General features: G+C 60.8%; 52 protein-coding genes and 1 pseudogene. 30 read left to right on the top strand and 23 right to left on the bottom strand.

All coding sequences use genetic code 11. The features are described from left to right. Positions 1-248: 248 nt before the first annotated feature. From WCZ84_RS04795 to WCZ84_RS04780, 4 genes are read left to right on the top strand one after another with little or no spacing between them, the layout of a single operon-like run. The gene (locus tag WCZ84_RS04795; protein ID WP_372685124.1) at positions 249-545 is read left to right on the top strand and encodes a type II toxin-antitoxin system RelE/ParE family toxin; all 297 of its coding nucleotides are present in this window, start codon (positions 249-251) and stop codon (positions 543-545) included. A 9-nt stretch (positions 546-554) separates the two neighbouring features. Continuing rightward, complete coding sequence (locus tag WCZ84_RS04790) at positions 555-839, top strand: HigA family addiction module antitoxin (RefSeq protein WP_372685122.1); 285 nt, start codon at positions 555-557, stop codon at positions 837-839. Then, entirely contained in the window at positions 832-1,038 is a 207-nt protein-coding gene (gene nrdD, locus WCZ84_RS04785; protein WP_372685121.1) for an anaerobic ribonucleoside-triphosphate reductase, read from the top strand. The genes WCZ84_RS04790 and nrdD overlap by 8 nt, the downstream gene beginning before the upstream one ends. 3 nt (positions 1,039-1,041) lie before the next feature. Continuing rightward, positions 1,042-1,794: an anaerobic ribonucleoside-triphosphate reductase activating protein gene (locus WCZ84_RS04780; protein ID WP_372685120.1), complete on the top strand. Its 753-nt coding sequence runs from the start codon at positions 1,042-1,044 to the stop codon at positions 1,792-1,794. Positions 1,795-1,894: 100 nt separating this feature from the next. Here the strand turns inward: WCZ84_RS04780 and WCZ84_RS04775 are convergent, their stop codons facing one another. From WCZ84_RS04775 to WCZ84_RS04760, 4 genes are all read right to left on the bottom strand, one after another. Next, positions 1,895-3,157: a type II toxin-antitoxin system HipA family toxin gene (locus WCZ84_RS04775; protein WP_372685119.1), complete on the bottom strand. Its 1,263-nt coding sequence runs from the start codon at positions 3,155-3,157 to the stop codon at positions 1,895-1,897. Next, positions 3,150-3,464 (bottom strand): helix-turn-helix domain-containing protein, encoded by a 315-nt coding sequence (locus WCZ84_RS04770; protein WP_372685118.1) that lies wholly within the window; start codon positions 3,462-3,464, stop codon positions 3,150-3,152. Before WCZ84_RS04770 ends, WCZ84_RS04775 begins: the two co-directional genes overlap by 8 nt. Before the next feature lie 266 nt (positions 3,465-3,730). Further along, positions 3,731-3,994, bottom strand: coding sequence for a Txe/YoeB family addiction module toxin (locus WCZ84_RS04765; protein ID WP_372685117.1), 264 nt, complete (start codon positions 3,992-3,994; stop codon positions 3,731-3,733). Then, positions 3,991-4,236 carry a type II toxin-antitoxin system Phd/YefM family antitoxin gene (locus WCZ84_RS04760; protein WP_372685116.1) on the bottom strand — a complete coding sequence of 82 codons (246 nt, stop codon included), beginning with the start codon at positions 4,234-4,236 and terminating at the stop codon, positions 3,991-3,993. Before WCZ84_RS04760 ends, WCZ84_RS04765 begins: the two co-directional genes overlap by 4 nt. Before the next feature lie 162 nt (positions 4,237-4,398). Between WCZ84_RS04760 and WCZ84_RS04755 the strand changes: the two genes are divergently transcribed. Beyond that, positions 4,399-5,046: a DsbA family oxidoreductase gene (locus WCZ84_RS04755; RefSeq protein WP_372685115.1), complete on the top strand. Its 648-nt coding sequence runs from the start codon at positions 4,399-4,401 to the stop codon at positions 5,044-5,046. A gap of 264 nt (positions 5,047-5,310) precedes the next feature. On the opposite strand, the gene WCZ84_RS04750 is transcribed toward WCZ84_RS04755, so the two are convergent. From WCZ84_RS04750 to ftsH, 4 genes are all read right to left on the bottom strand, one after another. Beyond that, positions 5,311-6,120 carry a DUF4435 domain-containing protein gene (locus WCZ84_RS04750; protein ID WP_372685114.1) on the bottom strand — a complete coding sequence of 270 codons (810 nt, stop codon included), beginning with the start codon at positions 6,118-6,120 and terminating at the stop codon, positions 5,311-5,313. Between the two features lie 263 nt (positions 6,121-6,383). Continuing rightward, the gene (locus tag WCZ84_RS04745; protein WP_372685113.1) at positions 6,384-7,010 is read right to left on the bottom strand and encodes a response regulator; all 627 of its coding nucleotides are present in this window, start codon (positions 7,008-7,010) and stop codon (positions 6,384-6,386) included. 135 nt (positions 7,011-7,145) lie between these two features. Beyond that, positions 7,146-7,349, bottom strand: coding sequence for a hypothetical protein (locus WCZ84_RS04740; protein ID WP_372685112.1), 204 nt, complete (start codon positions 7,347-7,349; stop codon positions 7,146-7,148). 104 nt (positions 7,350-7,453) lie between these two features. Beyond that, the gene (gene ftsH / locus WCZ84_RS04735) at positions 7,454-9,283 is read right to left on the bottom strand and encodes an ATP-dependent zinc metalloprotease FtsH (RefSeq protein WP_372685111.1); all 1,830 of its coding nucleotides are present in this window, start codon (positions 9,281-9,283) and stop codon (positions 7,454-7,456) included. Between the two features lie 303 nt (positions 9,284-9,586). Between ftsH and WCZ84_RS04730 the strand changes: the two genes are divergently transcribed. After that, positions 9,587-10,747: a hypothetical protein gene (locus WCZ84_RS04730; protein ID WP_372685110.1), complete on the top strand. Its 1,161-nt coding sequence runs from the start codon at positions 9,587-9,589 to the stop codon at positions 10,745-10,747. Between the two features lie 53 nt (positions 10,748-10,800). On the opposite strand, the gene WCZ84_RS04725 is transcribed toward WCZ84_RS04730, so the two are convergent. Further along, positions 10,801-11,556 (bottom strand): SDR family NAD(P)-dependent oxidoreductase, encoded by a 756-nt coding sequence (locus tag WCZ84_RS04725; protein ID WP_372685109.1) that lies wholly within the window; start codon positions 11,554-11,556, stop codon positions 10,801-10,803. A 51-nt stretch (positions 11,557-11,607) separates the two neighbouring features. Beyond that, entirely contained in the window at positions 11,608-12,348 is a 741-nt protein-coding gene (locus WCZ84_RS04720; RefSeq protein ID WP_372685108.1) for a FadR/GntR family transcriptional regulator, read from the bottom strand. Positions 12,349-12,736: 388 nt separating this feature from the next. On the opposite strand from WCZ84_RS04720, the gene WCZ84_RS04715 reads away from it, so the two are divergent. Genes WCZ84_RS04715 through WCZ84_RS04665 form a run of 11 tightly spaced genes read left to right on the top strand, consistent with a single transcriptional unit; the run spans position 12,737 to position 24,814 of the window. Further along, complete coding sequence (locus tag WCZ84_RS04715) at positions 12,737-13,984, top strand: branched-chain amino acid ABC transporter substrate-binding protein (RefSeq protein ID WP_372685107.1); 1,248 nt, start codon at positions 12,737-12,739, stop codon at positions 13,982-13,984. 13 nt (positions 13,985-13,997) lie between these two features. Next, the gene (locus WCZ84_RS04710) at positions 13,998-14,939 is read left to right on the top strand and encodes a branched-chain amino acid ABC transporter permease (protein ID WP_372685106.1); all 942 of its coding nucleotides are present in this window, start codon (positions 13,998-14,000) and stop codon (positions 14,937-14,939) included. A 4-nt stretch (positions 14,940-14,943) separates the two neighbouring features. After that, a complete protein-coding gene (locus WCZ84_RS04705) occupies positions 14,944-16,239 on the top strand; it encodes a branched-chain amino acid ABC transporter permease (RefSeq protein ID WP_372685105.1) in 1,296 nt (431 codons plus the stop codon). Then, positions 16,236-16,988, top strand: a complete 753-nt coding sequence (locus tag WCZ84_RS04700; RefSeq protein WP_372685104.1) for an ABC transporter ATP-binding protein — start codon at positions 16,236-16,238, stop codon at positions 16,986-16,988. The genes WCZ84_RS04705 and WCZ84_RS04700 overlap by 4 nt, the downstream gene beginning before the upstream one ends. Next, entirely contained in the window at positions 16,985-17,719 is a 735-nt protein-coding gene (locus WCZ84_RS04695) for an ABC transporter ATP-binding protein (protein ID WP_372685103.1), read from the top strand. Before WCZ84_RS04700 ends, WCZ84_RS04695 begins: the two co-directional genes overlap by 4 nt. A gap of 23 nt (positions 17,720-17,742) precedes the next feature. Beyond that, on the top strand, positions 17,743-18,240 hold the full coding sequence (locus WCZ84_RS04690; protein ID WP_372685102.1) for a VOC family protein: 498 nt from the start codon (positions 17,743-17,745) through the stop codon (positions 18,238-18,240). Positions 18,241-18,249: 9 nt separating this feature from the next. Beyond that, complete coding sequence (locus WCZ84_RS04685) at positions 18,250-19,068, top strand: SDR family NAD(P)-dependent oxidoreductase (protein ID WP_372685101.1); 819 nt, start codon at positions 18,250-18,252, stop codon at positions 19,066-19,068. A 16-nt stretch (positions 19,069-19,084) separates the two neighbouring features. Next, on the top strand, positions 19,085-21,292 hold the full coding sequence (locus WCZ84_RS04680; protein WP_372685100.1) for a thiamine pyrophosphate-dependent enzyme: 2,208 nt from the start codon (positions 19,085-19,087) through the stop codon (positions 21,290-21,292). A gap of 1 nt (position 21,293) precedes the next feature. Next, on the top strand, positions 21,294-22,547 hold the full coding sequence (locus WCZ84_RS04675) for a dihydrolipoamide acetyltransferase family protein (protein WP_372685099.1): 1,254 nt from the start codon (positions 21,294-21,296) through the stop codon (positions 22,545-22,547). Further along, on the top strand, positions 22,544-23,941 hold the full coding sequence (lpdA, locus tag WCZ84_RS04670) for a dihydrolipoyl dehydrogenase (protein WP_372685098.1): 1,398 nt from the start codon (positions 22,544-22,546) through the stop codon (positions 23,939-23,941). Before WCZ84_RS04675 ends, lpdA begins: the two co-directional genes overlap by 4 nt. 39 nt (positions 23,942-23,980) lie before the next feature. After that, positions 23,981-24,814 carry a shikimate dehydrogenase gene (locus tag WCZ84_RS04665; protein ID WP_372685097.1) on the top strand — a complete coding sequence of 278 codons (834 nt, stop codon included), beginning with the start codon at positions 23,981-23,983 and terminating at the stop codon, positions 24,812-24,814. Here the strand turns inward: WCZ84_RS04665 and WCZ84_RS04660 are convergent, their stop codons facing one another. From WCZ84_RS04660 to WCZ84_RS04650, 3 genes are read right to left on the bottom strand one after another with little or no spacing between them, the layout of a single operon-like run. Continuing rightward, positions 24,815-25,537 (bottom strand): GntR family transcriptional regulator, encoded by a 723-nt coding sequence (locus tag WCZ84_RS04660; protein ID WP_372685096.1) that lies wholly within the window; start codon positions 25,535-25,537, stop codon positions 24,815-24,817. Further along, complete coding sequence (locus WCZ84_RS04655) at positions 25,534-27,039, bottom strand: amidase (protein ID WP_372685095.1); 1,506 nt, start codon at positions 27,037-27,039, stop codon at positions 25,534-25,536. The genes WCZ84_RS04660 and WCZ84_RS04655 overlap by 4 nt, the downstream gene beginning before the upstream one ends. Positions 27,040-27,041: 2 nt before the next feature. Further along, positions 27,042-27,476 carry a nuclear transport factor 2 family protein gene (locus WCZ84_RS04650; protein WP_372685094.1) on the bottom strand — a complete coding sequence of 145 codons (435 nt, stop codon included), beginning with the start codon at positions 27,474-27,476 and terminating at the stop codon, positions 27,042-27,044. Positions 27,477-27,811: 335 nt separating this feature from the next. On the opposite strand from WCZ84_RS04650, the gene WCZ84_RS04645 reads away from it, so the two are divergent. From WCZ84_RS04645 to WCZ84_RS04585, 13 genes are all read left to right on the top strand, one after another. After that, positions 27,812-29,038, top strand: coding sequence for a CaiB/BaiF CoA transferase family protein (locus tag WCZ84_RS04645; protein WP_372685093.1), 1,227 nt, complete (start codon positions 27,812-27,814; stop codon positions 29,036-29,038). Further along, complete coding sequence (locus tag WCZ84_RS04640; protein ID WP_372685092.1) at positions 29,025-29,843, top strand: enoyl-CoA hydratase; 819 nt, start codon at positions 29,025-29,027, stop codon at positions 29,841-29,843. The genes WCZ84_RS04645 and WCZ84_RS04640 overlap by 14 nt, the downstream gene beginning before the upstream one ends. 42 nt (positions 29,844-29,885) lie before the next feature. Further along, complete coding sequence (locus WCZ84_RS04635; RefSeq protein WP_372685091.1) at positions 29,886-30,884, top strand: C-terminal binding protein; 999 nt, start codon at positions 29,886-29,888, stop codon at positions 30,882-30,884. A 91-nt stretch (positions 30,885-30,975) separates the two neighbouring features. Further along, positions 30,976-31,524 carry a TRAP transporter small permease gene (locus WCZ84_RS04630; RefSeq protein ID WP_372685090.1) on the top strand — a complete coding sequence of 183 codons (549 nt, stop codon included), beginning with the start codon at positions 30,976-30,978 and terminating at the stop codon, positions 31,522-31,524. Further along, the gene (locus WCZ84_RS04625) at positions 31,521-32,795 is read left to right on the top strand and encodes a TRAP transporter large permease (protein WP_372685123.1); all 1,275 of its coding nucleotides are present in this window, start codon (positions 31,521-31,523) and stop codon (positions 32,793-32,795) included. Before WCZ84_RS04630 ends, WCZ84_RS04625 begins: the two co-directional genes overlap by 4 nt. Before the next feature lie 17 nt (positions 32,796-32,812). Next, positions 32,813-33,799: a TRAP transporter substrate-binding protein gene (locus WCZ84_RS04620; protein WP_372685089.1), complete on the top strand. Its 987-nt coding sequence runs from the start codon at positions 32,813-32,815 to the stop codon at positions 33,797-33,799. A gap of 345 nt (positions 33,800-34,144) precedes the next feature. Further along, positions 34,145-35,398, top strand: coding sequence for a RidA family protein (locus WCZ84_RS04615; protein WP_372685088.1), 1,254 nt, complete (start codon positions 34,145-34,147; stop codon positions 35,396-35,398). 242 nt (positions 35,399-35,640) lie between these two features. Next, positions 35,641-37,296 carry a thiamine pyrophosphate-binding protein gene (locus WCZ84_RS04610; protein WP_372685087.1) on the top strand — a complete coding sequence of 552 codons (1,656 nt, stop codon included), beginning with the start codon at positions 35,641-35,643 and terminating at the stop codon, positions 37,294-37,296. Further along, entirely contained in the window at positions 37,296-38,099 is an 804-nt protein-coding gene (locus tag WCZ84_RS04605; RefSeq protein ID WP_372685086.1) for an ABC transporter ATP-binding protein, read from the top strand. The genes WCZ84_RS04610 and WCZ84_RS04605 overlap by 1 nt, the downstream gene beginning before the upstream one ends. Continuing rightward, entirely contained in the window at positions 38,096-38,866 is a 771-nt protein-coding gene (locus tag WCZ84_RS04600) for an ABC transporter permease (protein WP_372685085.1), read from the top strand. Before WCZ84_RS04605 ends, WCZ84_RS04600 begins: the two co-directional genes overlap by 4 nt. Positions 38,867-38,941: 75 nt before the next feature. Further along, positions 38,942-39,697, top strand: a complete 756-nt coding sequence (locus tag WCZ84_RS04595; protein ID WP_372685084.1) for an SDR family NAD(P)-dependent oxidoreductase — start codon at positions 38,942-38,944, stop codon at positions 39,695-39,697. Positions 39,698-39,743: 46 nt separating this feature from the next. Continuing rightward, positions 39,744-40,823, top strand: a complete 1,080-nt coding sequence (locus tag WCZ84_RS04590) for an ABC transporter substrate-binding protein (RefSeq protein WP_372685083.1) — start codon at positions 39,744-39,746, stop codon at positions 40,821-40,823. A 107-nt stretch (positions 40,824-40,930) separates the two neighbouring features. Further along, on the top strand, positions 40,931-42,139 hold the full coding sequence (locus tag WCZ84_RS04585; RefSeq protein ID WP_372685082.1) for a hypothetical protein: 1,209 nt from the start codon (positions 40,931-40,933) through the stop codon (positions 42,137-42,139). 13 nt (positions 42,140-42,152) lie between these two features. On the opposite strand, the gene WCZ84_RS04580 is transcribed toward WCZ84_RS04585, so the two are convergent. The 10 genes and pseudogenes from WCZ84_RS04580 to WCZ84_RS04535 all read right to left on the bottom strand — a co-directional run. After that, a complete protein-coding gene (locus WCZ84_RS04580) occupies positions 42,153-42,965 on the bottom strand; it encodes an ABC transporter permease (RefSeq protein ID WP_372685081.1) in 813 nt (270 codons plus the stop codon). Positions 42,966-43,025: 60 nt separating this feature from the next. After that, positions 43,026-43,868 (bottom strand): ABC transporter ATP-binding protein, encoded by an 843-nt coding sequence (locus WCZ84_RS04575; protein ID WP_372685080.1) that lies wholly within the window; start codon positions 43,866-43,868, stop codon positions 43,026-43,028. Positions 43,869-43,986: 118 nt separating this feature from the next. Beyond that, positions 43,987-45,033: an ABC transporter substrate-binding protein gene (locus tag WCZ84_RS04570; protein ID WP_372685079.1), complete on the bottom strand. Its 1,047-nt coding sequence runs from the start codon at positions 45,031-45,033 to the stop codon at positions 43,987-43,989. Positions 45,034-45,170: 137 nt separating this feature from the next. Next, on the bottom strand, positions 45,171-45,974 hold the full coding sequence (locus WCZ84_RS04565) for an ABC transporter permease (protein WP_372685078.1): 804 nt from the start codon (positions 45,972-45,974) through the stop codon (positions 45,171-45,173). A gap of 56 nt (positions 45,975-46,030) precedes the next feature. Continuing rightward, entirely contained in the window at positions 46,031-46,834 is an 804-nt protein-coding gene (locus WCZ84_RS04560; protein WP_372685077.1) for an ABC transporter ATP-binding protein, read from the bottom strand. A 127-nt stretch (positions 46,835-46,961) separates the two neighbouring features. Next, positions 46,962-47,864, bottom strand: a complete 903-nt coding sequence (locus WCZ84_RS04555; protein ID WP_372685076.1) for an ABC transporter substrate-binding protein — start codon at positions 47,862-47,864, stop codon at positions 46,962-46,964. A gap of 208 nt (positions 47,865-48,072) precedes the next feature. Beyond that, positions 48,073-49,236 (bottom strand): UxaA family hydrolase, encoded by a 1,164-nt coding sequence (locus tag WCZ84_RS04550; RefSeq protein ID WP_372685075.1) that lies wholly within the window; start codon positions 49,234-49,236, stop codon positions 48,073-48,075. Continuing rightward, positions 49,233-50,618: an Ldh family oxidoreductase gene (locus WCZ84_RS04545; RefSeq protein ID WP_372685074.1), complete on the bottom strand. Its 1,386-nt coding sequence runs from the start codon at positions 50,616-50,618 to the stop codon at positions 49,233-49,235. Before WCZ84_RS04545 ends, WCZ84_RS04550 begins: the two co-directional genes overlap by 4 nt. Beyond that, a complete protein-coding gene (locus tag WCZ84_RS04540; RefSeq protein WP_372685073.1) occupies positions 50,606-51,625 on the bottom strand; it encodes a succinylglutamate desuccinylase/aspartoacylase family protein in 1,020 nt (339 codons plus the stop codon). The genes WCZ84_RS04545 and WCZ84_RS04540 overlap by 13 nt, the downstream gene beginning before the upstream one ends. A 59-nt stretch (positions 51,626-51,684) precedes the next feature. Beyond that, positions 51,685-52,230: pseudogene (locus WCZ84_RS04535) on the bottom strand (polysaccharide deacetylase); the annotation flags it as partial.

Genomic DNA, 52,230 nt, shown 5'->3' with positions numbered 1-52,230 from the left:
TCGATTGGGGACATCGGCATTGACTCCATTAAACGTGTTCTTCGCAAAAACAAGTCTAATGAATGTCGCTGTCCCCCGTTCGTGATGGAGAGCCATCCACTGGCCCGGTGCGCGACGGGCCTTGCCAGGAAACTGCTCCAGTCGTCGACTGCCACCCGAGACGGAAAGCGGACAACACCTCCAGAAAATAGCCGCCCGTGAGCGGGCCGCTTCTTGTCTATCGTGTAGCGATGCTATACACTGCACAGATGATCAAGAGCTTCCGACACAAAGGCCTCCAGGCCTTCTTCGAGACAGGATCAAAAGCGGGCATTCAGGCCAAGCACGCAGTGCAGCTGAACATACAGCTGACGGCCCTCAACGCGGCAATTAGCTCCCAAGACATGAACGCTCCTGGATGGAAGCTGCACAAGCTCTCCGGAAATAATCCGAAGGGTCAACCAGTCCAGGATCACTGGTCCGTGTCGGTCAGCGGTAACTGGCGCCTCACCTTCCACTTCGAAGGCCAGGACGCCATCCTGGTGGATTACCAGGACTATCACTAGGAGAACACCATGCATATGCACAACCCTGCACACCCAGGCTTGGTGCTTCGCGAGTACCTGGGCGATCTGACCGTCACAGATGCGGCCGGGCGTTTGGGTATCACCCGTACCGCCCTATCTCGAATCCTGAACGGCTCGGCTGGCATTTCGGCAGACATGGCATTGCGACTTCGCGATGCTCTGGGAACCAGCGCCGAAATGTGGATCAACATGCAGGCTCAGTACGATCTGTGGCAGGCCGAGCAAAAACCGCGACCTGTCGTCACGCCCTTTCGGGAGCCAGCGCATGCGTGAGGGTTGGCGTGAAGCACAGCCTCCAGGCACCCATCAGCAATTGCAAGACAGCGAGCGCCAGCCTTGCGAAATCTGGACGCGCGTCATGGGCTATCACCGACCCGTGTCGTCGTTCAATATCGGCAAAAAGGGTGAATTCTTCGAGCGCCGCTTCTTTGCCGAGAGCAGCGCTGGCCTCGCGGGCGCACAGGCGCATTGAGCCATGGAGGCGGTCGCAAACCCTCCCAGAATCCGCCCGGGCAGCCGAAGCGGCGGAATCAAGGTCGGTGGCCTGGTGCCGTTTACCGCCACCGACTATCCGGGGCTGCTGGCCGCCGTGATCTTCACCCAGGGCTGCCCCTGGCGCTGCGGCTACTGCCACAATCCCCACCTGCAACCGCGCACGGCCGACAGCCCCATGCCGTGGGATGACGTCATGAGTTTTCTGAAGCGGAGGCGGGGCCTGATCGATGGCGTGGTCTTCAGCGGGGGCGAGCCCACCATGGATCCGGGGCTGGAATCGGCTATCGGGCAGGGCCGTGCGCTTGGCTACCGGGTGGGCCTGCACACGGGCGGCACCCACCCGCGCCGGCTCGCGCGCGTCTTGCCCAGCGTGGACTGGGTGGGGCTGGACATCAAGGCCCAATTCGCCGACTACGAGAAAGTGACGCAGGTGCAAGGCAGTGGCGTGCCGGCGCAAGCGAGCCTGCTGGCCGTGCTCAAGAGCGGGGTGGACTTCGAGTGCCGCACCACGGCCCATCCCGATCTCATCACACCCGATCAACTGCTGGACCTGGGGTGCCTGCTGGCGGGCCTGGGGGTGCGCCACTATGCCGTGCAGATCTTTCGGACGCAGGGATGCACCGATGAAACGCTCAATGCGCACGGCCAGTCCCTGGGCGACTGGCCCGGGGCCGCGGTCAGCAGTGCGCTCGCGGCGCTGTTTCCCTCGTTCACCCTGCGCCGGGCCGTCTGACCAGTCTTGCTATGATTTCTTAAGGGTACCTCACCTGAAGTCAAGGTCATGCCTACTCGCAACGTTGTCTTGACCGAACACCAGCAGAGTCCAGGGGCTTTTATCGAAGCAAGCGGATGTTCTCGTCGATTCGGCCTTGCACGGTGCGCAGCGTCTCCTGGGTGATTCGACCCGGGTGCAGTCGCCTGGCAAGCGTGGTGAAGCCACTGGCTGACTGACAGGTACGGTCGATGATAGCCGCAATTTCGTGCGCTGACAGGTCCGTCTCTTCTGAGCCGAGAGCCAGCAGGTGCTTGCGGGTGATGTTCAGGGCCTCACCCATCAGATCCATCTGGTGGTAGCCGCCCGGCCCTTCGCAAAAGGTCACGTCGTACGCCGGAGTCAACGCCCATTGGCCGGCGGCTGACATGATGTACGCGAAATTCTTGGGGTGGTCGTCGCGGTTGTTGAACACGACGTTGAAGACGGCGCGCTCGAATGCCCGCGCTTTTTCGCGCACGTCATTGGTGCAAAGCCCGGTCGCCCGCAGGAAGCCGACATAGTCCAGCTCGCCCGGATTGCGAAAGTTGGCGCCGGTGAAGGCGGCAAGGCTTTGCATGGGCACGCGCATGTCTTGCTGCCGGTCAAAGCGCTTGCTGGCAAAGGCCGCCTGACCATTGGGCAGCTCGAAGTATTCTGTTTGCGGTGTGTCGATGTCGCATTCGCGCAGGCATTCGGCATAGATCGCCTCGATGGTGCACACTTCGGGATGCTCATGCTGCGCGGGAAACTTGACCATCCAGGCTTCCAGGCCAGGTGCCGGCGCAGTGGTGAAGTTTTCGTGCCCGGCATCGCGGTACAGCAATGCCTTCGGTCGTGCGCCGTGCGGCGAGCCGCCTATCTGCAACAGTTTCTGCAAGAAGGCGCCGCCCGCGCCACTGAGGACGTCCTGGATTTCCGCGGCCAGTTCAGCCAGGGTGATGTCCTCGAGAGCGGCAGATGCCTCTGAAGCCGCAGGCTCAAACGACATCGCCCCCATGGTCCGGGAGCCGATATAGGCCAGCCGTGACAAAGGGCTGATGCGCGCGGGGTTGAGTCCGCGGCGTTTGAACAGGCGGTCCATCAGCAGCATACCCCAGCCGTCGGGCAGCGCATCATAAACCGGCCCGGGCAGGCCCATTTGGTGGTCGGGAAAGCCTTTGCGCAGCCTGGGGCCTTGCAAGGGCAGGCGCAAGGCGGACAGTTCCAGCCCCCGGCTCAGCGCCTCGTCGCTGAATTCAAATGCGATCAGGGGGCGGCCTGTGATCGCGCTGGAGGAGACCAGCGAACCCCATCGCCAATGCTCCCCCCAGCCGTCGTAATAGACGTTGATGTGCTCAGGCATTGTCGGCCTTCTTTCTGATTCGCTGGCGCCGGCTGCTGCTTTCGTAGCGCAACATGTCGTCGAGACTGTCCAGCCTGGGTTTGAACAGATTCCCCAGTTCATCGGTCCGCCCCAGCACCATGGCAACGCGCACGAGGCTCTCGAATGCGACACTGCGACCCGCTTCCAGATTGGACAGGGTGCTGACCCCAATGCCGGCGCGTGCGGCCACTTCGGCCTGGGTCATCTGGCGAGCCAGCCGCTCAGTGCGCAGGCGCGTACAGAGCAGCTTGACTATTTCGCTGGGTTTGTTAAGCGATAAATCCATAATTCTAAGTATAAGCTCAATATCTAGAACTTAATATGTCGAATTATAGAATTAAGTGTATTCGCTCGCCAGATGTGACAATGCCTGGCGCGCGTAATTGCAGCATTGACATCCTCCCCGTCCTGCAGGCGGGAGATTCCTACGGCGCTCATGTGCGGTGCGGCATCGAACCGCCCCTGAGTCGCTTCGGTGGGTGATCGAAAGCGGATCATCGTTGATGTTCGCTTTCGACCCAAAGCAGCCAGTCGCTCCGACTGTCAGAGTGGCTACTCGTAATGCGTCCACATTCTCAAAACACGGACGGTACGTTCCTGGATGAACACCTCATACACCAATCGATGCAGGATATTGATTCTGCGGGAATAGGCGCCAGAGAGATCGCCGACCAGCCTTTCGTAAGGCGGCGGATTCTGCAACGGGTCAGTTACCAGTATTCCAATCAGTGCTTGCACTTTGGTCTTGAAGCCAGCCGCAGCAACCTTTTTCGCATCCTTGAGCGCTGCATGTGCGTAGACGACCTGCCAAGTCACCAATCAAGCTCCTTGGCACTGCTTGCCAGGGGTTCCGCCATCCCTTTCTTGATGGAGTTGCGCATGCCTGGTATGGAAGTCAGATACAGGGTTTCCTGGATGGCATCCCAATCTGCCTCGGAGATAAGCACCGCGCTCGAACGCTTGCCGGCAATTCGAATCGGCTGGTGAGACTCGGCTGCTTGGTCGATCAGGCGATAGAGGTTGGCACGTGCCTCGGTTGCAGTCATTGTTATGGACATGGTACATCTCCTAAACATACCTATATCGTACGTTTTTACGTACGTTTGGTCAAGCGCAGTGGCACTTGTTAGAAGTCGACCAATAGCAGACAGTCGAGTACGGTGAAAGCCGCCACTCTCAGATAAAATACAGCAGTTGCCAGTTATCGACAGGAGCGTCACATGGTCACCCGCATTAAGATCGATTTCGTCTCCGACGTGTCTTGTCCCTGGTGCGCGGTGGGATTGAGCTCTATTGAGCAGGCATTGTCCAGGATCGATGGCGAAATCGAAGCGGAACTTCACTTCCAACCCTTCGAGCTGAACCCTGGCATGCCGCCTGAAGGGCAGGATACCGTTGAGCGCCTATCGCACAAGTACGGCATAACGCCGGAACAGGTCCGCCACAATGGCGAAGTCATCACGGCGCGCGGCCGCGAGGTCGGCTTCACCTTCAACATGGACAAACGCACACGCACCTACAACACCTTCGATGCACACCGACTGCTGTATTGGGCTGATCTTGAAGGACACCAGTTGGCGTTGAAGCATGCGCTGTTAAAGGCCTATTTCACTGATGGCGAGGACCCCAGTGATCACGAGACTCTGATCAGGCTATGCCGAGAGTCGGGGCTGAATAAAGACCGCGCGCGCGAGATTCTGGACTCCAAAGAATATTCGGCGGAAGTGCGGGCGCGCGAACGCTTTTATACTGGGCAGGGTATCAATTCCGTCCCTTCCATCATTCTGAATGACCGGTATCTGATCCAGGGGGGGCAGTCCCCTGAAGCATTCGAGCAGGCGTTGCGACAGGTTGCGGAAACCGGGTGAATCTCAGGGAAGCTCACTGCTCCCCAGTGTCTGTACCCCAAGGCATTGTTGCGTCCAAGGGCTTTAGGTTTTCGGGCAGCTTGGGGGCAGCCGCGCCTCGCGCGCGGCCGCCTGGGCCGCAATAGATGGCTTCTTGTGTTTCACGGGCATATCCATGGCAAAGATCCCGGTGACCGGTGCCAGGCTGCCAAGCACCACGCGGTGTGTCTGGGCGCGATTGAGTACTGATATAGGACCCCCTCGCCACTTTCTCTATCAGCGTATTTAAGTTCCATCAAAGGGGTTTGGCACAATTTTCGATACAACTTTGCGCAACTCTACATCGCTGCCTAGCATCTTAATCACGTAGTGTTCATATTGTGAAGGACCAGCAAAACCTAAAATATTAGCTATGGCTTTGGGTGCATTCGTCGCCTTAATCTTGTATTTTTTTACTAGATCGAGCCAATTTTCTGCACCTGCCAGTCGGTCAATGTCCGCTTTTGCATCGGCAATGAGCTTTGGCCCGTTGATACTCTCTTTCTCATGAACTGATGTAGCAAACGTATTGTCGTCGAGCATCGCCCTCAAGTATTTCTCACGGTAGGTACGGTAAGCCGACATCTTTGCCAGATGACCTAAATCGCCGAGGGAGTTTATAGCTTTGTTTAAAACATCACCAATAGATATTTTCTCAGCCGACCACTTGATCATTTGTTTTATTACGGCAGGATGATAATAGATCGATTCGATAGCATAGACGCTTAATGTGGTAATTCCCATTTTGCTTAAATTTTCAGTATCCTCTCGATTGTCACCACCCACGAGTCCTTTACTTTCCATATGGTGGAGGTTGGAGACATTTTTCAACCCTACGATGGCATCACGAACATCCAGACATGTACCAACCGGCACGATTGTGACTCCATCAAAAATTTGTTGATAAATCGGGTAATCTAGGCTCTGATCTTTTCCTTCTACGAAGAGAACCTTATGTCTGGCTCCATAAATAGCTTCGCTTACCGAGGGTGGTAGGTTGCCTATATCTGATACTAATTCAGCCTGCCATATCATATCGCCAAAGTATTCGTACATGACTAAGATATTGGGATTGCTGCCGTCTCTAGGCAGTGACAGTACCTGACATCAATGATCGTTTGCATTGGCTGCTACCGTTCACCTTGAGCCACTAAAATCGCTTACCTGCTTCTGGCCGATTGTAGTCAAAGGTCGATGGCCGAGTCCGGCCCGAAGTGGACAGTGAATGATTACCTTAAAAAAGGGAGAAATTTAACCGTTTCCTTTCAGCGACGTGCCGCTTGCGGTACGTCCACTACAACGAATGGTTAGCCTTTATCTCACAACGGAAGCATGCTCAGGAGCGTCGTCCCGGACGACGTAATTCCAGACACTCCAGCGTCCAAGGCCTGTTTACGCAGATTTTTTGCAGCCCAACCGCCGCAAAATATGTATATCGGCGTTTGCACGCTCAGCTCCTTCAGTTGCCTTGTTAAATCTAGACCGGCCTGATTTCCTTCAGGCCGCCCCATGTCCGAGATAACTATGTCGTAGTTAACTGTCTTGATTTTGGCGACTGCTTCGTCTGTGCTCAGTGCCGTATCAACCATCGCACCGCGCTCAGTTAGACCGGCTACCAAGTAGCTATTGTTCTTTGGTTCGTCATCAACCCAAAGAATTCTTTTTCTGGAAAATTGAGATTCAGTAGAAGTCCGTGTAATTGCTCCTGGAGCTTGTTTCTCCATCTCGGCGACCTTTGCTTGCAAATCCGTAAGAATTGCTCGCTGCTGCTCGGAAACCTCCTCCATCGTAAGCTCGTTACCGGCGACCTTGATTGTGAATTTGCGTTCGCGGGCCGAATCGACAAGAACTCGGATCGGCCCATACAACTTGTAGAGCAGAACTGCAAACATGATTGGCCAAGCTAATGCTGCCAAAGCAGAAATAAGTTTCGCCAAATCGGCCACAGGTGCTCTCCAATCAAAGTTAACGTCTGAATTAAACTGCCTGGGCTTCCCTCGATTGTCTGCCTGACCACGGGAAGTCCACTATGTCCGCTCCTGGCCGAAAGCAGCCATCCACACGGCTACCTTCACCCTATATCACCTCATTAATAATTTGCCAAGTTCAGGCATCATCCAGTACATAAGAACCGCGGTACTGAGGATGGTCTTCGAGCTGGGTTGATTGTCCGCATTGTCGATGTTCAGAACGTGCTCTGCGCTGTCGATGTTCGGATTGGCGATGCCCATTTCTCCAAAATGCATATCATCGTTCGCCAACTTGGTGGCCAGTTGCCTGTCCACCCCCATCAGGTAGTGACATAAACAATCCCAAAGGCGTGTCTACGTGCTTGGCAAACGCGTACGTTCGGCTATACGCACCTTCCTGGCCGGGCGCAGATCCGCGACTATGCCTGATCAGCCCTGCGCCGACTCTCTTCGCAAAACGGCTGCAGATCGGCCTCGTCCAGGGTTTCCTTTTCCAACAGCAGTTTCGCCGAACGGTCGAGCAGATCCCTGCGCGCTTCGAGCAGGGTCATGGTGCGCTCGAGCACCTGGCCGATGATGCGCTGCACTTCCGCGTCGATGGCCGAAGCGGTCTCGTCTGAATAATGACGTTCCTCGGGATAGAAAGTCACTTGATCCGGCGCCAGAAAACTGCGTCGATCCTTTTCCAGCGCCACATGGCCCAGCCGGTCGCTCATGCCGTAGCGCGTGACCATGGCGCGGGCGATGTCCGTAACCCGGGCCAAGTCGTCGGCCGCACCCGTAGACAGGTGGCCAAAGACCAGTTTCTCCGCCGCGCGACCACCGAGCAGCACCGCCATCTTGTTTTCCAGTTCTTCCGCGGTCATGAGGAAGCGCTCTTCGGTGGGGCGTTGGATTGTATAGCCCAGCGCACCGATCCCGCGTGGGATGATCGAAACCTTGTGAATGGAATCGCTGCCCGGCAATGCCATGGCCACCAGTGCGTGCCCCATTTCGTGGTACGCGGTGATCTCGCGCTCCTTCGGAATGAGCAGCCGGTTGCGCTTTTCCAGGCCGGCCACGATGCGCTCGATGGCGTGGGTGAAATCCACCATCGAAACAGAGTCGGCCCGGCGGCGCGTGGCCAGCAGCGTGGCCTCGTTGACCAGATTGGCCAGATCGGCACCCGTAAAGCCGGGCGTAAGCGCGGCGATTTCTTCTGGTGAGACGTCGGCCGCCAGTTTGGATTTTTTCAGATGCACGCCGAGGATCTGCACCCGGCCACGGCGGTCGGGCCGGTCGACCAGCACCTGACGGTCGAAGCGGCCTGACCGCAGAAGTGCCGGGTCGAGGATTTCCGGGCGGTTCGTGGCCGCCAGCAGCACCAGGCCGCGGGATGGATCGAAACCGTCCAGTTCTGCGAGCAATTGATTGAGCGTCTGCTCTTTTTCATCATGCCCGCCGAACGCCGGCCCCATGCCCCGGGCGCGCCCAAGCGCATCGAGCTCATCGATGAAAATGATGGCGGGTGCCTTGGCCCGTGCCTGTTCGAACAGGTCGCGCACCCGGGCGGCACCCACGCCTACGAACATTTCAACGAATTCTGAACCCGAAATGGAGAAAAAAGGCACCCCCGCTTCACCGGCCACGGCGCGTGCCAGCAGCGTCTTGCCGGTGCCTGGGGGGCCGACGAGCAAAATCCCCTTGGGCAGGCGTCCGCCCAGGCGGCCATAGCCGTCCGGATCCTTGAGAAAATCGATGATCTCCTTCAACTCGTCCTTGGCCTCGTCGACGCCCGCCACGTCGTCGAAAGTCACGCCGGTGTCCTGCTGCATGTAGACGCGCGCCTTGGATTTGCCGATCTGCATCAGGCCGCCGCCCATGCCTGTGCCGACGCGCCTGAGCAGAAAGATCCAGACGCCGGCAAAAAGCAGCGCCGGGATCACCCATGAAAGCAGGTCGCGCAGGAAGGTGCTTTCAATCTGCCCGGTGACCACGACCCGATGCGCCTGTAACTCACGGGCCAAGTCCGGCTCGACGCGCGTCGTGGAAAACTGGGTATGACCATCCACGGGCTGGCTGAATGTTCCGCGGATATGCTGGTCCGACACGGCCACTTCGGCCACCCTGCCTTCATCTACATAGGTCAGGAACTGGCTATATGGGATTTGAACCACCTGCGTGGAGGCCGTAAAGAAATACTGGAAGAGCAGCAGGGCGAACATCGCCCCGATCCAGTACCAGACGTTGAAGCGCGTTTTTTTATCCAACTCCATCGGTCCGGCTCCCGGCAGTCGCGCAGCGAAAAAAGATAGTCATGGTCACCTTGTGGCTTTCTGGCAAGTGGGTGAATGAAGGCGATGCCGCCATGGCCAACCATCAATATACACTCTCACCGGCCAGGGTTTTCTGTCATGTGCCGCAGCGGCGCCCTGCAGCGTCGGGCTGTTGATGGTAAGGTGAGCACGACCAGTCGCGACATCACCGGGCACTTGCTGCTCGACACCCCGAATCGGGTGTCATCGGCGCAAGACTGAAGCCCGCCGGGGAAACCCCAAACGGGAGTACGCAATATGCACACGCTGTCCAAAGACGCCATCAAGCCTTTGCTGGAACCACACGCCGGGCCGTGCCTTTCGCTCTACCAGGCGACCCATCGCATGCACCCGGACAACGCCGGGGATCTCATCAACTACAAGAACCTCGTGCGCCAGCTGGCTGAAAAGCTTCAGGCCGCGACGCCCTCAGCCGACCATGCAGATTTGTTGGCCCCCTTGCATGAGCTTGCCCAAGACCGTGAGTTTTGGAACCACACGCTCGATGGCCTGGCTATTCTACGCGCGCCGGATTTTCTGCGAATATTCGTGCTGGCCAGGCCAGTCCCCAACCTGGCCATCGTCTCCGACACCTGGCACGTCAAGCCCTTGCTGCGCCAGACGCAGACCGCGGGCCGCTTCCAGGTTCTGTGCCTGACCCGCGACAGAATGTGGCTTTGCGAAGGCAACCGAGACGAAATGCATGCGCTGCAGTCTGCCCCGGAAGTCCCGCAGACCATCCAGGACGCATTGGGCGACCAGCTCACGGAACCCTATCAAAAGGTGTCGTCCTATGGCATGGGTCCAGCCGGTGGGCGGGGCCATGCCACACGCCATGGACACGGCAACAAGAGCGACGAGCTCCAAGTCGATACGCCGCGGTTTTTCCGCGTGATCGATGGCATGGTGCTCAAACACCATTCCCGGCCCAGCGGTCTACCGCTCGTGCTTGCATCGCTTGCAGAGCACCAGGCGGTGTTTCGCAAGCTGTCAGGGAATCCGTTTCTCCTGCCCGAAGGCATAGAACTGGATCCCGGCCTGCTCGACATGGAGGATCTGCGTGCCCGGGCATGGAAGGTCATCGAGCCACACTACCATCAAGAAACGCGCGCGCTGGTGGATCGCTTTCGCGCGCAACACGGCACAGGCCTGGCAACGGATGATCTGCAAAAAGTGGCAGACGCCACACTGGCGGGCCGGGTGCAGGCCCTGCTGGTGGACGTGGATCGCCACATCCCGGGGAAACTGGATGCTGCGACGCGTCAGGTCCAGTTGCCGCAGGGGTCGGAAACCCTCGATGCCGATGACATCCTCGACGATCTGGCGGAAGCGGTGCTGCGGCAAGGGGGCGAAGTCCTGATGATCCCCGGCGACGTCATGCCGGGCGACACAGGCGTGGCCGCCATACTGCGCTACTGAGAATCACAGGCATACGCACCACCCGCAAGCGCCTGCTGGATGTCGTTTTCTGTTCAAACGATATACAGGCCACCGTTGACGTGCAGGGTTTCGCCGGTGATGAACGAAGCCAGATTAGAGCACAAGAAGGCGATGGCGCCCGCCACTTCGTCTGCCTGTCCCCACCGTTGCATGGGGGTTGCGGCGAGCAGGGCATCGCCTTGTTCGCGCACCAGCGCTTCGGTCATGTGCGTGGCGATGATGCCGGGCGCAACCAGGTTCACCCGGGTCGTCGGCGCGAGTTCGCGCGCCAGGCTTTTACTTAGGCTGCTGACCGCCCCCTTGGACGCGGCGTAATGCGCGTGGCCATGGCTGCCGCGGTGCCCCGCCATGGAGCTCAGGTTGACGATGGCGCTATCGCGGCTGAGATACGGCAGGCTGGCGCGGCACATGTAGAAGGTGCCATCGAGGTTGACCGCCATGAGTGCGCGCCACTGCGCGTCGGTCATGCTGGCCACGGGTTGCGCGGGGTAGAGGCCTGCCGCGTTGACCAGATAGTCGACGGTGCCGTACCGTTGTGCCACCGCCTCGAACAGCCTCTGGCAGGCCGCTGAATCGGATATGTCGGCCGCGTGCAGGCTCACGCGCTCGGCGGCGTCTGCAGGAAACGTGTTTGCGGGAAACGTTTTAACCATGGCCTCGAGCGCCGCCTGCGACAGGTCGCACAGCATCACGTTGGCGCCCGCCGCGTGCAGGCGTTGTGCCGTGGCGTGGCCGATGCCGCCGGCCGCGCCCGTTATGACGGCAGTCTTGCCGTGGAAATCGATCATGTGAGTGCTCCGGAATCGTTGAAATCGAAGGCGGGGTCCAGATCTGCCGACTCAGTCCTGCAGATAGATCTGCAGACGCTTGGCGGCATTGCTCAGGTGGCGCCCCGCGGCCTGTGACGCGGCGCGAGGATCGCCGGCTTTGATGGCGGCATAGATGGCGCGGTGTTCTTCCTGCACGTCTTCGACCAGTGCGATCAGGTTGGCGCGCGTGTTGCTGCGTGCACGCCGGATCAGGCGGCGCACATTGTGTTCGAGGTGCTTGCTGAGTGCCTGATAGTGTGGATTATGCGTCGCGTTGACGATGGCCTGGTGGAAGGCGAAGTCTTGCTCGTCGCCCAGCCGGTCGTGGGCGATTTCGTACTCCATGCCGACCAGCGCGCGGCGGATGTTCTTCAGGTCGGCCTCGGTGCGCCGTTGCGCCGCGAGGCGTGCCGCGGCGGTCTCGAAGGCCGCCAGCAGCTCGATGACCATGGCCAGCGACTCTTTTTCGTCGAGTGCGACCAGTTGCAGGCGGAAGGCGTCCTGGTAGTTGGGCTCACTCACGAAGACGCCGCTGCCCGCGCGCGAGACGACCAGCCCTTCCGACTTCAGTTGCGAGAGGGCTTCGCGTACGACGGCCCGGCTGACGGAGAACTGCTGACACAGCTCGCGTTCGGTTGGGATCCGGTCGCCCACGGTGTAGCGCCCTTCGCGGATGGCCGTGATCAGGTAGTCGGCGATTTCGTCGGGAAGATTGGTGGCGGCCAAGACGGCTGGGTCTGCCGCCGCTTCAGGTGCAGTTGTACGTTCCATGTGTTGATCTTAGACCACTTGGTTCATCTATCTCAAGAGTTTTTGCTCAAACTGCCTGACAGCTTTCAAATTCTGTGACAGATCGCCTATGTGCTGTTTTACGATTGCTTCCGGAGCCTGTCAAGGGGATTTTCCTATTATTGAAATAATACTATAACCAATTGATTAATAATAGTAAATCTATATTTATCATCGTTTTGGATGAATGGCTTGATTGAGCATATCTCGGTAAATAGGTGATTACCCTTAATTCTGCAAAATCGAGTTGACATGATTAACAGAATCTTTCTAGACTGAATCTGTCTGACAGCTTATGCCCGACGCGCCCTGGTCATTCAAGCCATGGGCGGATTCATTCCGATCAACATACGAATTTCAGGAGACCCCCATGTCCATTCATGTTGTCGTCAAACCCTTGGTGCTCTGTGCCGCACTGTCGATGGTCGGCATGACCACCCAGGCCGAGCCCTTGAAAATCGCCATCGTCGAAACGCTGTCCGGCCCACAGGCTTCTACCGGGCTGATGTTCCGCGACGCCACGCGCTACGCCATCAACAAGATCAACGACGAGGGCGGCTGGAATGGCGAGCCCATCAAACTGCTGGAATACGATAGCCAGGGCACGCCCGCCGGGGCGGCCGAAAAACTCAAGGCAGCCATTGCAGACGGCGCCCAAATGGTCGTGCAGGGTGCCTCGTCGGCCATAGCCGGCCAGCTGAGCGAAGACATCCGCAAGTACGATATCCGCAACCCCGGCAAAGAAGTGCTTTACCTGAACGTGGGGGCCGAGGCCATGGAACTCACGGGCAGCAAGTGCCATTTCCATGCATTCCGCTTCGCCGGCAACTCCGACAACAGCGTCAAGGCGCTGGTAGACGCCATGAAAGCCGCCAACGTGCTGGGCACCAAGGTCTACTCCATGAATCAGAACTATTCCTGGGGCGCAGACATGCAGGCTGCCATTCATCGCGAAGCCGAGCAAGGCGGCTATGAAGTCGTGGGCGAAATGCTCCACGACGTCAACAAGATCCAGGATTTCTCGCCGTATGTGCAAAAGATCGCCGCCAGCGGTGCGCAAACCGTCATCACCGGCAACTGGTCGAACGACTTGCTGCTGCTCATGAAATCGGCCAAGGCCAGCGGTCTCAATGTGCGCTTCGCCACGACATTCCTGGATCAGCCGGGCAACCTGGCAAACGCCGGGCACGTGGCGCTGGGAGCTTACGTGGTGCACCCCTTTGACGCCGAGGCCAATGACAGCGCGGGTGCGGCCTTCAGCGAAGATTTCAAGTCCAAGGTGGGTCATTATCCGGTGTATGTCGAGCCGCAGACCGTTTTTGGCCTGGAAATGGTGGGTCAGGCGTTGAAGGCCGTCGAACCCGAAGACGGCAAGCTCAACATCAACAAGCTCGCGCTGGCCATCGAGGACACCACGCTGAATACCCCGGTGGGCGAGTGGCGCATGCGCGCAGATGATCACCAGATCCTGTTGCCCATGGTCGTATCCGAGGTGACCACCGAGGCCAAGTTCAAGGTGGACGATACCGACATGGGCTTCCAGCCGGTACAACTGCTCAGCGGCGCAGAGGCCGAAGCGCCAGTGCAGGACACCTGCAAGATGAAGCGCCCGGCCTGATTCCTGCGTCGCCATGGATTACTTCATCGTTTCGTTGCTGAACGGGCTGATCTACGGGCTGCTGCTGTTCATGGTGTCGGCGGGCTTGACGCTGGTCTTCGGCATGATGGGCATTCTGAACTTCGCGCACGCGTCGTTCTACATGCTGGGGGCGTACGCTGCGTATGCCCTGCAGCCCGTCATCGGATTCTGGTGGGCAGTGGTCGTCGCCACGGTCTTGGTGGGTGGCGTCGGCGTGGTCACCGAGCGCTACTTTCTGCGCCCGGTGCACAAGTACGGCCACGCGCACGAGCTGCTGCTCACCTTCGGGCTGTCCTTCATCATCGCCGAACTGGTCAAGCTGTTCTTTGGCAACTATCCGGTCAATTACCGGGTACCGCAGGCGTTGTCGTTTTCCGCGTTTCACGTCGGCCCATCGGCGTATCCCTTCTATCGGCTGCTGATCGGGCTGGTGGCCATCGCCATGTTCGTGCTCATCTACCTGCTGCTGACGCGCACGCGGGTGGGCATCATCGTGCGCGCCGCCATCCGCCGGCCGGCCATGGCCGGCGCGCTAGGCCACAACGTTCCGGTCGTCTTCATGGCCGTCTTCGGCGTGGGGGCGGCGTTGGCGGGGCTGGCCGGCGCCATTGCCGGCGCGTTCTACACGACCAGCCCCAACATGGCGATCGAGCTCGCCGTCATGATGTTCGTCGTCGTGGTCATCGGCGGGCTGGGGTCGCTCGAGGGCGCCTTGCTCGCATCGCTCATCATCGGCCTGAGCACTTCGTTCAGCGTCGGTGTGGACGTCAGCCTTGCGCAGGTCCTGGCCTATGTGGGGATGGGCGATTGGGCGCGCGGCATAGGCGGGCTTCTCACGCTGAAGCTCTCCAGCCTATCGGGCACGATTCCCTACGCGCTGATGCTGTTGGTCCTGCTGATCCGGCCCTATGGCCTGATGGGCGCAAAGGAGTAAGCCAGTGAATAGGCGCTTTCTTCTGGTTGGGCTGCTGGTCGTCATCGCCCTCGTGGCGGCCCCTCTGGTCATGTCGCAGTCGCTGATCAACGCCGGCATCCAGATGCTGATTGCCAGCCTGTTCGCTTGCGCCTTCAGCCTGCTGTGCGGGCAGGCGGGCATGCTGTCGTTCGGGCACTCCGCCTTTTTCGGGGCCGGCGCCTTTGCCACGGTACACGCCATGGATGCCATGGGTGGGGCGGGGCTGTTGCCAACGCCTTTCATGCCGCTGGTGGGTGCCGTCACCGGCCTGCTGGTCGGGCTGGTGGCTGGCTGGTTCGCCACCAAGCGCACCGGGGTGTATTTCGCCATGATCACGCTGGCCATCGGCGAGCTGCTCTATGCGCTTGCGCCCCACCTGAGCGGCTGGTTCGGCGGCGAGGCCGGCCTGTCGACGATGCGCATGCCGGCCTTCGGCCTGTCTTTCGCCGACAACGTACAGGTCTACTACCTGACGCTGGCCTGGGTGCTGTTGTGCCTGGGGCTGCTTTACCTCTTCATGCGCACCCCATTGGGCCGGGTTGCGCTGGGCCTGCGCGAGAACACGCACCGCATGCGGTTTTTTGGCTACAACGTGCACGTCGCGAGCACCCTGGTGTTTGCCATCTCCACCATGTTCTCGGGGGTGGCGGGCGCCTTGCAGGCCATCAACATCGAGTCGGCGAATTACGTGATCTTCAACCTGGACCTCTCCGCCCAAGTGCTGCTCAACAGCTATATCGGCGGGGTCACGTACTTTCTCGGGCCCGCCGTGGGCGCTGCGCTCATGTCCTTCTTCGGCTATGTCGTCTCCGACCTCACCACATCCTGGCTGCTCTATCAGGGGCTGCTGTTCGTACTGGTCATGCTGTTCATGCCGCGCGGCATCGCTGGCCTGGTACACGCGGTGGCGCAGGCGCTGCGCCGTTGCGGGTTCGCCAGGCTCTGGCGGGCGTTCGCGTTGTACCTGGGCGCCACCGCGCTGCTGGTGGCGGGCACGACCTTTCTCGTCGAACTGCTGCAGCGCCTGTTTTCGCAAGATTACCGTGCTCTGTCGCAGATCGGCGGCAATGCCTGGCCCGACATTCCCCTGTTCGGCGCGAGCTGGGCACCGTTGTCTGTACTCACCTGGCTGCTGCCCGTCCTATTGCTGACGGCAGGAATCTGGTTGCTGGCGCGTGCGGCGCGCCACTGGCGCCGCGCACTCGCATTGGCGGCGCCCGACGACGACAGCCCCGCAACCACCGGCGGTGGGCGCCTGGTATCAGGAGCGTCTTCATGAATCCCGTGGCCCTCTCATTGCGCGATGTACACAAGTCGTTTGGCGACGTCGATATCATCAATGGTGTCGACCTCGACCTGATCGCCGGCGAGCGCCATGCGCTCATAGGCCCCAATGGGGCGGGCAAGTCTACGCTGTTTCACCTCATATCGGGCCAACTGAGCCTGACGCGCGGCACTATTTATCTAGGCGACCAGCGGATCTCCGGGCTGACGCCCGAGCGGGTCAACCGCCTCGGGCTGGCGCGCTCTTTTCAGATCACCAACGTATTTCCCAAGCTGTCGGTCTTCGAGAACCTGCGCCTTGCCGTGATGCGCCAGCACAACCTGCAGTACGTATTCTGGCGCGGCATCGAGGGCCAGCATGCGGTGCGCGAAGAAACCGAGGCGCTGCTCGAACAGCTGCACCTGATGGCGCGGGCCGGCACCCTGGCCACCGAGCTGTCCTACTCCGAACAGCGCGCACTCGAAATCGGCGTGGTACTGGCCTCGCACCCGCAGGTGATCCTGCTCGATGAGCCCATGGCCGGCATGTCGCGCGAAGAATCCGCCTATGCCGTGGACCTGATCCGCAAGGTGACCCACGGCAAGACGCTGCTGATCGTCGAGCACGACATGGATGTCGTCTTCGAGCTCAGCGACCGCATCAGCGTATTGGTGTACGGGCGCATCGTGGCGACTGGCACACCCGCCGAGATCCGCGCGAACGCCGAAGTCAAGGAAGCCTATCTGGGCGAGGAGGTCGCATGACGACGGCTGAACACAGTCCCAATACGACCTTGCTGCAGGTGCGCGACCTGAATGCCTATTATGGCAAGAGCCATATCCTGCACGGCGTCAGCTTCAGCGTAGCGGCCGGCGAAGTGATCAGCCTGCTCGGGCGCAATGGCTCGGGGCGCTCGACCACGCTCAAGGCGATCATGGGGCTGGTGCCGCCGGCTTCGGGTTCGGTGCGCCTGCAAGGCAAGGAACTGGCTGGGCACCGCCCCTACCAAGTGTGCCGCAGCGGCGTGGGCTACGTGCCTGAAGAACGCGAAATCTTTGCCAACCTGACCGTCGAGGAGAACCTGCGCATGGGGGTACAGCCGGGCGTCAAAGGTGCGCCGGCCTGGACCATGGCGCAAATGTACGACTATTTTCCGCGGCTCAAAGAACGCGCCAATACGATGGCCGGCAGTTTATCGGGCGGCGAACAGCAGATGCTCACGATGTGCCGCGCGCTGCTGGGCAACCCCCTGCTGCTGCTGGTAGACGAACCCACCGAAGGCCTGGCGCCCAAAATCGTGGCCGAGGTGGGCGAAATGATTCGCGATATTCACAAACGCGGTGTGGCCGTCATACTCGTAGAGCAAAAGCTCACGATCGCGCTCAAGGTATCCAGCCGCGTGTGCGTGATGGGCCACGGCCAACTGGTCTTCGAAGGCAGCCCAGACGAGCTCTCGGCCCGCCCCGCGCTGCTCGACGAGTGGCTGGCAGTCTGATTTTCTAATCGAGGAAACCAATCATGTCCTTGCAAATGTGCGCCCCCCTGGAAGTGGGGCTCAATGTGTACGACCTCGCCAAGATGCGGGCCTTTTACGAAACCCAGCTGGGCTTGCAATTCATCAATGAAGTCCGTGTTGCGCCCGCCAAGGCCCAGCATGCGGCCCTCAGTCGCACTGGCTACGTGGTGGTGCGCCTGCAGACCCAGCGCGGCGAGCGCCTGAAGCTGCTGGCGGCCGAAACTCCCGTGGCACCGCGCGCCACACAGCCGGCGTTCATACTCGATGCCCCCAACAGCGCCTACCTGACCTTCATCATCAAAGACCTGCGCGCCGCCTGCGCCAGGCTGCAAGCATACGGCAGCGAGTTCCTCACAGGGGCGGAACCCATCGAAGTGCGCCCAGGAACCTGGCTCGCGTTTCTGCGCGACCCGGAAGGCAACGTGGTGGAACTGGTGCAGTACGACGATCTCGCTGCCTATCGCAGCGACCTGGCCACTGCACCCGTGGGCCACAAGTGAGGAAGCAGAATGCCCGATGCAATGGAAAGTCTCAGCGTATTCGCGCGGGGCGAAGGGTTTGCCGGCCTGGCTGACAAGGTGGTCGTCATCACAGGGGCGGCGAGCGGGCTGGGGCGTACCATGGCGCATGCTTTTGCGTCGTGCCACTCGCGCCTGGTGCTGTTCGACCGCAACCGGTCCGGGCTGGATACCGTGCAGGCCACCTTGGCCGCACGCTATGCCGACGTGTCGGTGCGCTGCCGCGAGGGCCTGGTCAACGACCCGGTGCGCGTGCAGGCACTGTTCGACGAGCTGGAAGCCGACGATGGCGGTGTGGACGTGCTGCTGAACAATGCGGGCGTGTCCATGAACCGGCCCACGCTGGAGCTCGGGGCACAAGACTGGCAGCGCGCCATAGACATCAACCTCAACGGCGTCTTTTATTGCGCCCAGGCGGCCGGACGCCTCATGGTGGCCCGTGGCGCGGGCGTCATCATCAACACGGCATCCATGTACGGCGTGGTGGCCGCGCCCAATCGCGCTGCCTACTGTGCCAGCAAGGCGGCGGTGGCGATGTTGAGCAAGGCGCTGGCCGTGGAATGGGGGCCGTCGGGGGTGCGGGTCAATGCGATCGCGCCCGGATACCTGCACACTGCGCTGGTCGATGAGCTGGTTGCCCAGGGGCGCCTGGACGATCGCGCGCTGGCGCGGCGCACCCCGTCGGGGCGCCTGGGCACGCCCGAAGAAATCGCGGCGCTGGTGCTGTTCCTGGCATCGGATCACGCGGCATTCATCAACGGCCATGTGGCCGTGGCCGATGGCGGCTGGTCCGCCAATGGTTATCTGTAATTTGCGAGAGGATCTTATGTCGGAACACATTGCGCTCAAGTCAGAGGCACCCTGGGTAGAGTTGCGCCTGACCCCGGACGACTGGAAAGCGGCCGACCCTCGGGTGCTGGGCACCCTGCTCACGCAGATGCACGTCATCCGCGCGTTCGAGGAAACCGTGGTGGCCCTGGCCCTGGAAGGCCTGGTGCACGGCCCGGCGCACTCCAGCATTGGCCAGGAGGGCGGCGCGGCCGGGGCGCTTGCCTGTCTGCGCGCCGCCGATCAAATCAACGGTTCGCACCGCGGACACCATCACTTTCTCGGCAAGGCCATGGCCTATTTGTATCCCGACGGCATGGACCTGCGCGCGGCGGTCGCACCCGAGCTGCAGGCGCTGTTGCAACGCACGCTGGCGGAAATCCTGGGGCTGTCCCAGGGTTTTTGCCGGGGGCGCGGGGGCTCGATGCACTTGCGCTGGAAGGCGGCCGGGGTCATGGGCACCAACGCCATCGTGGGCGGGGGCGTACCGTTTGCGGCCGGGGCGGCCTGGACACACCGCCACGCCGGCACCGACGACGTGGCAGTCACCTTCTTTGGCGATGGCGCCACCAACATCGGCTCGGTGCTCGAATCCATGAACCTGGCGGCGGCCTGGAAGCTGCCGCTGTGCTTCTTCATAGAGAACAACCGCTACGCGGTGTCGACCAAGGTAGAGGAATCCACAGCGGAAGCCCGCTTGTCTGCGCGCGGCCAGGCGTTCAACATACCCAGCTGGAAAGTCGACGGCATGGACGCGTACGCCGTACACCAGGCGATGCAACAGGCGCTGGCGCACATGCGCGCCGGCCGGGGGCCGACCCTCATAGAGGCCGACGTCTACCGCTACCTGCACCAGAACGGCGGCTACCCGGGCAGCGCCTTTGGCTATCGCAGCAAGGAAGAAGAAACCGAGTGGCGCGCGCGCGATCCGCTCGACCAGTTGGGGGCGCACATGAAGGCGCTGGACCTGGTCACGGACGATGAAATCCAGGCGTTGCGAAACCGCCTGCAGGCGGCCATGGAACAGGTCGTGCAGATTCTGATCGAAGCCGATCCACAGCATCCCGGCAAGCGCCGCATCCGCCCGGAACTATGGCCCGATCCGGGCTTTCGGGACGTGGGTATCCGCAGCGATCTGCACGAGCTCGAAGGGGCTCGCACCGAAGAGCAGGAAACCTTTGGCGGCAGGCTCGTCGAACGCAAGTTCATCGACGTGGTGGCCGACACCATGGGCCACGCCATGGCGGTCGACGACCGCATCGTGGTGTTGGGCGAAGATGTGCACCGGCTCAAGGGCGGCACGAACGGTGCGACGCGCGGGCTGAACGAGCGCTTTCCAGGGCGCGTGCTGGGCACCCCCATCAGCGAGAACTCGTTTGCCGGGCTGGGCGGCGGCATTGCCATGAATGGACGGTTCCGGCCGGTGGTGGAATTCATGTACCCCGACTTCCTGTGGGTGGCTGCCGACCAGGTGTTCAACCAGATCGCCAAGGCGCGCCACATGTTTGGCGGTGACATCCCCATGCCGCTGGTATTGCGCTGCAAGGTTGCGATGGGTACCGGCTATGGTTCGCAGCACTCCATGGATCCGGCCGGCATCTTTGCCACCAGCCCCGGTTGGCGCATCGTGGCGCCGGCGACGCCCTTCGACTATGTGGGCCTGATGAACGCGGCGCTGCACATAGACGACCCCGTGCTCGTCATCGAACACGTAGACCTTTACGCAAGCACGGGGCTGGCCCCGGCAGAAGACTTCAGCTACCAGACGGCCTTCGGCCGTGCGGCGGTGCGCCGACGCGGCGAGCGCCTCACGATCCTGACCTACCTGTCCATGGTGGGGCACTCGCTCGAAGCGGTCGAGCAAACCGGGGTCGATGCCGAAGTGATCGATTTGCGCTGGCTGGATCGTGCAAGCCTCGACTGGGAAACCGTGGGGGAGAGTATCCGCAAGACGAACAACGTGCTGATCGTCGAGCAGGGCTCGCAGGGTACCGCATACGGTACCTGGCTGGGCGACGAACTCCAGCGCCGCTTCTTCGACTGGCTCGATCAGCCGGTGCTGCGCGTCACAGGGGGCGAGGCCTCGCCCAGCATCTCGAAGGTACTAGAGCGCGCCGCCTGTGCCCATACCCAAGAAGTCGTGGAAGGCTTGCAACGCATCATGGCCGGCCAGGGGCTTACCCTGTCCAGCCAGGGGGGACACTGACATGGCCACGCTGCTGAAGATGCCCGAGGTTTCGGCCAACGTCACTTCGGCCGTCATCGTGACCTGGCACAAGGCCGAGGGCGATGCGGTGGCGGTGGGCGATTGCGTCGCCGAGATCGAAACGGACAAGGCCGTCATCGACTTCACCGCCGATGCCGCCGGCACACTGGGCCGCATCCTGGTGCCGGCGGGTGAACAAGCGCAGGTGGGCACACCGGTGGCCGTGCTGCTTGCGCCGGGCGAGACGCGCGCCGATGCGGATGCGCTGATGGCGGGGCAACCCGCCACGGCTGCGCCCGCAACAGTGGCGGCACCCGTGGCGCCCGCTGCGGCGCGACCACCAGCGGCTGCACCTACGCGGATCTTTGCCAGCCCGCTTGCGCGCCGGCTCGCCGCGCAGGCGGGGCTGGCTCTGGATACGCTCACAGGCAGCGGGCCGCACGGGCGTATCATACGGCGCGACGTGGAGGCCGTCACCGCACGCGCAGGCGCCACCGCGCAGCCGGTGATACCCGCTGCCGCAGCGCCCGACGCGGGCGATGCTCGGATTGTGGTGCCGCCACAGGCTACCGGCGACGTGCGCGTGCCGCACAGCGCCATGCGTCGCACGATTGCACGACGTCTGCTGGAAAGCAAAACACAGATCCCGCACTTCTACCTCAAGGCCCAGATCCGCACCCAGGCCCTGTCCGAGCTGCGGCGGCGCATCAACACGCTGCCCGGAGAGCGCCATGTATCGGTCAATGACCTCATCGTCAAGGCCGTGGCCGCGGCGCTGGTCGAAGTACCCGGGATGAACGTCAGCTGGACCGACGACGCCATGATCCAGCATGCACAGGCCGACATTGCCGTGGCGATGTCCACGCCGACGGGGCTGATCACACCCGTGGTGCGCGGCGTCCAGGACAAATCGCTGAGCCGCTTGAGCGCCGAGATCCGCGAACTGGCATCGCGGGCCCGGGCCGGCCGCTTGCAACCGCAGGAATACCAAGGGGGCAGCTTCACCGTCAGCAACCTGGGCATGTACGGCACCACGGAATTTGCCGCCATCATCAATCCCCCCCAGTCGGCTATCCTGGCGGTCGGTGCCATTGCGCCGCAGGTGCTACCCGCACCCGATGGCGGGATGGAGGTCGCTCCGGTGATCAGCGTCGTCCTGTCCGTCGATCACCGGGCGATCGACGGGGCCGTGGCATCGGCCTGGTTGAGCGCATTGCGCAAGATATTGGAAGAACCCCTGGCGGCGCTGGTATGAGTACGGACGACTTCGACGTACTGGTCGTCGGCGGCGGCCCCGGCGGCTACATCGCCGCCATCCGCGCGGCACAGCTGGGCCTGCGCACCGCGCTGGCAGAGCGCGGCGAATTGGGCGGTGTATGCCTGAACTGGGGCTGTATCCCGACCAAGGCGCTGCTGCGCTCGGCCGACGTGCTGCGCCTGGTGCGCACCGCAGGCCACTACGGCGTGCAGGCGCAGGCACCGGCGGCGGACCTGCCGGCCATGGTGGCCCGCTCGCGGGCCATAGCGGGCCAACTGCAACGGGGCGTGGCCTACTTGATGAAGAAAAACGGCGTGCAGGTTCTGCACGCCCAAGCGCGCCTCACCGGCGGCACCGGCGTGGCACTGACATCCGTGGCGGGCAAACCGACGCCCGGGCGGCTTACGGCGCGCCACATCATTCTGGCGACCGGGGCGCGAGCGCGGGTACTGCCGGGGCTCGAACCCGACGCCGCGCGGACCTGGTACTACCGCGAGGCCCTCGCGGCTCCCTTCCTGCCGCGCCGCCTGCTGGTGATCGGAGCCGGCGCCATCGGTGTCGAATTTGCAAGTTTCTTTCACGCGCTGGGTAGTCAGGTTCATATCGTCGAGATGGCCGCGCGCCTGCTGCCGGCCGAAGACGAAGAGGTCAGCGGCTGCATGGCCGAGGCACTGCGCCAGCAAGGCATGCAGCTGCACCTGGGGTGCCGCGTAACCCGAACGGAGCGCACCCGTGCGGGCTGGCAAGTGTGGCTGCAGGGGGGCTCCACAGCCGTCGATGTCGACGTGATCCTGGTGGCGGCGGGCATCGTGGGCAATCACCAAGACCTGGGGCTGGAGCATACTGCCGTCCAAGTGGCGCATGACCACGTGGTGGTGGATGACTACTGCGCCACGCACGAACCGGGCATCTACGCCATCGGCGACCTGGCCGGCCCGCCCTGGTTGGCGCACAAGGCTTCGCACGAGGCCGTGATCTGCGTCGAGTCCATCGCCGGGCTGAACCCCGAGCCCCTGCAGGCGCAGAAGATTCCCGCATGTACCTACAGCTATCCGCAGGTCGCGCACGTGGGGCTCACCGAGACCCAGGCCCGCACCCGCGGCAGTGCCGTGCGTGTCGGGCGCTTTCCGTTCGCCGCCAACGGCAAAGCCATTGCATCGGGCGAGACCCAGGGCTTCGTCAAAGTCGTACTGGACGAAGCCAGCGGCGAGCTGCTGGGCGCGCACATGATGGGCGCCGAGGTCACTGAAATGATTCAAGGTTTTACGGTTGCCATGGGCCTGGAGGCGACTGAAACCGACTTGATCCAGTCCGTGTTCCCGCATCCGACCCAGTCAGAGGCCATGGCCGAGGCGGTGCTGGCTGCCTACGGCCGCGGCCTCAACCGCTAGGCCGTCGAGCGGTACGGCCATCCGTTCCAAGGAGAAACCATGACGATCACTGGAAACACGCGCCTGTGTGCCATTTTGGCCGATCCTGTGGCACAAGTGCGCACGCCGCAGGCCCTGAACGACTACTTCGCGGCCCATGGCACGGATGCCGTGCTGGTGCCCATTCATGTGGCGCCGGATCACCTGGAGGCCGTGCTGCAGGGCCTGCGCCATATGCAGAACCTGGACGGCTTCGTCGTGACAGTACCGCACAAGCAGGCCATCTGCGCATTGTGCGACGAACTGGGGGCCGCGGCACGTGCAGTCGGCGCGGTCAATACCGTCCACCGCACGCCCGATGGTCGCCTGTTGGGCGATACGTTCGACGGGGCCGGCTTCGTGGCCGGCCTGCGCGACCAGGGCCACGACCCGGCCGGGCGCCGGGCCCTGCTGCTGGGCGCCGGCGGCGCGGCTTCGTCAGTGGCATTCGCGCTGGTCGAAGCGGGCGTGGCCCGCCTGACGATTGCCAATCGCACGGCGGCCAAAGCGCAAAGGCTCGTCGACATTCTGCAACGTGCCTGGCCGGCCGCAGAGGTACGCGTGGGCCCAGCCGACCCTGCCGACCATGACCTTGTCGTCAATGCCACGTCGCTGGGCATGCGCCCAGGCGATCCATTGCCCTTGGATGCCGCGCGCCTGCGCCCCGGAACCCTGGTGGCCGAAGTCATCATGAAACCGCGGGAAACGGCGCTGTTGCAGGCAGCCCGCGCACGGGGTTGCGAGATACACCATGGCCATCACATGCTGGCACAGCAGGTGGCGCTCATCGCTCGTTTCTTGTGTGGTGGCGTGCCGCAGCAGTCTTCCATGGATGACGAACGCCGCCCACGCTGATTATCGTTCGCCCTGTTCGTTCAGCCTGGTAATGAACATGACGAAGTCCGCGTGGTCCAGCCTGCGTATGTCGATATGAAATTGCATCAGCTCTCCGGCCTTTCGCGCATCCCCTTCGAATATGGCCTGTGCCACGTCGCGGTGCTCTTCTATAGAGGCGAGGATGCGGCCTGACGCCTTGAGCGTATTATGCCGGTAACGTGCGATTCTTCGGAAAAGCATGTTGGCAAGCTCTTCAAGGACCGGGTTGTGGGAGCCTTGGTAAATCATTTCGTGGAAGCGTCGATTTTGCACCACGTATTCACCGAGCGATGGCGGCTGATCGGACGTGGCGAATTCTGCCAGGGCCCGCAGTGCCTTGCGTTCTTTGATGGACATGCGTTGCGCCGATAATCGGGCGCAGAGGCTTTCAAGTTCTGCCATGACTTCAAACGTCTGGAAGAGCTCGGTCACGCTGATGGTGGATACGAAAGTCCCGAGGCGGCCCCGCTTTATTGCCAGGCCTGCGGATACCAGGCGGTTCAATGCCTCGCGCACGGGTGTACGCGAGACACCGTATTTTTGAGCGAACAGCCGTTCGTCGAGCCGCTCGCCCGGGCCGATTTCGCCGCTGACGATGGCCTCTTCGAGCAACCGATAAACGCGATCACGCAGGTCTTCATTTTCTGGGGTGCCGTCGTCCTGTAGGAACTCGGGGTCGCGGGACAGAGGGCGCTTCGTCATTGTGGTGCGTGGGGTGTCGGTTCAGTTGCAGAGCGCATACCGGGTGTGGAGATATGATAATCGAGTTCAACCGCTTCATCCAAGCGAATCGGGCGGCGCTGCAAGACATGGGGTTGAAAATGCGTGTATGCGGACGCGGCATTCAATACCTGGTCTTCGCGCATCCTGCGGCCGACGATCTGAAGGCCTGCGGGTGCGCCAGAGGCCGTGTAGCCGCATGGTACGGAAGCGGCCGGCAATCCCAGTAGAGTAAACGCATAGACCAGCAGGAAAATGTCGTAATAACGCGCTACTGGCTGATTGCCTACTTTGTCTGGCAACGGCTCGTCCAGCCGGAAGGGTGGGGCGCCGACCGTGGGTGTCAGGATGAGGTCGTAGCGATCCTGAAACGCGCGCACCCTTTGCCAGTATTGCGTGCGCAGACGCTCGGCCTGGGCAACGGATTTCAGATCCAGTTTCAATGCGTCTTCGAGTTGGCCGATGAGCTGGGTGGTCAACAGGTTTCCGTGATCCCGCACCAGCGTGGAAAAACGGGCCACAATCCCGTAGCCACGGGTGCCGGCGATGATGGCTTTGATGTCACTTGCGTTGAAACAGGCCTCGTCCACGGTGCACCCCATGGACTGGAATGCGGCAGCCGCTTGTTTGGCAAGCCGTTCAATCTCTGGATCCACTGGGGCAATGCCGCCCAGGTTCGCGCAATACGCGATTTTCAGCCCGCGCAGGTCCGCCAGGCCCGCTGCGGCCTTTTCATAATCGCAGCTGGATGTGGGAAGGGATATCGGGTCGCGGTCGTCCTGTCCGGCAATGACGGACAGCAGCAAGCCCAGGTCTTCCACGTGGCGCGCCATGGGGCCTTGGACATGATGAACCAAGGTATCCCAGCCAAATTCGGATGGGTACACCGGTACCCGGCCGGGGCTGGGGCGCAATCCGGATATGCCGCACCAGGCGGCGGGTATCCGGATTGAACCCCCGAGGTCGGTGCCCAGCCCTATGGGCGCGAAATCCGCCGCTATTGCGGCCGCGCTGCCGCCGCTGGATCCCCCCGTGCTGATATTGAGATCGATCGGGTTCCGCGTGAGGCCAAACAGCGGGTTGCTTGTATTGATGTCTGTGGCGAACTCGGACGTATTCGTCTTTCCCAGCAAGACACCGCCGGCGTCCAGTATGCGCTGCACGCAAATCGCATTTTCTTCGGGGATGTGGTTCTGCAGTACGTAGGACCCGTATGTCGTACGCAGATTCTTTGTGAGAATATTGTCCTTTACCACAAACGGCACCCCTTCCAGGGGACGTGGTGCGCCGCCCTTGGCCAGGCGCTCGTCGCGGGCCCTGGCCTGGTCCAGGATATCTGGAGCCAGTGTAATAATGGCGTTGAGAGCCGGGTTGAACCGTTGGATCTGGTCCAGGAAAGCAGACGCTGTTTCCAGGGCGCTGATTTTTCTGCGTGCAATATGGCGCGCCAGATCACCGGCACTTGCGCGAATGATGTCATCCATGGCTATTTGGCTTTCAGATTGAAAGTAGAGCCGTCCATCATCAGGCGGCGGTGTGCGAATTTCCATGCGCCTGCTTCTTTGACGATACGGTCTTCGTAGACGCCACAGTCGGCGATTGCCGGTAGTTCGCCCGGGGTGCCATTGAACGCCAACAGATAGCAACGGCCTCTGACGCTGCCATCGCTGTTTTGCTCCAGGTGGATGCTGCCATTCCAATGGCGGCGATAGATGTGCTGCCTTCCAGAAAAGTCTCGCTTCTTGAAGGCCTTGAAGTTCTCGGCCCCGGTGACTGTAATGCCCAATGGGATCAGTTCGAGCAGCCCGTCGCTGCTGAAGCATGACGCGTAGCCTTCGGCGTCGCCAGCATCGCTTGCCAGATTGTACAGAGAGTACAGGTTTTGGATCTCGATGTAATCCTGCGCATTGATTGTCGTCATATGGCGTCTCCGTGTGATGTGGGTATAAGATGTATCGATTCTTGGTTCTTCATGTGATTCTAAATGTATACCAAGGAATGTTCAATAGGTCTGAAAACGACTTGCCGGATCGGTCGTCACGGCCAATCACGGTTCAAAATCCGGCTTTCTTCCACCCGTTCAGGGCGCCTGCCTGTAAGTGAAAGTATCAATGAAGGTATCCGCTGTAGGGGTGTATGACAGGATTGTGTTTCCTTGGATCTTTATGCTATCTTCTAAAAAAACCAAGATTTGTCATAAAAGTACCTAAAGGCGCTCGCCCAGTTTCGTGGACTGTCTCGAGAGGAGGATAACGAATGGAATTGCCGCTCAGCGGGATACGGGTTCTGGATCTCAGCCAGGTCATGGCGGGTCCGTTTTGTACGATGTTGCTGGGGGACATGGGGGCAGACGTCATCAAGGTCGAGCCGCCCGGTACCGGAGACCAGACTCGGGCCTCCATGGGCTATCGCTTGAAGGGCAATGACAGCAACGGCTTTCTTCAGTTGAACCGGAACAAGCGCAGTATCGAGCTGGATCTGAAAAATGACGCGGGGCGCGGCGTACTCTATGAGCTGGTCAAAACCTCGGATGTGCTCGTGGAGAACAGCCGTCCTGGGGTGGCGCAGCGCCTGGGCTTCGACTATCGCACGGTAGCGGCGCTGAATCCACGGCTAGTGTACGCCAGCATCTCGGGCTTTGGCCAAACTGGCCCATGGTCTCAACGCCCCGGGTTCGACATGATCGCGCAAGCCATGAGCGGTGTCATGAGTACGGCCGGGCACAAGGGCGGGGTTCCGGTGCGCAATAGCATTTCAATCGCGGATTTAGGTGCGGGCCTGATGGCCTTGTATGGCATTCAGTCGGCCTTGATCGGGCGCGCTGCTTCGGGGCGCGGCCAGTACGTCGATGCTTCACTATTCGATGCTGCGTTGAGCCTGTCCATTTGGGAAATCGCCGAATACTGGAGCACGGGCGAGTCGCCGCAGCCCATGGGATCGGCCAATCGCATGAGCGCCCCTTACCAGGTGGTGCATGCACAAGACGGTTATTTTGTCATTGGCGCCGCTAACCAGAAACTCTGGCTGCTGCTGTGCGACGTAATGGGGCGTGCTGATCTGGTCGACGATCCCCGGTTCGTGGACAACATTTCAAGGCTCGCAAACAGGGAAGCACTCATCTCCGAGCTCGAAAATACTTTCGAGACGGATCGGGTCTCTCACTGGGTCGAGAAATTGCTCGACGTGGGGGTGCCTTGCGGGCCGCTCTATGACTACCGGCAAGCGCTGGACAGCGATCATGTGCGGGCACGCAACATGGTAATGAGCACGCGTCATCCTGTGGAAGGCGATCTGAAGCTGATCGGATATCCCGTGAAGCTGAGCGACACGCCGCAGCAGTTGCGCAGGGCCCCGCCTTTACTGGGCGAACATACTGAAGAAATACTCGCATCGCTCGGATTTTCCAAGTCGGACGTTCAGACGCTTCGTGAACAGGGCGTATTCGGTGCGGCAGAGGGAGCAGCAGGCAATGTCCATAAATGAAAGAATCAGAAACTTGTCAAGCATTGCGGGCGGCTTGATGGGCTGGGAGCAGCGCGGACAGGTCGGGGTGGTGACCTTTAACCGGCCCGAGGTGCGCAATGCCATGACCATGGGTATGTACCACGACCTGGCACAAGTATGCCGGGAACTGGACACGGGGGGGGGTGGCGTTCGCGTTCTGCTGCTGATCTCATCAGACCAGAATGCATTTGTCAGCGGCACCGATATTTCTGAATTCAAGGCTTTTTCCACTCCGGAAGATGCGCTTGCCTATGAGGAGACGGTCGGGCGCTGCCTTACAGTTCTTGAGAGGTGCGCCATACCAGTCATTTCAGCGATATCCGGTGCGTGTACGGGGGGTGGCATGGGGATTGCGGTATGCAGCGACATCCGTATCGCGCAAGCCAACATCAAGTTCGGCGTACCCATCGCCCGTACGGTAGGAAACTGCCTGTCCGTTGAAAGCATCGATCGATTTGTTCGTTTGCTGGGTGTCGCCCGTGTGAAAGAACTGGTGATGACCGCCGAATTCGGCAATGCCGACAAAGCCATGGCCTGGGGCTTGGTTTCCGAGGTCCTGGCCGATTGGGCCGCGCTGGTAAATCGAGCCCATGAGTTGGCGGCCTCTGTCGCCGAAAATGCGCCGATCACGTTGTCCGTCACAAAAGAGGCGGTGCGGCGGCTGGCCAAAGTGCCTCTGCCCGAAGGGGGGGACTTGATCCGCCGCGCATATATGTCGCGGGATTTCCGCGAAGGGGTCGATAGTTTTCTCAACAAGCGCAAGCCCCGATGGACGGGGGGCTGACCGCTCGCGGACCTTGAAAAATGAATGCCGGAGGCAAGTTGAATGAGTGTTCACGACAAATACAAGGTCGTGCTGACCGACTACGTTTGGCCAAGCCCGGACGTTGAAAAGCGGATATTGTCGGATGTGGCCGACATCACCGTTTTGAACACGACCCAGCCCGAAGATTTTCTGGCGCACGTGGGGGATTGCGATGCGCTGCTGAATACGTATGCCGGGCCCATCACCGCAGAGATCATGGCCGCCATGCCAAAATGCCGCATCATTGCCCGTTATGGCATTGGCGTCGACACGATAGACCTTCAGGCTGCCACCGAGGCGGGCATCATCGTGACCAACAATCCAGACTATTGCGTGGACGAAGTGGCCGACCATACGCTTGCGCTGCTGCTGGGCGGGGTGCGTGAGGCGTTCCGGCTGGATCGCCATGTCCGCGCCGGTGGCTGGGACGTCATGCAAGGAATCAACGCGTTTCGTCTCAAGGGCAAGGTGCTGGGCTTGATTGGGTTTGGAAAGATCGCGCGGCGGGTGGCCGGCAGGGCAGCGGCATTCGGCCTGGAAATCATTTACCACGATCCCTATCTAGAGAGCCCGCCTGAAGATCCCGTGGCTCGACCGGTCGATTTGGATGTTTTGTTGCGCGAAGCGGACATCCTCTCTCTGCACGTTCCTCTGACTGAAACCTCCCGGGGCATGTTTGGCGACGAGCTTTTTGGCCGCATGAAGCGGGGGGTGATTTTCCTGAACGTATCGCGCGGACCCATCGTCGACACGATGGCGTTGGTGCGTGCGCTGGATGCGGGCATAGTGGCCGCCTGCATGTTGGATACCGTGGACCCGGAGCCGCTGCATGCCGATCACCCGCTGCGCGGGCGTGACAACGTGACGATAACGCCCCATGCGGCCTGGTATAGCAAAGAATCCATGGTGGCGCTGCAGTCCGGCGCGCCGAACGAGGTGCGCAAGGTGCTGATGGGCACCTGGCCGCTGAACGTCGTCAATCCGGCCGTCAAGAAAAAAAACAGGGCGGGCATCCAATAAGAGAGCGCATAGGGTTCGCGGATCTGCACAGAAAACACTCGTTCACTATGAGCCATAAAAACCGGCCAAGTGGTAGTACAGGAGACATGACGTGAAGAATCAAGGCATTCCGTGGTTGAAGGTGGTCTTTGATAATGCGGAAGAGATATTGGCCACCGTTTTGCTGGTCATCACATTATTGGCAATTGCTTTGCAGATTACTGCCAGGTCCGCGTTCAATGCGCCCTTGGTGTGGCCGGAAATGCTGGCACAGTTTTTATTTCTTTGGGCTTCCGTTCTCGGTACGGTGGGCGCCATCAAGAGATTCGAACTGATCCGCATTGATTCTTTGCTCCTGTGGGCACCAAGACCTGTGCGGGCAGTGCTCGAGTGGATCGGGTGGGTTTCGATCTGTGCCTTGCTGGTCGTTCTGGGCTTTAAAGGCTGGCAGTTGGCGATGAGGACAACCACATTGGCAACCCCGCTGCCCATCACCTGGGCGTGGGGGTATGCGGCGGCACCGGCCTTTTCGATATGCGCACTCCTGCGTCTTTGCCAAATGAAATTCTTCGATTATCGGTTCATGCTAGTCGAGTCTTTTCTGCCCGATCCCCCAGCCGTCGTGCTTACGACGGATCAGGAGCAGGGAGACAACGCATGATCACAGCCCTGTTGGTCCTGATAGCGACGTTGCTCATTGGCGTGCCGGTGGCGTTTTCAATCGGTCTGGCCTCATTGGCATATTTTCTGGCTGCCGGTGCAAACCTTCTGGTGTTTCCGCAGCAGGTCATTGGCCAACTGAGCGCGCTTTCTCTGGTGGCCATACCTTTCTTCATCTTGGCGGGCGAGTTGATGAATACCGGCGGCATTACAATGCGCATCTTCAATTTTGCGCTGGCTGTCGTGGGCCGGGTGCCCGGCGCGCTGGGGCATGCCAATGTGCTGGGCAGTATGCTGTTTGCCGGCATGTCGGGGTCCGCCGTCGCAGACGTCGCCAGCCTGGGCCGGGTCGAGCTCAAGGCCATGCGTGAAAATGATTATCCCGATGACCTGAGCGTGGGCTTGACGGTTTCGTCGGCCACCCTCGGTCCCATCATCCCGCCAAGTATCAATATGGTGATATATGGCAGTATTGCAGGGGTCCCCGTTGGGCTTCTGTTCATGGGGGGCGTGATGCCCGGCGTGCTGAGCGGTGCCGCGCTGATGATGACATTTGCCTATATATATCGTCGTCGCCGCCTCCATACTCCGCGGGTTGCCACCATATCCATTGGGTCGGCATTTCGCTCTGCGTTCTGGGCCCTCATGACGCCAGTGGTGCTGCTGGGGGCCCTGTTCTCGGGGTTCGCGACCCCCACGGAATCCGCGGTCATTGCCGCCATCTACGCGTCTATCGTTGCCCTGTTTGTCTACAAAGAGATGAGCTACGCTCAATTCTTCAGGGCGCTTCTGTCCACCACCATATTGTCGGCGGCGATCATGGTGATACTGGGCCTTTCCGCACCATTGGGATACATCATTGCGCGTGATCAGGTGGCCAGCCAAGTTGCCATGACCATGGTCAGCACGATCAGCGATCATAGCTGGTTGCTTCTTGCGCTGGCACTTCTGCTGCTCATCGTCGGGATTTTTCTTGAAGTGGCGCCCGCGATGATCATATTGGTTCCCATCGTAAGCCCGCCATTGGTTGCGGCCGGGATCGATCCCATATTGCTTGGCGTGTTCATCGTCTATGGGCTGGGTATTGGCTTGATTTCACCCGGGTTGGGTATGTGTCTGTTCGTAGGCAGCCAGATTTCCGGAATGTCGCTGGAGCGCGTCATGTTGGCTGTTCTACCTTTCATTTTCCCTCTCATAGTCGTGTTGTTGTTGATGATCCCTTTTCCAGAGATAGTGACCTGGATTCCCACGCTGGTATATGGGAAATACTGATAATCAAGGAGATATAAATGAAACGGATTAATTCGACATTACTGTTCTTGGTCATATTTTTTGGTGTCGCGTTCGGTGGCACTGCGTGGGCCCAGAAGGCCATCGAGTTTCAATTGGGGCACGGTCTGGCCGTCAATACCCCTGCGGACCTGGGGGCCAAACGGTTTGCGGAATTGGTCAATGAACGGTCGGGCGGTGATATCAAAATCACCGTTTTCCCCGGGGGGGCCCTGGGCAACGAACAGCAGTTGATCGAGGGGCTGCAGATTGGCGCCCTGGATATGGCGGTGACCGTAGGGGCCGGCTTTGGCACGGTATTGCCCGAAGCCAATGCACTGGGATTCCTGTATTTGTTCCGGGATCCGGACCATATGCAGCGCGTCATGCGGGGCGACATCGGGGCGGAGCTGGCAAAAAAACTCTATGACCAGACGAGCATCCGTTTGATCGACGGCTCATGGTACTACGGCACCCGCCACCTCACGGCCAACAGGCCTGTTGTCCATCCGGATGATCTGAAAGGGATGCGGGTGCGGGTATTGCCCGTGCCGATCTACGAGGCCGGATGGCGTGCCCTGGGTGCATCACCAACCCCGATCGCTTTTGGTGAGCTGTTTACGGCCATAGAAACGAACACCGTCGATGCACAGGAGAATCCACTCTCCATCATCAAAAGCGTCGGGATTCCGCTCGTACACAAGAATCTGACGCTGACCGGGCATATCGTGGCCAACATCACCGTGGCCATGAGCGATGATGCATATAAAAAATTGTCCGATGATCAGATCGAGCTGATTCGCACGGCGGCCCGGGACGCCGGTGCTTACCAGGATGAGATCGTCCGGAATGCCGACGGGGCCTTGATCGACGAGTTCAAGGCGGCGGGGATGAAGATTGTGGACCCTGACCAAAACGAGTTCCGCGCGAAAGTGGCGGATTTGCCGTCCAAATTTGAAGGGGGAAAATTGGCGGACCTGTTTGACAGAATTCAAGCGGTTGAATAAGCGATAAGCGCTTTTTCCGGTGACCCGATACCTTTCTTCGATTGCGTCGATTGCAATCACGTAGATAACGTAGCGGGTCAGCCGCCGGGCACCAGGGGCATCGATTGCCCCATTTTTTTGTGCGGTTTCCGAGATCGTCGCATGCGCGATTCGATCCGGCACATGAATCGAGCGCGAGAGTGCATGATGGCCAAATCCATCGTAATCCACAGGTATATAAAAAAGCAGGATTATTTTCTCAGATAGTGATAATTGTGCGGGCCCGGTGCCTGGTTTCTACAGTACTATGTCCACGGGACCTGGTGACCCCTTGACATTTCATGAAACAACTGGAGCGATGCCATCATGCACACTATCCTCGATCCCATTCCCATTGGCGGCGGCGTCACGCTGGCGCGTGTCGTACAGGCCGGGCGCTGGCTGTTTGCCCAGGGGAACATGGCCACGCGGCACTGCGGCGGGCTGCAGAGCCCCGGCCCCCGCGATGGCCAAGATCCGCTGCTCCAAGAGCCCGCCGGCCTGGCGCAGGGGCGTTGGGTGTACGAATCGCTGGCCAGCGCGTTCGCCAAGGCGGGGGCTACGCTGGAAGACCTGCTGCGCATAGACCAGTTCTATGATTCGCCCGAATCCGTCTATCCCTATCATCTGGCTCGCCAGCAGGCGCTGGGGGCCATCGTCCCCCCCAGCACGTCCGTCATCGTGCCGGGCCTGCTGGCCCCGCAGGCGACGCTTTGCCTTGAAGCCATCGGCGCCATCGGCGCACAAGAGCGCAGGCAGGCGATCAATGCCTCGGGCATTCCTGTCTCGCGGGCGTCATCGGGCTTTGCCGCGATCATGACCTTCGAAGAGTATATTTTCGTGGCGGGCCAGGTGGCCGACGCGCTCGACAGCAACGGGATTGCCAAAGAGGCCACCATGAACCCCGAATACACGTGGGATCGCTCTGAAATCGCCCGCCAGGCCGATTACGTGCTGCACAATGTGATCAAAGCCGCCGAGCTGGCCGGGTCGGATCGCGAGCACGTCGTCAAGGCCCAGGTATTCCTGAGAAACATGCGCGACCTGCCCCAGCTCGACGAGGTCTGGCGGCGGATTTTTGGCACCGAAGGGCCGGCCCGCAGCGTTGCGCCAGCCTCTGCCCTCGCGCTGAAAAAGGGCATCATCGAGGTGAATCTGGTCTGCGTGCGCAAGGGTACCGCAATCCGCCGCAGCCAGCCCGACCCACGGTCGGGCGTCCCGGCAATCGTCAGTGCCACCGACATGACCCATCTCTCGGGTGTCAGCGCACAACAGGATGGCAAGCTGGCCGAAAGCGTACGGCGGCTCGCACCGGATCGCTACACGCACAGCATGGTTGCCGCAGAGACCGAGGTCCTGATCGACCAGGTCGAGGCTCGCCTGGAACACCATGGCCGGACACTCGACGAGCTCGTGCGCATCCAGCAATATCACACGGACCTGCGCGACTTCCTTGCCTCGGCGCAAGTCTGGCAGCGCCGCTTGGGTGGCCCGGTGCCCCTATCGGCTGTTCAGGTCGACGGCGCACTGGTGCCGGCCGGTGCGACCATAACGGCCGACTGCTGGGCCGTCGCATCCTGACACCGGAACACAGGCGTCCGGTGCAGGTCTTGCAGATCGAGGGTTTGTACTGAGTTATTTTACTAAGTGAGAATTTACCCGTCGAATGTTTGACATGCGCCAGACGCCACATCTAGTATTGGATCAGCGTTGGCGATTACGGTGTGTAAAGCTCGAGACCTGCCCTTGAGAAACGCCGAACCTCACGATCCGCAATCGTCGAAAACCATGGATCGAATTGGCAATACAGTTTGGAGTGCCTCATGAAAGTTTGTGACATTATTGCCAAGTGGTGTGAGGACATTGACACACCATTTGTGGCGGGTATCCCAGCCAGCGGGATGCTTGAAATCATCGAAAGCCTGGCGCAAAAAGAAAAGGACCCCATCCCGTTCGTTCTCACACGGCACGAACAGGGTGCGGCCATGATGGCCTGCTCATACGCTTTCCATACGGGTCGGCCCGCCGTAGTGATGGCCTCCAAGGCGCCAGGCGCAACCAACCTGGCCATTGGGGTGATGAGTGCGTACATCGAATCCATCCCCATGATCATTCTGACGCAGCAGGTCAGCAACGAGCACGAACTGCTCGAAGCCTTCGAAGAAATCGACCTGGCCGAGTTTTTCAAGTCAATTACCAAGTGGTCGGTGCAGGCCAATAACCCGCGGCGCATCAACAGTCTGCTGAATGAAGCCTATACACGGGCCATGTCCGGGCGCAAGGGGCCGGTTCACGTCGCTCTGCCATACAACTTCATGAACGTGGACGTCGGGCCTTACGTTGCACCGGTCCTGCCATCTGCGACCGCGGCCGTATCGGCCGGGTCTCTCGCCCGTATTTCTCAGGCACTCACCGGTGCCAAGCGGCCGCTGATCATCGCCGGTGGCGGTGTCCGGTCCGAAACCCAGAATGACGTCACTGGCCTGGCCGAAGCCCTGAATGCCCCCATCGTGGCCTCGTGGCTGCGCAAGCCGGTATCCGACGCACATCCCAATCTGGTCGGCATGGCGGGTATTGGCGGTTCGCCGGCGGCATACAGCGCAATCAAGAACGCCGATGTGGTGCTGACGCTGGGCTGCCGTTTTTCCGAGCAAATGACGGAACACTACCGCATGCGCTTTGCGCCAGACGTACGCTTGATTCACGTCGATCTGGATCCCGCCGTCATCAGCCGTGTATTCCCCGCCGAATTCGGCGTAGTGGGCGACATGGCCGACGTCCTTCCCCTGCTTCGCCAGGCGCTGCCCGCCCGGTCCGATGACCCGCAAGTCGCGCAGTGGCTTGCCGGCCTGCAGAAGCAACACGCCGAATACCGCGCGCAGCTCGACGCCCAAGCCACCGATCCCAGTGCCGTCGGTGGCCGCGAGGTGGCGCGGGAATTGCGCCGCGCGCTGCCCGCCGACACCAAGCTCGTACTGGATTCCGGTAATTACCTGCATTGGGCTGAGCAATTCTTCCTGGTAGAGAGCGCCGGCCAGTTCCATTACCCCACATCAGGCGCCATGGGCTTTGGCATTCCCGGCGCCATTGGCGCCAAGATCGCCAGTCCCGATTCATTTGTTTGCGCGCTGGTGGGCGACGGTGGTTTTGCCATGACCATGGGCGAGCTCGAGACCGCCCGCCGGCTCGACGTACCGATTCTGGTCGTGATCGTCAACAACGCCATGTTGGGGCATATCCGGATGCGCCAGGATTCACGGTATGGGCGCAGCTTTGGTTCGGTGTTCACCAAGCAGCACTTGGCTCGTGTGGCCGATGCGTTTGAAATCGAGAGCGCCGAAGTCAGCACGCTGGCCGAATTCCGCGATGCCGTGGCACGCGGGGTCGAGCTCGTGAATGCCGGTAAATCCATGTTGATCGATGCGCACGTGACCGACGAACTCGCCCCCGGGCCACTCGACCCCTGGTGGAAGGACTGATGGTTAATTCGCCTTCGGATGCCTTCGTCGCGCTCAGACAACTCAGCCTGAGCTATGGTCAAGGCGATGTATCCACGCCCGCCCTCAAGGGGGTGGATGTGGCCATCGCCAAGGGCGAATTTGCGTCGATCGTCGGCCCAAGCGGCTGCGGCAAATCATCGCTCATGAAGGTGGTCACAGGCATCATGCCGCCCACGGAAGGCGAAGTCTGGGTCAATGGTGCCAAAGTGACCGGGCCGCTGAAAATCGTTGGCATGGCGTTCCAGCACCCTACGCTGTTGCCTTGGCGTACCGCGCTCGAAAATGTGATGTTGCCGCTCGAAGTGGTCGAGCCCCACAAGCATCTGATCAAAAAAGAGCGCGGAAAATACAGGCAGAAAGCCCTTGACATACTCGCCGCCGTCGGGCTCGCGGGCTTCGAAGATAAGCTGCCTCGGCAACTGTCCGGGGGCATGCAGCAACGCGTATCGCTGTGCCGGGCCCTGATCCATGACCCCCAGCTGCTCATGCTGGACGAGCCTTTCGGGGCGCTCGACGCCTTTACCCGTGAAGAGCTCTGGGACGTGCTGCAAAATCTGTGGCTAGACAGAAAATTCACCGTGATCCTGGTCACGCACGACCTACGCGAAGCCGTGTATCTGTCGGATACCGTGCACGTCATGAGCAACCGGCCCGGCCATATTTTCGCAAGCCGCGTCATTCCGCGCACCCACCTTCGCACGCTGGATACCACGGCCAGTACTGAATTCAACGAAGCCGTGCAAGAACTGCGCGAGCACATATGGAGGCTGAGAACGCAATGAAAACCCGCTGGCTAGAGCGCAGCGCTCCGTATCTGATTATCGTCGCCTTCTTCCTGGTTTGGGAGATCGTCTGCGTGGTGTTCTCGATCAAGGAATTCATCCTGCCGCGCCCGACCGTCATCCTTGCGAGCGTATTCAAGTATCACGACGCGCTCGCCTTCCATTCACTGCACACTTTGTTCACCACGGCAGTCGGTTTCGTTGCCGCAGTCGTGGGTGGGATTTTCCTGGGGGTGCTGGTCGGCTCGTCGCGATTGCTTTACGTAGGCCTGTATCCCATGCTCATCGGGTTCAACAGCGTGCCCAAGGTCGCCATCGTGCCCATATTGGTCATCTGGGTGGGGATAGGCACCGTTCCGGCCATCATCACGGCCTTCATCACAAGCTTTTTCCCGGTCACGGTCAACGTCGCAACGGGCTTGGCCACGCTCGAACCCGAACTGGAAGACGTATTGCGCACGCTGGGTGCCACCAAAATGGAAATCCTGCGAAAGGTGGGCATACCCCGCACCCTGCCGTATTTATTCGCGTCCCTGAAAGTCGTCATCACGCTGGCTTTCGTCGGTTCAGTCATCTCCGAAACCATCGCTTCAAATGAAGGCATCGGCTACCTGATCCTGACCGCCAGCGCACGTTTCGACGTTCCCCTCGTATTTGCCGCACTGTTGCTGGTGTCCGTCATGGGTATAGGGATGTATGCGATCTTTGCCGCGATCGAAACACGCACCACGGGCTGGGCAACCCAGCGTGTCAATGGGACCACCTGAGTGGGGTCTATGGACGTCTGCTAGCCCGTTGCAACCGCCATGGTCGGCGGCAGTACAAAGGAGGTCGGTATAGTCATGAGCAAAACGGCGATTGTTACTGGCGCCTCGCGCGGCATAGGCCGCGCCTGCGCGCTGCGGCTTGCGGGCGCGGGCTTTCAGGTCTACCTGGTGGCCGAAGGCACGCAAGAAGAGCTGGCCGCGGTCGCTGCCGAATGCGCCCGCCTGCATCCGCAACAGAAGTCAGCCCACTATGGGCTTCATGATCTTGCCGATCCCGCCAGTGCCCCGGCCATTGCGCAGGCCGCCCGTGATGAATTCGGCCGCATCGACGTGCTTGTCAACAACGCGGGCGTCAGGATACGCAAGCCTTTCGGCGAGTTCAGCGCCACGGACTTCGACAAGGTATTTGCCATCAACCTGCGCGCCGCATTCCTGCTGAGCCAGGCCGTGCTGCCCGCGATGCGTGCCCAGGGGGGTGGCAGGATCATCCAAATGGCAAGCCAGCTTGGCCTGGTGGCCGATCCGGGTGCTTCGGTGTACGCGATGACCAAGGCTGCCCTGATCCAACTGACGCGCAATATGGCGCTGGAGCTCGCACCCGAAAAGATCATCGTCAATGCAGTCAGCCCGGGGCCGATCATCACCAACTACTACAAAGCGCGTCTGGAGCGCGAACCCGCACTGCTCCAGCAGCGTCTGGGTTCACTACCCGCCGGGCGGCTGGGCGAAGAAAGCGAAGTTGCCGACGTGGTGGCATTCCTGGCCACCACCGATGCGACTTTCATGTTGGGTCACAACCTGGTCATAGATGGAGGATTCGTCATTCATTAGAAGTCGAGACGGTTCACCAAGACTGGTTCATTCACTGGAGGAAACAATGGGCACACACAAAAGCAATCAAATCTCACGCCGCGCGATGCTGGGCTACCTGGGCGCGACGGCGGCCATGGGGAGCGGCTTGCTTGCATTCCCCTCTGTCGTTACCGCGCAGGGGGGCGCCAAGGTAGAAAAAGAGAACCTGAAAATGGTGCTGGACTGGGCATTTCAGGGTCCACAGGCCATCTTCACGGCGGCGCAGGATCACGGCATCTTCAAGGAACATGGCGTCGACGTCAATGTAGACCGCGGCAACGGTTCGACTGACGCCGTCGTGAAAGTCGCATCGGGCGCCTACGATGTCGGTTGGGCTGAAATGAGCTCCATCGTGCAATACAACATCAAGAATCCCGACAACCCCATCACCGCGTTCTACGTAACGAACGAAAACACCGCGAATTCCGTGATCTCCACCAAAGACAAGTCGATCGCGGGTCCCAAGGACCTAGTTGGCAAAAAAGTGGGCTCGACGGCGGGCAGTGCGGCCCGCGACATTTTCGGCGCCTTTGCCGCGGCCAACGACATCGATGCCGAGAAGGTCGAAATGGTAACGGTCACTGGGGCGCTGCGCGAAACCATGCTGGTCAACGGCGACGTCGACGCCATACTGGGCGCGATCACGTCCAGCGTGCTCGACATCAAGTCGCTGGGCGTCCCCCTGGAAGACATCGTGATCATGACCTACGGCGACTTCGGCGTGCCCCTGTACGGGCATTCTTTGTTCACCACGGCTGAATTCGCGCAAAAGAATCCCGGCACGGTCGCCGCCTTGGTCCGGGCCACCAATGCCGCTCTGCAGTCGGCTATTCGCGACGAGCAAAAGACGGTGGAAACGCTCAAGAGCCGTGACAAGCTGGTCAATCTCGATCTGGAAAAGGAACGGCTGGGGCTGATGCTGGATCGGCTCGTCCTCACCGACTATGTCCGCGCCAACGGCTTGGGCAGCGTGCGCCCCGACCGGGTACAGGCGACCATAGACATCATCAGCGATGCTTACAACGTGACCGACCGGCCCAAACCCGAACTCGTGTACAGCGCAGAGTTCCTGCCGGCCAGCGAAGAGCGCGCTGTGCCAAAATGATCGAACAGCCTGGGCCGCCCGCACATAGACGCGAGCCGGGCTGAGCCGAAACCAACCACCCGCCGGCCCGAATCATCGGGCCGGTTTTGCACAGCAAAGGCATGACGATGGCAAACAAAATCCTTTTCAAGACGCGCATCGGAACCCCTGGCATCGAAATCGCGCAAGCGCTGCAGTCGGGAAATCTGCTGTTGTTCAACGGTCTGGGGGGGTTTGCCAGTGGGGCCATGGTGCCTGAGCCGCTTCATGGTTCCGCCAGCGCCCTGCAAATGCGCCAGCTTTTCAGCGCCTGCAATTCGGTGCTGGAGAGCGCGTCGGATCAGGCATTCCGTGTATTCGTCAGTGAGCAGCGCTTTGCCGCGGCCCGCACCGTGCCGGTGATGCATCGATACCGCCGCGAGTCGTGGCAGCCCGTGCCCCCCAGCACTTCGGTGCTGCTGCCCTCGCAGGGGCCCGGATCATCCTGCATCCAGCTCGACGCCCTCGCCGGCGCCGCCGATGCCGTCGAATATCTGGACATCAAGGCCATCGACATTCCCAGCACCTCGGGGTTCGTGCCGGCCGCCTCTTTCGGCAAGACGCTTTTCAGCGTCGCGGGGTTCATGGCCGCCCATGGCAAGGGCGACCTGGGCGGCATATCGCCCGAGGTCATGCTGCCTGCTGGCCATCAGTGGAAGGGGAACCGCATCCAACGCGAAGTCGATTACATCTGGCGGCAAAAGCTGCAGCCCATTCTGCAGGAACTCGGGCTTGGGGTGGATACGATCAGCAAGGCGACCATCTTCTATACCGAGCCAGAAGACCTGGGTGACGTCGTGGAAGCGTGGAACGATCTGCATTCGGGCACTCCGCCCATGACCCATTTCATCTCGGTTCGGCACGAGGGCCTGGCGATCTTCGACGCGCGCGTGGAAATCAATCTGTATATGGATGCCGAACGCAGCGCACGCGCACTACCCGCAGGGTGCCCGAACGATGGTATGAGCCAGGCCGCGCGCTTTGGTGAACACCTGATTCTGCTGATCTATCCCGACCCAGCGCCGGAGAGCGATCAGGCCTGTTTCAGCCAAACTGAATTCGAGGCCTGGAACATGGCCGAGAAGCTCAAGGCGGTACTGGACGAGTGGGGCGTCGGCTTCGACGCGGTGGCCAGGCTGGCGCAGTTCATGCGCCAACCCGATGATATCCTTCAAAGCTGCCGCATCTGGGAAAAGTACTTTGGCCCGAACCCGATACCGCTTTCCCTGTGGGCCTGCGACCACCTGCCTCACCGCTCGATCGGATCGTACGGTGAGGTCTGGGTGAAGTGCCCCTGACGCACCACATCTACTACATCTCGGACAGGTAGGCGGTGTATCGGCGAAACGTGTTCTCGGACAGGTAGCGCACGGCTCTGTCCGTGCCATAGCCCAGCACCGCGATCAACACCAGCACCACGAACATGCGGTCGATCTGGCCATTGAGCGAGGCCTGTTGCAAAAGCGCGCCCAAGCCTTCCTGGGCGGCCAGCAGCTCGGCCGGGATGATGGTCATGAACGCCGATGCCACCCCGAGCCGGATGCCGGCAATGATGTAGGGCAGCGCGGACGGCAGGATGATGCTGATGAAGATCCTGGCCTCCGACGCCCCCAGGCACTGCGCGGCCCGGATGCGGGTTTGCGGTGTCGAGCGAGTCCCCGCGGTGGTATTGACGGCAACGATGAAGAAGGTCCCCCAGAAAATCAGGAAATACTTGGAGGACTCGCCAATGCCGAACCATACCAGCGCGACCGGGATCATGGCGGTGGGTGAAAGGTTGCGCAGCAATTGGAAGACGGGATCGACGAATGTCGCGATCAGGCGCGAGCGCCCTATGAGCAGGCCCAGGGCGATGCCGAGCACCGTGCCCAGCACCAGGCCGACGATCACGCGGATCATGGAAGCTTCGATCCCCGTGGTCAGGTCGTGCCTGCGAAACATGTCGATCGCGCGAAAAGCCACGGCATCCGGCGACGGTATCATGTCCGAGTCCAGGAACAGGACAGTACCGGCCCACCAGAGCAGTATGAACAGAACGAAAGACAAGGTGGTGAGAATGGGCTGCGGCAGGCGCAGGATGTGATCGGTCCAGGATGACACGAATTTCGAGGGGTGCTTACTCATGGTTGCCTTCTACAGTGAGCGTGTGCCAGGTGTCCTGATGGGCGCAGGGGGTGGCGCCCATTAATGAGAATCGTCGCTGCGGCCAAGCAGCGCCTTGATCTTGCGTCCCAAGCTGCTCAGCTTGCTGTCGTAGATCTCGCGCGGCCTCGGCTGGTCGATCGTGATCGATTCGATGACACGCGACGACGGCCCGACATTCATGACGCAGATTCGGTCGGCCAGGATCAGCGATTCATCGATGTCGTGGGTGATGAAAAGTATGCTTTTCTGGGTTTCAGCCCAGACCCGCAGCAGTTCCTGCTGCATTTGGGTGCGTGTCATGGCGTCGAGCGCGCCAAATGGCTCGTCCATGAGCATGGTTTCAGGATTGACGGCCAGTGCCCTGCTGATCTGCAGCCGCTGCCGCATGCCGCCGGACAGTTCCGTCGGGTATTTGTCGCCATGCGCGGCCAGGCCCGTGATCTCCAGGCAGCGGGAGATGATGGCTTCTCGTTCGTGCCGCGGGACGCGACGTACGCTCAGGGCGAAATTTAGATTGTTACGGCAGGTTTCCCATGGCAGGATGGCCTGCATGGCATCCTGGAAGCAGACGACGCGCCGTGGCGACGGGCCTTCGATGGGCTGTCCCTCGAACAACGCGACACCTGCGGTCGGACGCTCGAACCCCGCAACGATGTTCATCAGGGTGGATTTGCCACACCCTGAAGGACCCAGCAGACAGACGAATTCGCCACGGCCGACCTGCAAGGAACAATCCTCTAGCACCTTGTAGGCATGTTTGCCGCTCCCGAACACCATTTCTACGTTCTGGACATCGAGTAGCGGACTATCCAGTGCCGGCGTGCCGGCGCCAGGCTGGGGCGCTGTCGCCGTATGGTCTGTTGTCCGGTCTATACCCACCATTGACTCCTGAAAATATCAACATCTGAAAATCATGTCAGCCAGGGATCCCACTGCGGAACCCCTGGCTGTGTGCGCTGTTGCAGCGCGCCACCAGCTATATCGCGGTGCGACCCGCTGTTCAGTCCTTGGCCGCGGCTGGAACCGCGGGCAGTTTGTCGGCGGTCAGCGTATCGACCCCATCGGTCCAGATGAAGTTGGCGAAGTCGATGGGGACGGCTTCGGCATCCGCGCCAGCGCTCTTCATGTGCCATGCCGACAGGCTCGTGTAGTCGTCATGGAACTGCTGGTCGAACAACGGAGTCAGGTCCATGAACGTGAGCACATTTTCGCTGAATTTGGCGTCGGCGCCATAGTTGGCTTCGAGGTACGCGGCGAGTTCAGCCGGGTTTTCTTCTGCCCAGACCGCGCCCCGCGTGGTGGCTTGCACGAAGGCGATCGCAGCGTCGCGGTTGTCTTTCAGCCAGGCAGGCCGGGCGCCCAGAACGGTGTAGCCGCGCATGTAGCCCTTGGCGTCCGCGAGCTGGTGCACTTTGTCGTCGCACCGCGCCTGCGCCTGTGAACCGAAGGGCTGCCAGACGAAGAACGCCGCGATGTCCCCTTTGCAAAGCGCGATCGGCATCTGGTTGGTATCCAGATTCAGCACCTTCACCTTGCTTTCATCGACGCCGTTTTTCGCGAGAAACTCAGACAACAGCCACGAACCGCTGGAGCCCACCCGTGTCGCCACCGATTTGCCTTCCAGGTCTTGCGCCTTCGTGATGTCCTTCAAGGCCTGTACCACGTAGCCCTTGGTGTGCCGGGTCAGGACCATGATCGCCCTGTAATCCTGTTTGCTGCTGATCCAGTAAAGCAGGCTGGGCAAATCGCCCGACATCACCAGCGTACCGAGCCCAGAGCGGTAGGCCTGGAAAGCCGTGGAACCGGATGGAAAGGTGCGGATGGTGACATCCAGCCCGGCATCTTTATAGAACCCCTGACTGTAGGCCGCCCAGAGCGGCGTCGAATCCGTATTGGGCGCAAGAAAGAGCTCGATCTTCGTGGCTTCTGCTGCGGCCTGTGCGACAGGCGCTTGCGCAAAAAAGAATGATACCGATGCGGCGAGCAGTACAGGCAAGTTCACCAGACTGCGTCGCTTGAAAAAACGTCCGAGCAATGAATGTTTCATTTCAATTCTCCTATACCCTGAACATACTAAAAACCAAGACACGAATGAGTGCAAAAATGATCTTGTTACCTCCTTGACCAAGTCGTTGAAAAAACCTTGGGCCGAGGAGCCGGCGCAACAGGCGCTTGAACAGGCGCTTAGTTGGCGGCGCGCATACCCCAGCGATCCAAGGTCGCCTTCTCCAGGTAATCGAATATCACCTTCTCGGTGATGTAGCCGATGACCGCGATGACGACCATGCCCACCATCAGCTCATCGCCGCGCAGGATCGAGCGAGCGTTGTTGATCATGTAGCCCAGCCCGGTCGAAGCGGCGATGATTTCGGCCCCGACGATCACCCGCCAGCTGGTACCGAAGCTCAGCCGCATGCCCGTGATGCTGAATGCCAGCGAACCAGGCAGATATACGCGCGTGAACATGGTCCACCAATTGGCTCCCAGCGACTTCGCCGCCCGCAGGTGCGTTGTGCTGATGGCATCGACCCCCGAGATCGTGTTGAACATCACCGGCCATATCGCCGCGATCACGATCACGAAGATCATCGATTCGTCGCCGATGCCGAACCACAGAATCGCCAGGGGTATCCAGGCGAGCCCGGGGATCGGATACAGCATGCGCAAAGGCGCGATCATCGCGGTGCGTGCCTTCTGCGAAATACCCAATATGAAGCCGAGCGACATGCCTATGATCATGGCGAGGCCAAAGCCGATCACCTGCCGGCGCAGACTGGCGAGGATCTGCTCCCAGAGAAATCCGGAGCTTGCGACGTGCCAGCCGCGCATCACCACCTCGAGGGGCGTGGGCAACATGAAGCGCGGGTAGGGGCCGTAGGTCGCGATCATGTGCCAGATCAGGATGATCAGTACCGTGGACCATCCTTGTCTGATCAACGACCACGTCCAGCCGGTCCTTTTCTTGCCCGCCAGTTCAGCGGTAGCCATATCTCTGCCTCCGTTTCACTTCGATCCTGAGATGGCTATTGATCGAGCATGCGTGCTCATGAAGCCTTCACCATCGTCTGATTGTCTGGGATATCGATTTGTCTTTCTTCCTGCAGGATGGTGAAGAGCTTGTCCTTCAGCTCGCTGAATGCAGGATCGTTGGGCGCGCGCGGATGATCCGCCTTGATGGATTCGACCAGGCGCAACCTGCCGGGGCGGCGTGAAAACAGCATGACGCGATCAGACAGCATCAGGGCCTCGTCGATGCTGTGCGTCACAAACAGGATCGTCTTGTGCGATTTGTCGCGGATCTCGAGCAGGGCGATCTGCATCGCATATCGTGTCTGCGCATCGAGCGCGGCAAATGGCTCGTCCATCAGGACCACCTGCGGGTCTGGCGCCAGGGCGCGCCCGATAGCCGCGCGCTGGCGCATGCCGCCAGAGAGCTGGTGCGGATACACGTCGCCAAAGTCGCTCAGCCCCACCATGTGCAAGTAGCGCTGGACTTCGCTCTTGCGCTGCTCTTTCGACATGGTTTTGTTGCGCAGCAGGCCAAAGCCCACGTTCTGGGAGATGGTCAGCCAAGGAAACAAGCCATGATCCTGAAAGACGTAGCCGCGATCCGGTGCGGGCTTGGATACCTTGTTGCCACCGACCAATACCTGGCCGCTGCTGGCCGTCTCGAAACCGGCGACGATGTTCAGCATGGTCGTCTTGCCGCAGCCCGAGGGCCCCAGCATGCAGACTAGCTCGCCTTCCGTCACTTTGAAACTGATGTCGTCAAGCGCGACGACAGCCTCCTGGCCCGAGCCATAGACCTTGCTGACACCCTGTGCTTCAATGATCGTCTTGCCTACCATCCGCATGCTCCCAAGCAGGCGCCATCCTGGCCCCACCGAGTGAGGCGGATGGCGACCCGTTCCGCCGCAGGTACCATGCACTGGGCTGAGCCGGAACGGAATGCCTGTCGTAAAGTTTCAATAGCCACTACATGCCGACCTTGGTGCGGGCTCGATCGATGAAATCGGAAACCACGGCGGTAGAAAGGTCTGGCGCTGTGTCGATCAGGCCGATATCCTTCATGCCATTGACGAATTCCTGAAAACTGGCGGTGTCCGCTTCAGCCTTGAACACGACAGTGTTCCAGGAGCTGCGCGTTTCTTTCAGATCCTGATGCGTGATGCCGGACATGATTTCGGATACCTTGTCGGGTTCTGTGGACAGCAGCTTGACCATCTGGGCGTGCATGTCGGCTATTGCCTGCACCAAAGCCGGATTGTTCTCGAGCAGCTTGTTGTTTACCAAGAGCGCGGACGAGTACGCACCGCCATCCCACATATCCTTGGGCTCTACCAGAAAGCGTGCGCCTTCGCGCAGGGCCCCGCCCATGAACGGATCGAACATGACGGCGGCGTCGACGTCGCCGCGAATCAGCGCTACGGTCATATCTTGCGGATTCAATGGGATACGCTTGATATCGTCGTAGCTCAGCCCGGCAGATGGCAAGACGTGCAGCCGGAACATCAGCTCGTGGGCGGTATTGCCTTGCGGTACGGCAATTTTCTTGCCCTTCAGGTCATCGACGGTCTTGATGTCCGGATTGACGGTCACCACCCCGTTGCCGCCCTGGCTGGTGCCAGAAATGATCGTGATCGGCGCGCCCTTGGTGATCAGCGCAAGCGCCGTCGCCATATTGGTGTAGCCAGCATCCACCCGCCCTGAACCGATGGCTTCGCCCGCGGCGGTGCCACTGTTCATCGCGGTGTACTGTACGCCGGTCGCGCCGACGTCTTTCCAGGTTCCAAGCTTGTCTGCCAGAAATGCCATGGAATGGTGCCAGCCCGGCGTACCCGATACAAACTTGAAAGATACAGTCGTGTCGCCTGCCAATTTGGCGTCGGCTCCTGTATCGGCGGCATTCAGTGCAATGCCGGCGACCCCTGTTACATAATTGACCAGCGCTTCAGCCTGGGCTTGGGCTGGCGGTGCTGCGTGGGTCGTGCCGACCCCCAGCGACAAGCCTATGGCAACCACACCCGACAATAAATATTTTTTAGCTAGCATGTCCGTCTCCTATCGAAACCGTCCGTCCTTTGTCTCACACGGAAAGCCCAAATCTGCTTATGCGTGTTTCTGTGTATCCGAGAATATCCGCCTTTGTGTCACCTCCTTTGAGTACTGTGTCCAAATTGATCAGGAGTTCTTCCTTGGCCCAATCCATCGACGCCTGGCCCAGCAGAACAGCAGACAGGTCGACGTCGATGTGTTCGGCCATGCTGCGACAGCTGAGCGGGTTCGCACAGACCTTGAGCGTGGGCGCTACGGCACTGCCGCTTGGGTTGACGCTACCGCTTGAAAACAGAATCGCATGGCACCCGCCGGCGCTCAGGGCGGTCAGATTCTCGACCGCACCCGCCGGCGCATCCATCAGCCACAGGCCGGGGTGCGCGGGGCGCGCGCCGTATTCGAGCACCCCCTGGATGGGGGCCGTGCCCGTTTTGGCCAAGGCGCCCATGGACTTTTCTTCTATGGTCGTCAAGCCGCCCGCGAGGTTGTCGGCCGTCGGGTTGATCCCGACCAGGTCCACGCCGGCGTCTAGTGCAATCTGCCTGTAGCGTGCGATCGACTGCCGGATCGCGGCGCTGACGTCGGGGCTGGAACGGGCATCGAGCATGGGCTCACAGCCGATCAATTCGACCGGTTCGGAATAGACGGTCGTGGCGCCTGCTGCGATCAGGACATCCGACACCAGACCCACCGCCGGATTCGAAACGAGCCCCGACGTGGCATCGGAGCCGCCGCACTCGAGCCCTATGACCAGCTCGGATGCGGACATGGGTTCGGCCTTTTGGCTGGCCGCGTGTTCGACCATGCGGGACACCGTGGCCGTGCCTGAAGCCAGCGCCGCGGCATGACCCCCGGCTTGCAACAAAGACAGCTCGTGCACCCTGCGCCCCGGGCCTTTGGTGCGCTCGGCGATGCGTTCGGAGGACGCGGGCTCGAACGAAACGATCAGGGCGCCATAGACGTTTGGGTGACACGCCAGATTTGCCTGCGTGCGCAGGGTTACCTCAAGGTCGGCCCCCAGCTGGCCGCGGCCGAACGTCGCCGGGATGAAAGTGCTGCCGGGTACGGCAGCGGCGATGGCCCTGGCAAGGGGATTCACATTGTCTGCGGCGGCCAGCACGATGACCCGGTTGCGCAGACCCAGCGTTCCATCGGCGCGTCGAAAACCGTGCAAGCCCTTGAATAAAGGTTTCATGATGACACTTCCCTGGCGGCCGGAAGCGGGCAGCCGGTATCCCGTGCGATTTGCGTCAGCGTCTGCAGGGTTGCGGATGCAATGACCAGGCCTTGTTGCTGGGCTTGTTCACGGAGCTGCTGGCGCCTGCGCCCTGGCAGCCGGGGCGTCGGGCCGCCCCCGCTGCCTGATTGGCCGACGAGGCGTTGTTCCAGCTGCTGAAGCCGCTGGATGAAGGCCTCGCGGTCGTTCAAGTGTGCCGGATCGACAGCCAGAATGAAATGCCCAATGCCTTCCGGCTGGATACTGCCCTTGTCCTTGGATGGCACCAAAATATCGGTCAGCGCGCCTGGCAACACACCGGAAAGCAGTTCCAGCCCCAAGATGAGGGCAAAGCCGCGCGCGGGACCGCCGATCGGCAGCATGGAGCCCGCCATGGCGGCGACCGCGTCGGAGGTCGGCGTGCCGCTTGCATCGAGCGCCCAGCCAAGCGGAATCTGCGCATTTTTCTCGGCTGCCTGGCGCACCCGGTCTCGCGACACGGTGCTGGTCGCCATGTCGAGCAGGAAGGTGGCGTCGGCACCCAGCGGGGCAGCGATCGCAATCGGCGAATTGCTCAGGAAGGGCACCGTGCTGCCTGGCGGGGCAATCAGTGCCGGCCCGTTGCTGAGCACCAGGGCCACCATGCCTTGGCGGGCGATCCGGTTCGCCGCCCAACCCAGCGCCCCGGCATGGTTGCTGTGTCGTACCAGGCCGACGCTCGCGCCCAGATGCTGGGCCCGTTGCGCCACCGCATCGGCGGCGACGCGAATGACGTGCACGCCAGGCGCGTTGTGGCCGTCGATAGAAAGTAGGGCCGCCGCGCCGCTGACGTGTGGCGTCGCGCCGGCATTCACTGCGCCGCTCGCAACACGCTGCAGGTAGGGTGCAAGGCGGCGCAGGCCATGGGTTGCCACGCCGCTTGATTCAGCATCCATGAGTGCTTCGGCCATGTCGTGCGCGGCGGATTGTGAAAAACCGCTTGCAAGGCTGACGCGCTCGACCCAAGCCTGCAGGGCAACGACGTCGTAGCGTGGGGCCGGGGGCGCGGCGACTTCTTGTGCCGCGGATTCATTTGCACTGCACCCGCCCATGATGCCGCGCACGTTGTGCACGTGCACGTGCTGGCCGGTCGTGATGGTTTGCGTGGCGCAGCCGATGGGAACCCCGTACTTCAGTATGGCGGCGCCAGAACGGACATCTTCCAGCGCGATCTTGTGGCCAAAGGGGATATGCGCCTGTGCCGCCACCTGCTGCACGCTGCCGTCGTGGCGCTGTACGGCGACGACATCCCCCTGCTGCACGTCCGCGAGGACGCTTGCTACGCAATCGCTGGCTGCCAGCTGGAGTGCTATCTTAGACATAGAGAGCCACTTGCGCGCGCCAGGCCGAAGACCTTGCCACCTGCTTCCACGATGCCCGAGCGCCGGGTGAAGAACAAGAAACCATCCACCGGTGCGACCAGGCGGTCCACCACCTCGAGTGAGTGGGGATCCACCACTTCGCCCAGCAGCGTGCCTTCGGTGATCAGGTGGTCCAGGTCCTCCATCGCGGGCTTGTAAGAGATCAAGTAGCCACCGACTTGTGGATTCACCTCGATCCGATTGACCGTGTCGTAGACCCACTGTTCTTTGTGCGCCGGCCGCTCCCCATCGAGCACGCCGATCATGGCGGCGACCGCGCGCAGACCACGCACGCCGCGCTCGGTGAAGCTTGCGCAGCTTGGCTCATCGAGGAAGGAACCGCCGACCTCGACGTTGATGGTTGGTACACCCAGCGAATTGGCGACGCGCGATGACGTGCCTGCCAGATTGTTCTCGTGGATGAGTCGTGTCCCGTAGGCGCGGCATAAATCGACCACCCGTTCTTTCAGGGCCCCGGCGAGCTGGTTGTCGTAGTCGACCCTGAATTGCAGGCGCCCGCCCGCACCGCCGGAGTGAATATCGACGAACAGATCATCGGGTGTAAGCCCCTGGATCAGGTTGGTGTTGATCGCGGCCGCCATTTTCTGCGTCAGCGTTCCGCCGGGTGAACCTGGGAACACCGCATGTAGGTCGGTGTTGCCATGGACGTCGGGGGTAAAGCGCGACAGGGCGCCAAGCGCGAGCGGATTGGCCACTGGCAGGATGACGATGGCGCCTTTTATATGGGCCGGATCCAGATCTTTGATGAAATCGAGCAGTACCGGGATCGAGCCGAACTCATCGCCGTGCATGACGCCGGTGATCACCATGGTGGGCCCATCCTGAGCGCCGCGTATGACGTGCGCGGTCAGTTTCAGGGGGTAGCCCGACGCAATTTGAGCCACAGGAATGTCGACCCGGCTGTGCCCTGGTGCGACGATATTCTTCAAGACCGCAATCTGTGACATGCATCCCCCTTATTGAAAATTCACCTGCGCTGAACCACACCCGATCTGCCCGCTGCCGCTCAGGCGACCTGTGAGCGATACCATTGCAGGATCTCGGATCCTGTCATCGGCACGACACCCTCGTGGCCAAGAATGTAGTCATAGAGTTGCTCGAGGTATTTGATGCGGTGCGGCACGCCCGTGAGAAACGGGTGGATCGATATGGACATGACACGCACGGATTCTTCGCTTTCCATGTACAGCCGGTCGAACTGGTCGCGCCCGCGGCGCAGGATCTCGTCGGATGGCTGCATTTGCACCGCGCTCATCACGACGTCGTTGATCTCTACCGGATAGGGCAGGGCCGTCATGCTGCCCGTGGCGGTATTGACCGGAACGGGCTGATCGTCGAGCACCCAGTTCGCGACGTATTCGATCCCGGCGGCCGCCAGCAGGTCCAGCGTGTGGTCCGTCTCGGTGAGGCCCGGGCTTTCCCAGCCCAGCGGTGCCTGGCCGGTGAAGCTGCGAATGGCGGCGATCGTGTCGTCGATGGCCTTTTTTTCGTCTTCCACCGTATGCATGGGGGCCTGCACGTAGCCGTGGCCCATGAACTCCCAGCCCGCCTC

This window comes from Castellaniella sp., from assembly GCF_041675725.1.
Taxonomy (GTDB): domain Bacteria; phylum Pseudomonadota; class Gammaproteobacteria; order Burkholderiales; family Burkholderiaceae_B; genus Castellaniella.
Note: the sequence above shows the minus strand (reverse complement) of the source record. Positions and strands in the feature narration are given on the sequence as shown.

Coding starts and splice junctions, on each gene's coding strand:
- WCZ84_RS04795 (WP_372685124.1), top strand. CDS start 249: ATGATCAAGAGCTTCCGACACAAAGGCCTCCAGGCCTTCTTCGAGACA.
- WCZ84_RS04790 (WP_372685122.1), top strand. CDS start 555: ATGCATATGCACAACCCTGCACACCCAGGCTTGGTGCTTCGCGAGTAC.
- nrdD (WP_372685121.1), top strand. CDS start 832: ATGCGTGAGGGTTGGCGTGAAGCACAGCCTCCAGGCACCCATCAGCAA.
- WCZ84_RS04780 (WP_372685120.1), top strand. CDS start 1,042: ATGGAGGCGGTCGCAAACCCTCCCAGAATCCGCCCGGGCAGCCGAAGC.
- WCZ84_RS04775 (WP_372685119.1), bottom strand. CDS start 3,157: ATGCCTGAGCACATCAACGTCTATTACGACGGCTGGGGGGAGCATTGG.
- WCZ84_RS04770 (WP_372685118.1), bottom strand. CDS start 3,464: ATGGATTTATCGCTTAACAAACCCAGCGAAATAGTCAAGCTGCTCTGT.
- WCZ84_RS04760 (WP_372685116.1), bottom strand. CDS start 4,236: ATGTCCATAACAATGACTGCAACCGAGGCACGTGCCAACCTCTATCGC.
- WCZ84_RS04755 (WP_372685115.1), top strand. CDS start 4,399: ATGGTCACCCGCATTAAGATCGATTTCGTCTCCGACGTGTCTTGTCCC.
- WCZ84_RS04750 (WP_372685114.1), bottom strand. CDS start 6,120: ATGTACGAATACTTTGGCGATATGATATGGCAGGCTGAATTAGTATCA.
- WCZ84_RS04730 (WP_372685110.1), top strand. CDS start 9,587: ATGCACACGCTGTCCAAAGACGCCATCAAGCCTTTGCTGGAACCACAC.
- WCZ84_RS04725 (WP_372685109.1), bottom strand. CDS start 11,556: ATGATCGATTTCCACGGCAAGACTGCCGTCATAACGGGCGCGGCCGGC.
- WCZ84_RS04720 (WP_372685108.1), bottom strand. CDS start 12,348: ATGGAACGTACAACTGCACCTGAAGCGGCGGCAGACCCAGCCGTCTTG.
- WCZ84_RS04715 (WP_372685107.1), top strand. CDS start 12,737: ATGTCCATTCATGTTGTCGTCAAACCCTTGGTGCTCTGTGCCGCACTG.
- WCZ84_RS04710 (WP_372685106.1), top strand. CDS start 13,998: ATGGATTACTTCATCGTTTCGTTGCTGAACGGGCTGATCTACGGGCTG.
- WCZ84_RS04700 (WP_372685104.1), top strand. CDS start 16,236: ATGAATCCCGTGGCCCTCTCATTGCGCGATGTACACAAGTCGTTTGGC.
- WCZ84_RS04695 (WP_372685103.1), top strand. CDS start 16,985: ATGACGACGGCTGAACACAGTCCCAATACGACCTTGCTGCAGGTGCGC.
- WCZ84_RS04690 (WP_372685102.1), top strand. CDS start 17,743: ATGTCCTTGCAAATGTGCGCCCCCCTGGAAGTGGGGCTCAATGTGTAC.
- WCZ84_RS04685 (WP_372685101.1), top strand. CDS start 18,250: ATGCCCGATGCAATGGAAAGTCTCAGCGTATTCGCGCGGGGCGAAGGG.
- WCZ84_RS04680 (WP_372685100.1), top strand. CDS start 19,085: ATGTCGGAACACATTGCGCTCAAGTCAGAGGCACCCTGGGTAGAGTTG.
- WCZ84_RS04675 (WP_372685099.1), top strand. CDS start 21,294: ATGGCCACGCTGCTGAAGATGCCCGAGGTTTCGGCCAACGTCACTTCG.
- lpdA (WP_372685098.1), top strand. CDS start 22,544: ATGAGTACGGACGACTTCGACGTACTGGTCGTCGGCGGCGGCCCCGGC.
- WCZ84_RS04665 (WP_372685097.1), top strand. CDS start 23,981: ATGACGATCACTGGAAACACGCGCCTGTGTGCCATTTTGGCCGATCCT.
- WCZ84_RS04660 (WP_372685096.1), bottom strand. CDS start 25,537: ATGACGAAGCGCCCTCTGTCCCGCGACCCCGAGTTCCTACAGGACGAC.
- WCZ84_RS04655 (WP_372685095.1), bottom strand. CDS start 27,039: ATGGATGACATCATTCGCGCAAGTGCCGGTGATCTGGCGCGCCATATT.
- WCZ84_RS04650 (WP_372685094.1), bottom strand. CDS start 27,476: ATGACGACAATCAATGCGCAGGATTACATCGAGATCCAAAACCTGTAC.
- WCZ84_RS04645 (WP_372685093.1), top strand. CDS start 27,812: ATGGAATTGCCGCTCAGCGGGATACGGGTTCTGGATCTCAGCCAGGTC.
- WCZ84_RS04640 (WP_372685092.1), top strand. CDS start 29,025: ATGTCCATAAATGAAAGAATCAGAAACTTGTCAAGCATTGCGGGCGGC.
- WCZ84_RS04635 (WP_372685091.1), top strand. CDS start 29,886: ATGAGTGTTCACGACAAATACAAGGTCGTGCTGACCGACTACGTTTGG.
- WCZ84_RS04625 (WP_372685123.1), top strand. CDS start 31,521: ATGATCACAGCCCTGTTGGTCCTGATAGCGACGTTGCTCATTGGCGTG.
- WCZ84_RS04620 (WP_372685089.1), top strand. CDS start 32,813: ATGAAACGGATTAATTCGACATTACTGTTCTTGGTCATATTTTTTGGT.
- WCZ84_RS04615 (WP_372685088.1), top strand. CDS start 34,145: ATGCACACTATCCTCGATCCCATTCCCATTGGCGGCGGCGTCACGCTG.
- WCZ84_RS04610 (WP_372685087.1), top strand. CDS start 35,641: ATGAAAGTTTGTGACATTATTGCCAAGTGGTGTGAGGACATTGACACA.
- WCZ84_RS04605 (WP_372685086.1), top strand. CDS start 37,296: ATGGTTAATTCGCCTTCGGATGCCTTCGTCGCGCTCAGACAACTCAGC.
- WCZ84_RS04600 (WP_372685085.1), top strand. CDS start 38,096: ATGAAAACCCGCTGGCTAGAGCGCAGCGCTCCGTATCTGATTATCGTC.
- WCZ84_RS04595 (WP_372685084.1), top strand. CDS start 38,942: ATGAGCAAAACGGCGATTGTTACTGGCGCCTCGCGCGGCATAGGCCGC.
- WCZ84_RS04590 (WP_372685083.1), top strand. CDS start 39,744: ATGGGCACACACAAAAGCAATCAAATCTCACGCCGCGCGATGCTGGGC.
- WCZ84_RS04585 (WP_372685082.1), top strand. CDS start 40,931: ATGGCAAACAAAATCCTTTTCAAGACGCGCATCGGAACCCCTGGCATC.
- WCZ84_RS04580 (WP_372685081.1), bottom strand. CDS start 42,965: ATGAGTAAGCACCCCTCGAAATTCGTGTCATCCTGGACCGATCACATC.
- WCZ84_RS04575 (WP_372685080.1), bottom strand. CDS start 43,868: ATGGTGGGTATAGACCGGACAACAGACCATACGGCGACAGCGCCCCAG.
- WCZ84_RS04570 (WP_372685079.1), bottom strand. CDS start 45,033: ATGAAACATTCATTGCTCGGACGTTTTTTCAAGCGACGCAGTCTGGTG.
- WCZ84_RS04565 (WP_372685078.1), bottom strand. CDS start 45,974: ATGGCTACCGCTGAACTGGCGGGCAAGAAAAGGACCGGCTGGACGTGG.
- WCZ84_RS04560 (WP_372685077.1), bottom strand. CDS start 46,834: ATGGTAGGCAAGACGATCATTGAAGCACAGGGTGTCAGCAAGGTCTAT.
- WCZ84_RS04550 (WP_372685075.1), bottom strand. CDS start 49,236: ATGAAACCTTTATTCAAGGGCTTGCACGGTTTTCGACGCGCCGATGGA.
- WCZ84_RS04545 (WP_372685074.1), bottom strand. CDS start 50,618: ATGTCTAAGATAGCACTCCAGCTGGCAGCCAGCGATTGCGTAGCAAGC.
- WCZ84_RS04540 (WP_372685073.1), bottom strand. CDS start 51,625: ATGTCACAGATTGCGGTCTTGAAGAATATCGTCGCACCAGGGCACAGC.